Source organism: Micromonospora sp. PRAS1 (assembly GCF_059553435.1).
Window position 1 is genome coordinate 1 of sequence record NZ_JCANNB010000039.1, and the last position, 57671, is coordinate 57671.

Consider the following 57671-nt stretch of genomic DNA (forward strand, 5'->3'; position numbering starts at 1 on the left):
GGTGCGTTCCAGGTTGACCTGGGCCTGGCCGGTGCCGCCGACGGTGATGCTGTCGTACGCCTGGAGCAGTTTCTGCTGGTCGAAGTAGAGCACGGTCATGGCCAGCGGAGTGGGCTGCTCGCCCTCCAGCCCGCGCAGCCCGGCGCCACCGGTAGAGCCCTCCACCATCAGCGTGGTGGGCTGCTGACCCGGCACCTCGGGCAGCTTCTCGACCCGCCGGTCGTGGGTGTGTCCGGCCAGCACGAGCGGACAGGTGCCGGAGAGCGGCCCGGCGGCGGAGGGGTCGTGCACCAGCGCGATGTCCACCGGCCGTGGTGAGCTGCGGATCGTGGCGGCGAGCTGCTCGCCGTTGGTGATCAGCTCGTTCGCGGTGGGCGGGTTGAGCCCGCCGGCGGCCGGAGAGGTGCTCTTGTCCGGGGTGAAGCGGGGGTCGCCGATGCCGGCGATGGTGAGCCCGGCGACGGTGGTGGTGGCGTTGTCCAGCACGATCGCGTTCGGCTGCTGCGCCACCGCCGCCGCCGTACGCCCCGAGTCGTGGTTGCCGCGAATGTAGACGTACGGCTTCTGGAGCAGGCTGATCGAGCCCACGTAGGAGGCCTCCGGCTCGCTGCCCCAGTCAGTGATGTCGCCGGTGTCGATGACCACGTCGATGGCGAACTGCTCCACCACGGTCCGGATCAGCTGCCAGGCCGCCGGGTTGAGGTGCATGTCGGAGATGTGCAGGACCCGGGTGGTGCCCGGCTCCTGCTCGAACACCGGCAGCGCCGAGACGGTGGTGTAGAGCTGGGTGACGTTGCCGATGAGGCGCTGGAGCTGCTCGGCGTACCGGGTGTAGTCGTTGGCGATCTTCTGCACGTCGCCGACGATCGCCGGGGCGTTCACCAGCAGCCCCTCGTACCTGGGCTCCTCGATCGACTGCGGGCGGATGGTCCCCGCGGCGGTGCCGAGGCTGCCAGCGGTGATCAGCAGCGCCAGGCCGCCGGCCCAGGCGGCCCGGCGGGTGTCGCGGAAGACCAGCAGGGCCAGCACCAGGGTGGCCAGCACGGCGGAGCCGACGGTACGCAGCCCGAGGCGCAGCACCCCTTCACGGACCTCGTCGACCGCCGACTGGGTGGCCCGGTTCAGGCTCGCCGGGTCCTCGATCAGGGCCTCCACCCGGCTCTGCTCCAGCGCGCCCAGCTCCACGGTCAGATGGGTGGGCCCGTCGTGGCTGTCGAGCAGCAGCGCGCCCAGCGGCGGGACGTCGATGGTGGTGCCGCCGGTGGTGGCCGGCGAGACCGACAGTTTGGCGCGGAACGGCCCGATGTCGGTGCCGACCTGCCCACCGGCGATGACCCCGGCCAGCACCCCGGCCAGGGTGACTGCCAGGACGGCCACGCTGACGGCGATCCGGCGTACGCTCCGGTGCCGCCCGACGCGACGTGACGCGGCGGCGGCGCGCCACAGCGGGGCGAGGCGGCGCGCACGATCGTCCGGGGTGCCCCCGTCGCGACCGTGGCGCGGCTGCTCGTTCTGGTGACCGTCCATGCTGAGATTCTGACCTGCCCGCCGAAGGATCTTGGCAAACCTGGGTGAGAGACGGGCGGAAAACCCGAAGGGTTCCGAGAATGCCTCAGCTGCGCCCGGCGCCGCCACCCGAGAAGACCAGCCGCAGCAGCCGGTCGTCATCGCCCGCCGGTCGGCCCCGGCCGTCGTGGTTGGAGGTGCCCACCCAGAGCGAGCCGTCCGGCGCGGCGGCGATCGCCCGTAGCCGCCCGTACTCCTCGGTCAGCAGCGCCTGCGGCTGCCCGAGCACGGTGCCGGTCTCGGTGAGCTCGACCAGCCAGAGACGCTGCCCGCGCAGGCAGGCGGTGGCCAGCATCCGCTCGACCGCGGCCAACCCCGAGCAGGACGCCTCGTCGGTCGGCCACTGCACGATCGGGTCGACGTACTCCTCGTCGCCGCCGCGCCCCTCGACCTCGGGCCAACCGTAGTTCTCGCCCTTGGTGATCTGGTTGATCTCGTCCCAGGTGTTCTGGCCGAACTCGACGGCGTACATCCGGTCGCCCGCCCAGGCGATGCCCTGCACGTTGCGGTGGCCCAGCGACCAGACCGGGGAGTCCGGGAAGGGGTTGCCGGCCGCCGGCTTGCCGTCCGGAGTGATCCGCAGGATCTTGCCGCCGAGCTGCTCGGCGTCCTGGGACTGGGCGGTGTCCCCGGCGTCGCCGGTGCTGGCGTAGAGCTGCCCGTCGGGGCCGAAGGCCAGGCCGCCGCCGTTGTGGATGCCGGCCTTGGGAATGCCGGTGAGGATCGGGGTGGGCCGCTCGCCGAGCCGGAACCGGGCGATCCGGTTGTCCCGCTCGGCGGTGTAGTAGACGAACGCCGTCCGGTCCTGCTCGAACTCGGGGGAGACGGCGATGCCCAGCAGGCCACCCTCGCCGCCGGCCGCCACCTCGTCGATGATCTGCACCTCGGTGATCTTCAAGCCGTCCGGGCCCGACTCCGGGCCGACCTGGAGGACCCGGCCGGTGTCGCGCTCGGTGACCAGCGCGCCGCCGTCGGGCAGGAAGGCGATGCCCCACGGCACCCGCAGCCCCCTGGCGAGCACGGTGGTGACGACCTCCTGGTCGCCGCTGTCGGTGGTCACCGTGGGGCTGGGCAGGTTCGGCGGCTCGCCGGCCGGGTCCGGGTCCGGTTCACCGAGGCTGCATCCGGTGGCGGCGAGCAGCAACGTCACGCAGGACGCGGCGAGGACCGTGCGGACCTGACGGGCGCGGGAGTACGGGGGAGCGCTCACCCCGCCCAGGGTAGCCCGCTCCGGGCACCGGCGCGGAGGTCGGCGTGGGTCGCCCCCCGAACGGCGGGACCGGTCGCAGGGCATATCGTCGACGAGCGTGAAGGTATGGATTCCGCACGAGACCGGCCACGCCCTGCTCGGTGACCTACCGCCGGAGGTCACCGTCGAGACGATGGCGGACCCCACGAAGCTGCCCTCGGCGGCGACCGACGTCCGGTTCTGGGTGCCGCCCTTCCTCGCCCAGCGGGCGGCCACCGCCCTGCTGTCCGAGTTGCCCGAGCTGGCGGTGGTGCAGTTGCTCTCGGCCGGCGCGGACGCCTGGGTCGACCGGGTACCGCCCGGAGTCCTGCTCTGCGACGCCCGGGGCGTGCACGACCCCTCCACCGCCGAGTGGGTGGTCGCCGCGATCCTCTCCCAGCTGCGGGCCTTCCCGGCGATGGCCCGCGCCCAGGCGCAGCGGCGGTGGGCGTACGACGAGGTGGCGCCCACCGACGAGCTGGCCGGCAAGCGGGTGTTGATCGTCGGCGCTGGCTCCATCGGCACCGCCGTACGGAACCGTCTCGCGCCGTTCGAGGTGGAGTTCACCCTGGTGGCCCGTACGGCCCGACCGGAACAGGGGGTGCACGGGGTCGGTGAGCTGACGCAGCTGTTGCCGCACGCCGACGTCGTGGTGCTGCTGGTGCCGCTGACCGAGCAGACGCAGGGGCTGGTCGACGAGAAGTTCCTGGCCGCGATGCGCGACGGCGCGCTGCTGGTGAACGCCGCCCGGGGCCCGGTGGCCCGGACCGACGCCCTGGTCGCCGAGCTGCGCAGCGGCCGGATCTCCGCCGCGCTTGACGTCACCGACCCGGAGCCGCTGCCCGCCGACCACCCGCTCTGGGAACTGCCGAACGTGTTGCTCACCCCGCACGTGGCGGGGTCGGTGCGGGGCCTGCTACCCCGGGCGTACCGCCTGGTCGGCGAGCAGATCCGCCGGTTCGTGGCCGGAGAGCCGTTGGCGAACGTGGTGACGGACGGCTACTGAGCCGGCTCGACCTCACCCTGACCGGCCGCCGCCGCCAGGCGGGGCAGGTCCTCGCGGCGTACCGCCGGCAGCACCAGCCGCTGGCCGTCGGTGAGCTGGGCGACCGCGCGGCCACGCGGATCGGCCCCCAGCTCGGCGATCTGCTCCCAACCGAGCCGGCGCTGGCCGACAAGTGCCCGCAGGCGCAGCCCGTCGCCGTCCGCGTCGGTGCCGGCGCGCCAGGACCAGGCGGCCACCGCCAGCGGCACCAGGAGCACCGGCAGCAGGTACGCGCGGGCGCTGGCCAGCGGCACGGCGCCGATGGTGGCGACGATCGCCGCGACCAGGGTGGCCTGATGGTGCCGGAAACGGACGGTGTCGGAACGGGCCATCCTCCGATGATCCCACCAGTGCGGCACCGCGCCGCACCGGGCTTCGGCAGGGCGACGCAAGTCGGCGCGACAGTGATCTGCCTCACTGTCCAAGGGGCGTCACTCCGCGTCGGCTGACTCGTTCACGGATGGTGGGCGGCCGACTACGATGTCGCCGTCCGTCGCACCGCCGCACCGCCGCAGTGTCCCCTCACGAAGGCGAACGCCGTGCCCGTCGCATCTGTCTTCCGCGCCACCGTTCACCGTCCCACCCTGCCGGAAACCTGCGTCCTCGTCGTGGTCGCCGTGCTTGTCGTCATCGGCGCGACCGGTCCGGTGCCGGCCCTCGCCGTGGTGGCCCTCGCCGGCGCCGCCGGTTCGACCCTGGCGGGCGTACGCCTGTCCCGGCTGGCCATCGGCCCCGATGCGCCGACCCTCCACCTCGCCGGTGGGCGGCTCGCCCGGCGCCGGGCGGCCCGACCACGCCGGGCTGCCGCGCTGCTGCACGCCGCGGTGGTGACCGCCGGCCTGACCGCGGCGGTGCTGCCGCTGGCCTCCGCCGGGTACCGGCCGGCGGCGTCCGCAAGCGGCCTCGTCGGCACCGCCGCCCTGCTCGGCATCGGCCTGCTCAGCCTGCCCCGCCGGCCGCGTCCGCCGACCCGGGTGCGGCTGCGCCGGCTGCTCGACGGCACCGTGGCCGGGCTCTGCCTGGTGCTCGTCGCCTGGCTGCTGCTGCCGTACGCCGGTGTGCCCGCGCCGGCGCGGCTGGCCACCGCAACGGCGCTCGGCCTGCTCGCCGGCGACGTGCTGACCGTGCTGACCGGGGCGCACCGCAGTGCCGGTGCCGCCCGGAGCCGGGTCGGTGCGGCGCTGACCCTGCTCGCGCTGGTGCTGCTGGCCGCGTTGCCGGCCGGTGCCACCGCCGGCCGGGTGGCGTTGCTGGCCGTACCTCCGCTGGTGGTCGGCGTGCTGCTGGTGGCCGACGGGATGCGACGGGTGGTGCAGGCGGGCGAGGATCCGCCCCGGCGGCCCACCCTGGTCTGGCCGCGGGCGCTGGTCCCGGCGGCCGGGGTGGTGCTGGCCGTCGTCCACCAGTTGCAGGTGGGTCTGCTGCCCGACCGCGTCGCCGTGCTGCTCGCCCTCGCCGCGGTGCCGCCGTTGGTGGCCCGCGAGCTGCTCGGCACCGAAGCGGATCGCCCGAGCGACACCGGCACCGAAGCGGATCGCCCGAGCGACACTGGCACCGAAGCGGATCGCCCGAGCGACACCGACGCCGATCGGCTGACCGGCCCCGAAGTGGACCGGCGTCCGTCGCCCGTTTCGTCACCGGCCGCCGCGCCGCCCGCCCTGGCCGGGTCGGCTGCCTCGGCCGCCGCGCCGCCCGCCCGGGCCGGATCGGCTGCTTCGCCGGTGCCCGAACCGGCCACCGCGATCGAGCCGCCGCCCGTGCCCGCCGGCCGCGCCGCGCTGCTGCGGGCTCTGGCGGCCCGGGAGGAGCCGGCGGTCGGCGCGCTGCTGGTGATCGATCTGCATCTCACCGAGCTGCCCGGGATGGCGATCCGCGACGACGTGGCGACCGAGGCCCTCCGCCGGGCGCGGGCCGTGGTGTCCCCTGGCGACGAGCTGTTCGACCTGGCCGGAAGCGGTCTCGCGGTGATCACCGAGGCCGGTCCGGTGCTGGCGTACGCGTTGGGCAACCATCTGCTGACCGAGCTGGACCGGCCGTACGAGGTCTCCGGGGCGGTGCTGCGGTCCCGGGCCAGTGCGGGGCTCGCCGAACTCGCCCACGGCCGCCCGGAGGACGTGCTGCGGCAGGCGGACCTGGCCCGGCGGCGCGCGGCCCAGCTCGGCCGGGACCGGATCGAGTGGTACGACGCGTACCTGGAGGAGCAGCTGGTCCGCCGGCTGGAGCTGGAGCGGGAGCTGCCCGGCGCGGTCGCTCGGGGCGAGCTGGATCTGGTCTACCAGCCGGTGCTCGGGCTCGCCGATCGGTGGCCGGTCGGCACCGAGGCGTTGCTGCGCTGGCGCAGCCCGGTGCTCGGCACGGTGTTCCCGGCGGAGCTGCTGCCGGTCGCCGAGGATCTTGACATCGTGGGTGAGCTGGGCACCTGGGTGCTCGACCGGGCCTGCCGCCAGCTGGCCGACTGGTCCGCCGGTGGCCGGCGACTCTGGATGGCGGTGAACGTCTCCGTCCGCGAGCTGGCCTCGCCGGACTTCGTGCCCCGGACGGTGGCGGTGCTGGACGCGTACGGGCTGGGGCCGGACCAACTGGTGGTCGAGGTCTCCGAGCCGCGGGTGGGTGCCGAGCTGCCCACCGTGGTGGCGCGGCTGGCCGGGCTGCGGTCGATGGGTGTCCGGACCGCGCTTGACGACTTCCGCGCCGAGCACGCCTCCCTCGCCCAGCTGCGGCGGCTGCCGATCGACCTGCTCAAGGTCGGGCCGGAACTGGTCGCGACGAGCGGCGATCAGCGTCCACTGCTGGACGTGGTGGTCACCGTCGCCGACCGGATCGGGCTGGAGGTGGTGGCCGAGGAGCTGGAATCGGCCCACCAGGTCGACGGGGCGTACCGGGCCGGGTGCCGCTACGGCCAGGGCTTCGAGCTGGCCCGGCCGGCGACCGCGGAACGGGTCGAGGCGTACTTCGAGGAGTTCCCCTCTACGTCACGGTGATGATGAATGGAAACTTAACCGGTTCAGCCGATGCTCGGTGGTGGGCCGGTGCTGCCCCGCGGGGTCAGGTGCGCGGTCTCGTCCTCCAGCCCGGCTGCGGGGGCGCCCTCGATCACCTGCAACAGCTGCCGGGCCGCGTGCGCGCCGTAGGCCGGGATGTCCCGCCCGAGCGCGGTCAGCGGCGGGTGCACCAGCCGGCACAGCGGGGAGTCGTCCCAGGCCACGATGGACAGATCGGTCGGGACGGTGAGACCCATCTCCTGGGCCACGGAAAGCCCAGCGATCGCCATCACGTCGTTGTCGTAGATCACGGCGCTCGGCCGGAGTCGGGAGCTGAGCAGGCGACGGGTCGCCCGCCCGCCCTCCTCGCCGGTGTAGTCCGAGGAGACGGTGACCGCCTCGGCCAGCCCGAGGCGCTGGCACACCTCGGCGAACGCCTGCGTCCGGATCGCGGTGTGCAGCAGGTCGGGCAGGCCGGCGACCCGGGCGATCCGCCGGTGTCCCAGGGCGTACAGATACTCAACGGTCTCCACGAGCGACGCCGCCTCGTTGGACCAGACACTGGGCAGGCTGCCGGTCCCCGTCGGCCCGCCGATCACCACGGCGGGCAGGCCCAACTCCTCCAGTACGGGCACCCGGCGGTCGTCGGTGCGCAGGTCGCAGACGAGCACACCGTCGACCCGCCGCTCACCCCACCAGCGCCGGTAGACCACGATCTCGGCGCTCTGGTCGGCCACCACCTGGAGGGTGAGCGCGTACGACCGGGCGGAGAGTTCCGCCTCCACGCCACTGATCAGCTCCATGAAGAACGGCTCGATGCCGAGGGTGCGCGCCGGTCGGGCGAGGATCAGCCCGATCGCCCGGGCGGTCGCGCCGGAGAGCGCGCGGGCCGCGCTGCTCGGGCTGAACCCGATCTCGGTGGCGATGGCCAGGATGCGTTGACGGGTCGCCTCGGAGACCCCCGGCTGGCCGTTGAGCGCGTACGAAACGGCGCCCTTGGAAACTCCCGCCCGCCGGGCGACATCCGCGATCGTGGGTCGCTTCACCCGCGTACGTCCTCCTGAACCCATCCGCAGCTTGTTCGGTTCAGTCTACGGGCGCGCCGGGGTGGCGATCCTTCCAGCGGGATGAGCGACCGTTCCGAACTGCGCCGGAGAGCGGTGTATCAGGCCGTTCCGGGCAGCCGGCGCGGTGTCCAGGTTACGTGTTGGCCACGTCGTTAACGCGCCGTTGACACTGTGGGAGCGCGCCCGTACGGTGGCCTCACTTATCCGGTTCAGTCGACGTTTCTCGATCTAGGGAGCGTTCCCACATGGTCTCGGAGGATGGGTCATGAGACGGTCTACGCCTCGTTGGCTGCGGGTCGCAGCCGTAGGTCTGGTGGTCGGGTCGCTTGTCGTGTCGTGCAGCGGGCCCAGCACCACCGGCGGCTCCGGCGGCGACGGTGCGGTCACGCTGACGATCAGTTTCTGGGGCGACTTCGGCCTCCAGGATCTCAAGGCGAAGTACGAGGCGGAGAACACGAACGTCAAGATCGCTCTCAACTCGGGCGAGTTCAACGCCCAGCACGAGGACCTCCAGAAGAAGCTGATCGCCGGCTCCGGCGCGCCCGACATCGCGGCCATCGACGAGGGCTTCATCGTCCAGTTCCGCAGCCAGGCCGACAAGTTCGTCAACCTGCTCGACAAGGGTGCCGGCAAGCACGAGACCCACTACCTGCCGTGGAAGTGGAAGCAGTCGCTCTCGCCCGACGGCAACACCCAGATCGGCCTCGGCACCGACGTCGGTGGCCTGGCCATGTGCTACCGCACCGACCTCTTCGAGGCGGCGGGCCTGCCCACCGATCGGGACCAGGTTTCCGCGCTCTGGCCCACCTGGGACGACTTCATCCAGGTCGGCCAGGACTACACCGCCAAGACGAAGAAGAAGTTCATCGACAACGGCACCAACCTGTTCAACCCGATCCTCGGCCAGCAGCCGGTCGGCTTCTACAACGAGAGCGACCAGCTCCAGATGGAGGGCGGCCCGAAGGTCGCCTTCGACTACGCGGTGAAGGCCGTCGACGCCGGCATCTCCGCCAACCTCACCAGCTTCCAGGCCGACTGGGACAAGGGCTTCACCAGCGGGGCGTTCGCGGTGCTCGCCTGCCCGGCGTGGATGCTCGGGCACATCCAGAACACCGCGCCCGGCACCAAGGGCAAGTGGGACATCGCCGCGGTGCCCGGTGGCGGCGGCAACTGGGGCGGCTCCTTCCTGACCATCCCGAAGCAGGGCAAGAACGTCGACGAGGCGTACAAGTTCCTGGACTGGCTGATCCAGCCGGAGCAGCAGATCGAGATCTTCAAGACGGTCGGCAACCTGCCGTCGCAGCCGGGTCTCTACACCGACCCCGCGATCACCGACTTCAAGAACGAGTTCTTCAACTCCGCACCGGTCGGGCAGATCTTCCCGAAGATGGCGCAGGCCCTGACGCCGCAGTACCTGGGCAGGAAGAACGGCCCCACCCGGGTCGCGGTGGAGAACGTGCTCAACCGGGTGCAGAACGGCACGCTCAAGTCGGACGCGGCCTGGGCTGAGGCGATCAAGGAAGCCGAGAAGGCAAGCAAGTAGCCCGTGCGGGGGCAGCGCGGGTGCCGACAGCCCACGCTGCCCCCGGCGTACGCCTGCCCGCCGATCTCGACAGCCGTCTTCCGGCGCATCCGTCCGTCCGCACCTGGAGAGTGCCCATGTCCACCACGCGCGCGGCCCCCGAACCGACCACCCGCCGCCCCCCACCCGCCCGAAGCCGGAGAATGGTCTGGCGCGACCGGCTGCACCGCTTCGACGTGCGGGTCGTGCCGTACCTGTTGATTGCGCCGTTCTTCCTGCTCTTCTTCGTCTTCGGGCTCTTCCCGATGATCTTCAACGGCGTGGTGGCGCTGCGCCACTGGCGCCTGGACGACCCGGAGCTGACCGGCTGGGCCGGCTTCGAGAACTTCGGGCGGCTCTTCACCGACGGCGACTTCGGCAACGCGCTCTACAACACCTTCGGCATCTTCCTGCTCTCGACCGTGCCGCAGCTGCTGCTGGCACTGGTCATCGCGTCGATGCTGAATCGCAGGCTGCGCGCGCAGACCTGGTGGCGGGTAAGCGTCCTGCTGCCCTACATCACCCCGATCACCGCGTCCACGCTGGTCTTCAACGTCTTCTTCTCCCGTGACCTCGGCATGGCGAACTGGGCGCTCGGGCTGATCGGCATCGGCACCGAGAACCCGATCGACTGGCGGGCGGACAAGCTGCACTCCTGGATCGCCATCGCCACGATGGTCAACTGGAAGTGGATCGGCTACAACGCGCTGCTCTACCTGGCCGCGATGCAGTCCATCCCGCGCGACGTCTACGAGGCGTCCGCGCTGGACGGCGCCGGCCCGTGGCGCCAGCTCTGGCGGATCACCGTACCGATGATCCGTCCGGTGGTGATCTTCACGGTGGTGCTCTCCACCATCGGCGGACTCCAGCTCTTCACCGAGCCGATGCTCTTCGACCTCAACGCGCAGACCGCTCGGGGCGGGGCCGGCGGTGAGTGGCAGACCGTCGCGCAGCTGATCTACAAGGTGGGCTGGAAAGACCTGAATCTCGGCTACGCCGCCGCGATGTCCTGGGCACTGTTCCTCATCATCCTGGTGGTCGCCGCCCTGAACACCTTCTTGACCAACCGTTTGTCAGGGGGACGCAAGTGACGACCGTTGCCCCGCCGCGCCGGAAACCCGCGCCGGCACCGACGACCGGGCGTAAGCGGGCCGTCCTGATGGGCCGGGCGCCGCAGGACACCCCGGGCGGGTTCTGGACGTACGTCTTCCTGGCGGTGACCGCCCTCTTCGCGGCGTTCCCGCTGTACTGGATGTTCGTCATCGCCACCAGCACCGACGAGGCCACCGCCCAGCTACCGCCGGTGGTGATCCCGGGCGACCAGTTCCTGGTCAACCTGGACGAGGTCTTCTCGATGCAGGACGTCTACTTCGCCGCCTCCCTGGTGAACAGCGTCATCGTCGCGACCGTGGTGACCGCCTCGGTGCTCTTCTTCTGCTCGCTTGCCGGCTTCGCCTTCGCCAAGCTCCGGTTCAAGGGCAGCCGGGCGCTGCTGCTCTTCGTGATCCTCACCCTGACCGTGCCCAACCAGCTCGGCGTCGTGGCGCTCTACATCGTGATGGGCGAGCTGGGCTGGAACGGCACCCTGCTGGCGGTGATCGTGCCCGGCATGGTCACCGCGTTCGGGGTCTTCTACATGCGGCAGTTCATCGTCAACGCGGTGCCGGACGAGCTGGTCGAGTCGGCCAGGATCGACGGTGCCAGCACCATGCGGGTCTACTGGAACATCGTCCTGCCCGCCGTACGCCCCGCGTTGGCGGTGCTCGGCCTGCTCACCTTCGTGGCCACCTGGAACGACTTCCAGTGGCCCCTGATCACCCTCAACGGCACCGACTACCCCACCTCGATGGTGGCCATCTCCGACCTGGCCAGCGGCAACTACGTGATCTACCGCCGGGTGCTGGCCGGTGCCTTCGTGGCCACGGTGCCACTGTTGATCATGCTCGTCATCGGCGGTCGGCAGATCGTCCGCGGAATCATGGAAGGCGCGGTGAAGTCTTGAGCGACGCTCGGGGGACCGGTCCGGACCGGCTGGCGCTGCACCACGGTTGGACGCTGCGGGCGGTACCCGGCCCGCAGCTGCCGTCCGGCGTCAACGGCCGGACGGTGCCGGCCACCGTGCCCGGCTGCGTGCACACCGACCTGCTCGCGGCCGGGCTGATCCCCGACCCGTACCTCGACGACAACGAGACCTCGCTTACCTGGATCGGGCGCACCGACTGGAGCTACGAGACCACCTTCGACCGGCCCACCGGCGACCACCACCGCCTCGACCTGGTCTGCGCCGGGCTCGACACGGTCGCCACGCTCAGCCTCAACGGTGTCGAGATCGGCCGTACCGAGAACATGCACCGCGGCTACCGCTTCGACGTCGGGTCGCTGCTCCGCGCCGAGGACAACACCCTCGCCGTACGCTTCGACTCCGCCTACCGGTACGCCGAGGCGCACCGCGACCGGCTCGGTGACCGGCCCAACGCGTACCCGGAGCCGTTCCAGTTCATCCGCAAGATGGCCTGCAACTTCGGCTGGGACTGGGGCCCGACGGTGGTCACCGCGGGCATCTGGCAGGAGATCGGCCTGCACGGCTGGTCGACAGCCCGGTTGGCGCTGGTGCGCCCGCTGGTCACCGTCGACGGCCGCACCGGCCGGGTGGAGCTGCACGTCGAGGTCGAACGCGCCGCCGACGTGCCGCCCAGCGGGCCCCCCGAGGCAACCGCCGGCGCGCAGGCCGAGGCGGTCGTCGGTGCGCAGACCGAGGCGGCCACTGAGGCGACCGCCGAGTTGCCGCTCACCGTGCGGGCCGAGGTGGCGGGGGTGACCGCCGAGGTCACCATTCCGGCGGGGGAGCGGACCGCAGTGCTCGCCCTCACCGTCGCCGAACCCGAGCTGTGGTGGCCGCACGGCCACGGCGACCAACCCCGCTACGACCTGGCGGTGACCCTGCGCGGGCCGGACGGCAGCGTTCTCGACGACTGGCACCGGCGGATCGGTTTCCGTTCGGTACGCCTGGACACCACCCCCGACGAGCACGGCGCACCGTTCACCCTGCACGTCAACGACGTGCCGATCTTCGTACGCGGGGTGAACTGGATCCCGGACGACGCCTTTCCCAGCCGGATCACCCGGGATCGCCTCGCCCACCGCTTCGACCAGGCCATCGGCGCCAACGTCAACCTGCTGCGGGTCTGGGGCGGCGGCCGGTACGAGTCGGACGACTTCTACGACCTGGCCGACGAGCGCGGCCTGCTGGTGCAGCAGGACTTCCTCTTCGCCTGCGCGGCGTACCCGGAGGAGGAACCGTTCCACACCGAGGTGGCCGCCGAGGCCGCCGAGCAGGTGGTCCGCCTCGCGTCACATCCCTCGCTGGTGCTCTGGACCGGCAACAACGAGAACATCTGGGGCTGGCACGACTGGGGCTGGCAGGAGGCCCTCGCCGGGCGTAGCTGGGGGCGCGGCTACTACCTTGAGCTGCTGCCCCGGATCGTCGCCGACCTGGACCCGACCCGACCGTACTGGCCGGGCAGCCCCTGGTCGGGCAGCGAGGAGATCCACCCCAACGACCCGGCGTACGGCACCATGCACATCTGGGACGTCTGGAACACCGACGACTACGTCAGGTACCGCGAATACCTGCCCCGCTTCGTCGCCGAGTTCGGCTACCAGGGCCCGCCGGCGTACGCGACGCTGCGCCGGGCGCTCTCCGACGAACCCCTCGCCCCCGACTCGCCCGGCATGGCGCACCACCAGAAGGCCGCCGACGGTGACCTGAAGCTGCGCCGGGGGCTGGCCGCGCACCTGCCGGCACCAGTCGACTTCGACGACTGGCACTGGCTAACCCAGCTCAACCAGGCACGCGCCATCCAACTCGGGGTGGAGCACTTCCGCTCGCATCGGGGCGTCTGCATGGGCACCATCGTCTGGCAGCTCAACGACTGTTGGCCGGTCACCTCCTGGGCGGCCATCGACGGCGACGGTCGCCGCAAACCACTCTGGTACGCGCTGCGCCGCGCCTACGCCGACCGGCTGCTCACCATCCAACCCCGCGCCAGCGGCCAGTTCGGTGACGGCGGGCTGGTCCTGGTGGCGGTGAACGACGGCGGGCGGCCGTGGCGGGCGTCGGCAACGGTCACCCGGCTCACAGTCGCCGGGGACCCGCGGGCGAAGAGCACCCTGGAGCTGGACGTCCCCGCGTACGCCACGGTCACCGTGCCGCTGCCGGCGGAGCTGGCCCGGCCCGACGAGGTCCGGCGCGAACTGCTTGTCGCCGACGCCGGTGATCCCGCCGGCCGGGCGCTCTGGTTCTTCGCCGAGGACCGCGAGGTCGACTACCCGCAGGCCGGGTACGACGCCACGGTCGCGCCGGTCGACGGCGGCCAACTGGTCCGGGTGACCGCCCGCACCATCCTGCGCGACCTCACCCTCTTCCCCGACCGGCTCGACCCTTCCGCCCAGGTCGACGACGCCCTGGTGACTCTGCTCCCCGGTGAGTCGGCAACCTTCACAGTCCACTCGGCGGCACCGCTCGACCCCGCCGTGCTCACCACCCGGCCCGTCCTCCGCTGCGTGAACGACCTGTAAGGAAGGGCCCCCTATTAACGCCTCGGGTAGAGGAAGGGCCCCTTCTTAACACCACCACCCGAAGGGGAATCCGATGAGGAGAAGACTGGGCGGCGTACTGCTGGCCCTGGCCGGCCTGCTCGCGACCACGGCTGCCGGACCAGCGGCGGCTGCACCCCCGGCGGGTCCGGCCGTACCCCCGGCGATGGCGGGCCCGGCTGCACCCCCGGCGGGTCCGGCCGTACCCCCGGGGACGGCGGACGCGGCGGCAGGCCGGGCGGCGTCGGGTCAGCCGGCGGTGCTGGACGCGGCGGGCGGCGGCCGGGGTCAGGGCTTCGTGGTGCGCAAGGGCGACCGGTTGTACGCGGACGGCAAGCCCTTCCGCTTCGCCGGCACCAACAACTACTACCTGATGTACAAGTCGCGGGCGATGGTCGACGACGTCTTCGCCGACGCGCAGGCCGCCGGTTTCACCGTGCTGCGGCACTGGGGATTCCTCGACATCGGCACGCCGGGCGGCACCGACTCGGTGCACGGGCCCGCCGACGGGGTGTGGTTCCAGCACTGGGACGGCGAGCGGCCGGTGATCAACGACGGACCCGACGGCCTGCAACGCCTCGACTATGTGCTCTACGCCGCCCGCCGGGCCGGCATCCGCGTGATCATTCCGTTGACCAACAACTGGCGCGACTTCGGTGGCATCGACCAGTACGTCCGGTGGCGTGGCGCCGACCACCACGACGACTTCTACACCGACCCGGTGATCCGTGGCTGGTACCGGGACTGGGTGACGCACCTGCTCAACCGGGTCAACCCGCTGACCGGGGTGGCCTACAAGGACGATCCCACGATCATGGCCTGGGAGTTGGCGAACGAGCCGCGCTGCAAGGGCTCGGGGGTCTACCCGCCGTCGCCGCAGTGCTCCACCGACACCATCACCACCTGGGCCGACGAGATGAGCCGGCACATCAAGTCCGTCGACCGCCGGCACCTGGTCGGCGTCGGCGACGAAGGCTTCTTCTGCGACGGCCCCGACGCCGGGCACTGGACGGTCAACTGCGGCGAGGGCGTCGACTCGATCGCGCTGGGCCGGCTGCCCGCCGTCGACGTGCTCGGCTACCACCTGTACCCCGACCACTGGGGCACCGACGCCGACTGGAGCGTGCGCTGGATCGAGCGACACAACCGGGAGGCGAAGCGGATCGGCAAGCCGGCCCTGCTCGGCGAGTTCGGCTGGCACGACAAGGCCACCCGCAACCCGGTCTACCAGCGCTGGACCGACACCTTCAGCCGTACCGGCGGCACCGGCTTCCTCTACTGGATCCTCTCCGGCAGCCAGGACGACGGCACGCTCTACCCGGACTACGACGGCTACACCGTGTACTGCCCGAGCCCGGTCTGCACCACCCTGAGCAACGCGGGGGAGAGCATCCGCGGTGGCTTCCGGCCGCGCCCGCCGGTCGCCGACCACGACACCGCGGTCACCGAGGCCGGCACGCCGGTCACCCTCACCCCGACGAGCAACGACATCGCGTACGCCGGCCCGTTGCGGCCGTCCACAATCGACCTCGATCCGGCGGTACGCGGACAGCAGCGCTCCCGTACCGTCAGCGGCGGCCGGTTCGTGCTGACTGCCAAGGGGCTTGTGGAGTTCGCCCCGGCGGACGGGTTCCAGGGCCGGGCCGTCGCCGCGTACACCGTCCAGGACAACGCCGGCCGGCGCTCCAACGTCGCCGAGTTGACCGTCACCGTCAAACCTGCGCCCGGCGACGCGATCCGGCTCGCCTCCTGGGAGAGCGGCCTCGAGGGCTGGGCGCCGGGCGACTGGCAGACCGACGCGGGCACCCTGGCCCGTACCGACTCCTTCGCCACCGACGGCGGGTACGGCCTGCGGGTCTCGGCCACCGGGGGCGGCTGGTTCGGGGTGGCCCTGCCCGAGCCGGTCGACCTGTCGGCGAAGTCGGTGCTCCGCTACGACCTGCGTACCTCGGCCTCGGCGGGCACCTCCACCTCGATCGCCGTGCAGACCGGTGCCGGCTGGGCCTGGTGCCAGTCGAGTTTCGGCTGGGTCAGCCAGGACACCACCACGACTGTCGAGATCGACCTGCTGACTCAGATGTCCTGCGACAGCTCGGCCCTGGCCGACGTACGCGGCATCCTGATCTGGGTCAGCCCCGGCACCCACGACCTGGACCACCTCCGCGCCGAATAACCCTCCGCCCCTGCTCAGGCTCCCCGCCCGCCATCGCCCCTTGTTGATCAAGAGGTTTGCGTCCAGATGCCGCCCGGTCCGCGACCAGAACGTCTTGGTCAACTCGGCGGGCGAGGCGAGGCGAGGCGAGGCGGGGCGGGGCGGGGCGAGGCGGGTGCGGTGGGGTGGGTGGGTAGGCAGGTGGGTGAGGTACAGCGGGTGGGTGTGGTGCGGTGGATGGGATTGACGAAGGTTGATTTGGTGGTTAGCGTTGGGTGCGGAAAGGGCTTTCCTTGGCCGGTTTCGGGTGCCCGTGCCGGTGTGGAGGTCGTTGGGTGGAGTCGCGTCGGTCACCCGGTCGACCGCCACCGGCGGTCCCAGTCAACCTTGGAGAAGCGTCATGAAGTGGAAGCCGCTCGCCGCCGGGATCCTGCTCGCGGCCGGCACGGTCATCGTGCCGGCGGCCAGCCCGGCAATGGCCGCCCCGATCCGCTACGAGGCTGAGCACAGCCCGGCGAGATGCACCGGCACCATCGACGCCAACTGGTCCGGCTACTCCGGCACCGGATTCTGCAACGGCAACAACGCCACCGGCGCGTACGCCGAGTTCACCGTCACGGTCGCGACCGCCGGAACGGTCGAGCTGCGGGTCCGCTTCGCAAACGGTACGACCGGTGTCCGCCCGGCCGACCTGATCGTCAACGGCTCGACCGTGCGGAACGTCTCCTTCGAGGTCACCGGCGCCTGGGACAGCTGGGTGACCAAGCCGCTGTCGGTGAGCCTGACCGCCGGCAGCAACACCGTCCGGCTCAGCCCGACCACCTCCGGCGGCCTGCCCAACGTGGACCACCTCGACGTCGAAGCGGGTGACGCGCCACCACCGGCCGACGTGCTCTACGTCGCCACCAACGGCAACGACGGCAACCCGGGCACGTTGAGCGCTCCGCTGGCGAGCATCCAGCGGGCCGTCGACCTCGCCCAGCCCGGCCACACCATCTATCTGCGCGGCGGCACGTACGCGCCGAGCAGCAACATCCAACTGCTGAAGGACGGTACGTCCAGCCGGCCCATCACCATCCGCAACCACAACAACGAGCGGGTCATCATCGACGGGGAGAACATGCCGCACACGCCGGCCCCGGTGGGCGGCAGCATCCCCCGGCCCGAGCGTGGCGCCGTCCACATCGAGGGCGACTGGTGGCGACTGATCGGCCTGGAGATCATCCATGGTCCGTACGGCGTCTTCGGCCTGGACGTCAACAACAGCGTCTTCGAGCGCCTGGTGACCCGGGACAACTACGAGTCCGGCCTGCACATCCAGGGATCATCGAGCAACAACCAGATCCTCAACCTCGACTCGTACGGCAACCGGGACCCGCGCAAAAATGGCGAGAGCGCCGACGGCCTGGCCATCAAGGAGGGCTCCGGCACCGGCAACGTGGTGCGCGGCACCCGGCTGTGGAACAACTCCGACGACGGGCTGGACTACTGGATGTTCAGCTCGCCCATCCTCACCGAGAACAGCCTGGCCTGGGGCAACGGGTTCAACCGGTGGAACCTGCCGGACTACACAGGTGACGGCAACGGGTTCAAACTGGGTGGCAACGGGGTGGCCGCCAACCACACCGTGCGCAACAGCATGACCTGGAACAACGCGGTCGGCGGCTTCATCGACAACAACAACCCCGGCCAGCACCGGATCGAGCGGAGCACCGCCTGGAACAACCCGGGCACCGGGTTCGACTTCAGCCGCTCCACAAGCACGCTAACCGGCAACCTGGCGGTCGGCAACGGCACCAACGTCTCGCTCGGCGCGAACTCCCGTGGCAGCGGCAACTCCTGGGACCTCGGCGGCACCTGGACGCTGGCCAGCACCAACCCGAGCAGCATCACCGGCCCGCGTACCGCCACCGGCGCGATTCCCCCGTCGACCTTCCTGCGCCCTACCAGCAACGCCCCGGTGGGCGCCCGCTTCCAGTAACCCCTCCCGCCCGTTCCCTCCCCAACGTGGTTGATCACGATTAGGTGTGTGGTACTGGCATCAACCTGACAAAGGTGAGAGTGTGTCCGCCGCAGCCCTTTGATCATTTCCGGGGCGGCCGTGTGCGTCGCACCAGCAGGAGAGCACCATGCCCCAGAGCGGTAACGACCGGTCACACCTGCGGATAGGCGGTTGGCTCTCCGGGACGGGTCGGCCCGGTTCGGAGCCCACCCAGCCAGCCCCTGATCATCCGGAGGCCAGTGCCCGGCAGCACCGGTCCGTCGAAGTCCCACAGCGGATCACTGCCTGGCCGCCAGCCACAAGCGTCGCACCGTCGACGGCCCGGCACCCGGGTGCCTCCGAAGCGGGCAGGGCCGTCGGCCTTGTCCCGGTGATCGGAGAACCTGCGGCGGAGCACCGTTCCCGCGACGGAGCACCGCGCGTCACCCCGGTCAGCCACGGTGGACGCATCGGCCGCGCCGACCCACGGCGTACGCACCTGCTCGGCGGTGTGGCGCTCGTCGTCATCACCGCAGTCGTCGGGGTGATGGCACTCCGCGACGGAACGCTCCAGGAGCCGATCCGTGGCGAGTTCGTTGCCGGGGTGCCCCATCCCGACCGTGCCGCGGATGACTTCGCCGACGACCGGCTGCCCGGCACGGAGCGCACCGGTTCCGACTCCCGAGGCGCCGGGGCCGCGCCGCAGACTCCGATCAGCGACTCCGTCGTCCGACCCGGCTTGAACCCGCGCACCGACGACAGCGGCGCGAGCAACCCCGGCTCCGGCCCGACCACCCCCAGCGGCACGCCGACGAACCCGGCCACCAAGGCTCCACCACTCGCCCCGAGTGTTCCCGCAGCACCCCCTTCCGTACCCGCCGGCCCGGCCAGCCCGGCCGGCCCGGTGCTGGTTCCCGGCGCCCGCATCGGTCTGGAAGTCGCCAGCCTGCCCGGTCACCGGGTACGACACGCCAACCTCCAGGCCCGAGTCGACCCGGTCAATGCCGCCAGCAGCGCCGGCACGAAAGCCGACGCGGCGTTCATCGTCCGCTCCGGCCTCGCCAGTGGTCGCTGCGTCTCGTTCGAGTCGGTCAACTTCCCCGGCCACTACCTCCGGCACTCTGGATTCCGCGTGTTCCTGCACCGCGCCGACGGCAGCGCCCTGTTCCGCGCCGACGCCACGTTCTGCCCGGTCACCGGCATCGGCGGCAGGCACACGTCACTGCGTTCGCACAACTTCCCGGATCGATACCTGAGCCACGACGCCGATAGGCAGATGCGAATCTCGCCGATCGGTGACGGGGCCGCAACCTCGACGGCCACCTTCCTGATCCGCCACGCCCTGTAACGGCCCACCGCCGCCGCACCCGCCGAGGCGGCAGGTTCGCAGCGGCGCGCCGGCAGGCGCCGGTGACCACGAACGTCCGGCTGAGCGGTGGATGCGATTCGGGACGCGGGTTCTGCGGATCGCCTTGTCCGGGAAGCTGTTCATGCCCGCGCAGCGCGGTGGCCGCCGGTGGCCGACCGAGGGCGCATCGGAGCTTGCTCGAACCGGCTGGTGTCGAGCTGGCTCGGCCCGGTGGCGTCCGGCCAGGCCATCCGGAACTTGCGGGGAGTGCCGTTGAGTCGGGACGGGTCTCCGCCGGGTGGTGACACCGTCGCCGTCTCGACGTGGCGGGCGCCACAGGCCCGGTAGAACCGCTGCGCCGCGCTGTTCTGCTCCAGGACCCACAGGTACAGGGCGTGGGCCGTCGCGTGTGCCACAGCGGCTCGGGCGGCATGGGCCAGGAGCGCGGTGCCGACACCGGTGCGGTGGTGGTCGTGCGTGACGTGCAGGTTGTCGACGAGGCTGCCCCACTGCGGATCCTGGTCGAACCTGACATGGACGAAGCCGATCAGCCGACTGCCGTCCTCGGCCACCAGTGTCCGGCTGTGGGTGGGGCCGGCCAAGCGGGTCGACCAGACCGAGCGCCGGTCGGCGACGACATCACCGTCGAGGAAGGAATCGGAGTACGCGCCACGGTAGTAGCGACGCCAACTGTCGACGTGCAGCAGCGCGATCTGCCCGGCGTCGTCAGCGTCGGCGAGGCGTACCCGCAGCAGGTCGTCCTGCTTGAATCCCCGGTCGGATTCGCTGTCCTGCCTGGAAATGAAAGCTGGCACGAAAGCACCTCCTGCTTCGCAGCTTGCTCGACAACACCCGTGCCGAGCCGGGTCCTCACCCGGAGCACCCCGCCCACGATCGGAGGGTTGCCGGCCAGCAAGCCGGGGCTTCGCGCTGGCGCTCATGACCTGTCCAGACCGTACCAACTACGCCGTACTCCCGGTGTCCCGTGCCGGGTGCCCGAGTCAGTTCGCCAGGTGCGCCGTAGCCTCCGCAATAACCCGCTGGCGGATCACGGCAACCGCTGTTAGCTTCCCGGAGGCCGTGCGAGAGACCGAGGAGGTGGTACCCGTGAACGTGTCGACATGGGTGCTCCCCTCAGGGGTCACGGTCGGGCGATAGGTCGTCCGGGAGCGCCGTTCAGCGCATTCCCGAAAGGCACGACCATGAAGTTCACTTCCGAACAGCGCCTCGCCGACGGCGTCCGCGAGCGCGAATTCTCCCTCGGCGAGGTCCCCGGCATCCTGTGGACGCCTCCATCGGTATCCGCTCCGGCACCGCTGATCCTGCTCGGCCACCCCGGCGGACTGCCGAGGATGTATCCCCGACTGGTGGCCCGGGCCCAGCACTGCGCAGCGGAGGGCTTCGCTACGGCCACCATCGAGCTTCCCGGCGGCGGTGACCGGCCCCGCCTCGTCGCCATCGAGGAGGCCCGCGCCGACCTGCGCCGGGCGTTGCAGGCCGGCGAGCCGGTCGCCGACGAGACCATCGACCGGCTCGTCCTTCCGCTTGTCGACCAGGCGGTCCCGGAATGGCGGGCCGCCCTCGACGCCCTGCTTGCGCTGCCCGAACTCGGCGGCCCGGTCGGCTACTCGGGAGGGATCATCGCCATCGGCATCCGGCTGGCGGTGGTCGAGCCGCGCATCCTGGCGGCCCTTCTGTTCGCCGGGAGTTTCGTGCCCCGCACCATGTTCGCGGAGGCCCGGCAGGTCACCATTCCGTTGCAGGTCCTGCTGCAATGGGACGACGAAGGAAACGACCGGCAACTGGCGCTGGATCTGTTCGACGCCTTCGGCTCCACGGAGAAGACGCTGCACGCCAACATGGGCGGACACACCGGCGTACCGCCGTTCGAGGCAGACGACGCGAACCGGTTCTTCGCCCGGCACCTGAAGTGAGACCGGACCCCCGGCCGGCAGCACCCGATAGGCACCACCGCCCCGACCACGAAGGCACCGGCCCGGTCGGGGCGGTGCGTCTTGAGATCAGGGGCGCATGGACAGGCTGACAGCCTCCGTGAGTAGGCCGTCCAGCTCGTCGTCCGACAGGTTCTCCTCAGTAAGGATTTTCTGCACGGTGGCCGCCTGGATGCGGCCGATCATCTCCTGGCTCATCGAGTAGTCGAGCGATGGGTCGATGATGGACATGATGAGCTGCTCGGCAGCCTCGGCATTGATGTCCGGCCCGCCGTCGGCGAGTCCGGCGCGTAGCTCGCCGACGAAGGCGATGACCTCGGCACGGCCGGCGGTCTCGCCGAAGCGGCGGTCAACGGCGAGGAAGAAGACTGCGGCGAGGTAGCGCGGGAGCCCATCCCAGCCCTCGTCGTCAAGCTTGGCCTCGACCGCGTCGTTGGCGGCGTAATCGCCGCGAACCATCGTGCGGATGTACTCGGGCAGCTCAGGCTTGATCATCTTCGTCCCGCTTCCTCGCTCGTCGCGCTTTGCCATGGTTCCATATCGCCTTCACGGTCACCGCCAACGCGCCAGCCGCCATCACTGCGGCGGTCACCGGGTTGTCGACATGCGGTCGATCCTGTGCGGGCGGGAGTTCAGGGCTTGTCGTACCGCTTGAGGTGTCGCCCTGGCCGTCGCCATGTTGCTTGAAGAACTTGAACACGTCGCGGGCGCTGGTTTCGGCGTTCTTCAGGCCGTCCTCGACGTCATCGGCCTTCTGGACCTGCTTACGCCAGGCAATGTCGGCACGCCGCCCGCGTCGCTCAGCTTCGGTCACCACACGTTCACCGGACGGCGAAGCCGCATCATCTGGTCCGGTGGGCGCGGCGCCGGGGGCGATCGTGTTGACGTACGCGGTGATGTGGCGGGCAGCATCAGCCAGCAGCCGGCCGTAGCGGCCGGCTTTGTCCCGGGCCACCTCGGCGTCCGCCACGGCGGCGCCCAACCGCTTGTCGCTGCTACCGCGCTGTACCTCGGTCAGCCGCGCCAAGGCCACCTCGGCGTCCGTCCGGGCGCGCAGCGCGGTGACGGCTGCGGCATCAAGCTTTCCGCGTACGGCGAGGAGCTGTGCGACCAACTCGGCGATGCTGCCGTTCATCCGAGTCGGGTGCGGTAGTCGCTCGCGTTGTCGGCAGTGTGGTCGAAGCGGCGGCGAGTCGGCTCGACCTCTGCCCTGGCGGCATCAAGTGCCTGCTGGGTGGCGGTCACGTGCTCGTGCCGGCTGCCGTGCAGCACCGCGTTCGCCGCGCCGGTCGCCGCTTCGGCCTCGGAGACGGCCTGGTCGAACACCCGTCGTCCCTGGCGGGCGGCTTCGATTGCGGCGCGGAGGGTCTCCTTGACCTCGCCAACGCTCATGGTGAAGGCCGGTGCTCAGCCGAGAATGCCGACGTAGCGGCGGGCGGCCTCCGAGCTGCCCTGCACGAGCGTCATGGCCTCGGCCAGGCGCTGCTTGCTCTGCTCGCCCCGGGCGATGGCCTCGGCGATCGTCGGATGGCCGGTGCCGGCGGCGACAGCACGTAGCCGGGTCAGCATCTGCTCGGTGTTCTCGGCGGCGGCCCGAATCTGGTTGATCGTGGCATTGCCCTGCTCGGCTGCCTGCATCAGTGCCGCCTTGACCTCTTCGATGCTGGCCATGCTGTCCCTCCGTCGACCGTCCGCGAACGTGGATCACGTCTGAGTAGTCGGACGGACACTATCGGAGATGAATGCGGTTCGCTGCCCGGTGAGCTACAGGTGGTCGGCGGTGGTGCCTTCTGCGTCGGCGATCAGACTCGTTCCGCCGAGTGCAGTCCGGAGGCCGCCGCGTCAGCTACGGGGCTGACGCTCACTGCCGTCGCGACCTTTGTCGGGGAACGTGGGAACAAGTGGCCGCTCGACGAGAGTTGCCGGCGCGAAGTCGGGCGTACGCCGACGACGCCGGATCGTCCACAGGGCAAGGCAGACCAGCAGCAGGACGATGAGGACAACTGTTCCGACGGTGCCGATCGCGTTCTCCGCCCGCTCCACCGAGGCTCCGGCCAGGGCACCGGTGAGAACGTACAGCGCCGACCACATGTAGGCCCCGGCCAGCGAGGCGGGGAGGAAACGCGCGTACGGCAGCTTGGCCATCCCGGCCGTGGCTGGCGTCAGCGTCCGGATGATGGGCAACAGCCGGGTCAGGAAGACCGCCCACGCGCCGTACCTCTCAAGCGACGCCAGCGCCCGGTCCCAGCTTGCGTTGCTGATCCGGCGCCCCAGGAAGGTGCCGCGTAGGCGTTGGCCGTGACGGCGGCCGAGCAGGTAGCCGATGTGGTCGCCACCGGAGTTTGCCACGCCGACGACGAGGAACAACGCGATCAGGGCGGCCGGGCTGTCGTTGAGCGCGGCCCCCAGGAACAGCACGACCGTTTCCCCCGGAATGACCATGCCGACGCCCAGCCCCGACTCTGCCGTGCTGAACGCGGCGGCACCCAGCAGAACCACCGGCGTCGGCAGGTCGGAGAGGGCGTCCAGAAAGCCGCTGATCCAGGACATGTGCAACCCCCGTTGCCTAGCTGGCGTGCCCGCGAGAAGTGCTCCGCGCGAAACAGCTGAACCCAGTGACTACACGATGTCACAACGGAGTACCCGCAGAGCAGCAGCGGGCGTGCGGCTGGTCGCGCGCGTAGTCGGGCGGACAGCCTCGGAGTTGGGTGCGGGTCGCGGCCCCGGCAGCTACAGGTAGTCGGCTGCGGTCCGTTCCACATCGGCGATGAACTCTTCAAGCTGCGCTTCGTCTTGGTCGCGGTCCTGGAGCAGCTTCCCGAGGAGGACAATCTGCATCTGGAGCGCCGTCTCGGGGTTGAGGTTCTCGATCAGCCCGACCTCGCCGAGCGCTGCCCGGACGAGTCCTTCCATCTCCAACGTGGGAAGCGACTGCGCGTCCGGGAACTGCGATCGTGTCTCGGCTACGAACCGAGCCACGTCGGTCGGCGAGGGGTTGGCGGTGAAGCGGTCGTTGATTGCGATGGCGAAAGCCGCGCCGATCACCTGGCTGCCGCCGCGCCAACCGGTCGTTTCCAAGCCGTCCAGGATCTGGTCGACCGTGCCCCAGTCACGACGCGCCATCGCGCGGATCAGGTCGCTGAATTCCGTCCGTACGCTCACGGTTTCGTAACCTCGCTATTCCTTTGCGGATCGACACGACGGAGCGGTGGACGGCGATGCCCGCCACCAGTCCAACCACGACCAGGTGCCCAGCGGTGTCCGGTGCCTCGTTGGCGAGACGTTGGCCCAGGGTTGGGCTGGCGTTCGGTGTAGTGGTGCCGGCCTGCGTTCCTGTCGGGCCTTCTGGGCCTCGGATGAAATTGAAGGCTTCCCGCGCTGCGCTCACAGTCTTCTGGGTGTTGTCCTGAAGGTCCTCGGCGTTCCGGGTCATCGTACTCAGGAAGGCCCCGACGTTCCGTCGACTGGATTCGCGTTCGACGCTCTCGGTGAGCAGCCTCTCGCCCGAGGGCATGGCACCCTCGGCGGGTGTCTGGGGGGCAGAGCCGGGAACTACTGCGTTCGAGTAGGCGGCAACCCTGTCAGCTGCCTTGCTGATGAGATTGGCGAGTCTGACGGCTTTCGCCCTCGCCGCCTCGCTTTCGTGCATGGCGCCAGTGAGGTCAGGATGGCTCGTGCCGCGCGCTGCTTCCGTGTAGTGGGTGGTGGCCTGATGGGCGTCCTCCTGCGCGCGCCGAGCGACGATGGCGGCACCTTGAAGAGTCTCGATCACCTGACGTAGCTGCGACACCGCTGCGTCCAGCGCGCTCATCCGATAACGCCCAAATATGCCTCGGCGTGCTCCCTGGCAGCGTTGATTCGGCGCAGAGTCAGCTCAACCTCGCGAGCTGCGGCGAGCAGCGCCTGCCTGGCTTCCTCCGCCTCCTCGCGTTGGCTGTCGTGAAGAGTGGCGACGGCCAAGGCGGAGGCGTCGCGCAGCTGGGCGCTGGCCATCTCAACGCTCTTCTCGGCATCGTTGAGCGACTGGTTGCCGCGTCGGATGGTGGCCTTGACGTCACCGATTGCCACGCGAGGACGGTATCCGAACGGGACAGTCCAGCGCAGCCCCGCTGAGGGAGGCAGCCCCGCTGAGGGAGACGGTGTGAGCACCGCCTGCGGAACTCAGGGCTTGTGCAACCGAGCAGCCCGTGGACAGGTCCGCTGACAGAACCTGTCCACGGTCCTTGGCCGGTTGCGCTTCGAATGTCAGCGGCTCTTGCGGGTGGACGTGAGGAAGGCGGTCCAGGCGGTGGGGGTGAAGGTGAGGGAAGAGCTGTGCGGGTTTTTGCTGTCGCGTACGGCGATGATGCCGGGCAGGTTGTCGGCGACCTCGACACACTCGCCGCCGTTGCCCGCGCTACGGGTGCTCTTGCGCCAGCGCGCACCCGTCAGGTCAACCATGGTGAGCCTCCTCGATCACTTCTCGATCAGTTGCTCTTGACGTCGGTATGGTGCTCGTTGGGTGCATCTGTTGTCGTGATAGCAACAACAGATGCACCCAGACCCGCTACTCGTGAAGGGGTCAGACGGCGGCGCTCGGAAGCTGTCCCACTTTCAGGTGAGGCATCTCGGGCCGATCAGCGAGCTTTGGTGGCCTTGACGAAGGTGGCCCAGGCGGTGGGGGTGAAGGTGAGGGAAGAGCTGTGCGGGTTTTTGCTGTCGCGTACGGCGATGATGCCGGGCAGGTTGTCGGCTACCTCGACACACTCGCCGCCGTTGCTGCCGCTGCGGGTGCTCTTGCGCCAGCGAGCGCCGGTCAGATCAACCATGGTGGACCTCCCCGATGATCTTGTTAATCAGGTGTCTTGATTGTGCTTCATCAAGGGCGAGCTGTTCCAGGCTCGCCCATACCTTTTCGTAGGCAGCGAACTCTTCGGGGCGATCGAGGTAGAGAGCGCCCGTCCACGACTCGCTGTAGATCACTGGCGGTTCAGGAGTCGCGCGGTTCTTGAGCGGGAAGTTGAGCATCACGAAGGAGCCTGCCTCCACGCCACGATGCAACCCAGCCGTGAGCGGCAGGACTCGGATTGAAGCGGTTGGCGTCTCGGAGATCGTCAGCAGGTGGTGCAGCTGACTTGTCATGGTCTCAGGGCTGCCGACCGTGCGCAGCAGCGCCGACTCAGAGATGATTACGTCCAGCGTTGGAGGCGCGGGCATCCGGCGGGTGAGCAGGGACTGGCGCTGGAGTCGGACCTGCACGAGCCGTTCCCGCTCTTCGTTGCCCACCTCCGTGCGGTGCTGGTAGACGCCGAGCGCGTAGTCCCGTTGTTGCAGCAATCCCGGCAGCATTGCCTCGTTGAAGAAGCGGAGTTGGCACGCCGCGTCTTCGAGGCCGACGTACAGCTCGAACCAGTCGGGGATGGCGTCGCCGTAGGCGTGCCACCAGCCTTTCGCTCTCGTCTCGGCGGCCAGCGCGGTGAGCGCGCGGGTCAGTTCGCCACGGGCGGCGTACAGGTCGCACATGGCGCGTACGTCGACGCCGCGTACCGAGCCGAGGCCGCTCTCGATCCGCCACACCTTCTGTCGGCTGCACTCCAGCGCCTCGGCGGCGGCGTCGAGCGTGATGCCGGCCTCGGTGCGCAGGTCACGCAGGGTCCTGCCGAGCTGGCGTCGGGGCACTGTCGACCCCATGTCTTCGGCCATCGCACCCTCCTTCCTGTTGGGTTTTGCAACATCCTGACGGCGAAGGTGGAACTCGGAATTGGTGCGATCAAGCAGTTGATCAGTATGACGCGACATTCATTGTGATGGCTTTCTCGACCCTACAAGATGAGTCTGACAACGGCGATGACTGCGACGTCAATTCCGAGCCCAGAAGGGGTGGTGCCAACCCGTGCGCGCATTCTTTTCACCGCCACAGTGCACCAACGGAAAGCCGGCGGGTGAGCGGTGACCGTCATAACCTGCCCGGACTGTGACGGGACGACCTTTCAGCTACTGCCCTGCCGGTGCATCAGCTTCGGTGACCGGTTCCTGGCCGAGGAAACAGCGGCAGCCTCGCCCGAGCGTCGGGAGGCGTACCGGGATTGTGAGCAGTGCCGGGGCGCGGGCAGTGTCGCGTACCCCTGTCATCGCTGCAAACGGCGCGGGCGGCGGCGGGCGCAGCTGGTGCTCAGCGTGGCCAACCTGGACACCGGCGCGGTCGCCTCGCACGGTGTCGTGCCCGGCGGCCTCGACCCCGAGCGGACGCAATCCGGCTGGGTGGTCGACCTGGGCCGGAAGGTACGTGAGCTGGCCGCCAGCGTCGGCGCGACCGTCACCGACGAAACACTGACGCTGTGGTTGCCGCCGCAGTGGCGACCCGACGCGCCGGCCGTGCAGCGGTTGGAACTGGAGGCCCAGGTCGTCGCGGGGCTCGACAACATGCCCTGGCGGCTGTTCCTCGGCCGCAGCCAACAAGCGCCGCCGGTCGACCCGGCCGACCGGCTGACCCGGCTCTGCGCGCTGGCCGACCTGCTCCTGCTCGACCTGGTGATCGAGGTACGCGGAGAGGGGCTGGGCTGGGACGTCCGGTACGAGGTGCCCGGCTCGCCGGTGCCGATGTTCCGGACCGGGCGGCTCGACCTGCCACAGGCGCTTGTCGGCACCGACGTGACCGACGCGCTCGCCGGGCTCGCCGAGCGGGGGCGGGGTGTCGCCGCCCGGCTGGTGCAGCCTGACCGGCCACGCCCGCCCGCCGTGCCCACCGTCGACGTGGACCAGCTGGAACGGCGGATCCTCGCCGACCGTGTCGACCCGGTCGAGGGTGTCGAGTTGCCCGGTGCGCAGGCGATCTGGCGGGACGGGCGCTGGTGGCACAGCAGCCTGCGCGACGGCGATCCGGTCGAGACGCTTGTGGAGCAGCCCACCGGTCAGGTCGTCCGCCGGGTGCGGGTGCCGTTGCGGCGCGGATTCACCCCGCCCGACCCGTCCTGGCTCGGTGCCGAGATCGGCTGGCGGCCCTGCCCGGACTGCGTGCCCGGCAGCCGGCTGCGCAGCTGCGACTGCCGGCTCGGTGGTCGTACCGCCGAGGTGGGTTGCCCGCACTGTCGGGGCGTCGGCCTGCGCCCGTCCGCGCTGGCCTGCTTCAGCTGCGACGACACCCACCGGTTGTACGAGGCGGTGACAATCACGCTCACCGACCTGCGGCACCGGGTGGTGCACCTGACCTGGCACGCCGGCACGTCGGAGGAGGTCACGCTCGCCGCCACGCAGCCCGGCGGCAAGCCGGTGGTCCGGCTGCCCGACCGCTACCGGCTCGCCGCCTGGGCACCGATTCTCGGCGTACGCCCGGAGGACCTGGCCGAGGCCGACGGCGGGCACGAGATCGAGGCGGACCTGCGCGGCGGGTACGTCACGCTGCCCTGGGCCGGTGCCGACCCGGTGGCCGAGCAGGTACGCGTCGCCGGCCGGGGCCAGCCCGCAGCCCGGTTGATCGTGACAGCGGTACGCCCCGACGCCCCGCCGGTGACCGAGCTGATCCGGCTCGCGCTCGGCCTGGACCTGGCGCTTGAGGTCAGCCTCTGCGACCTGCGGCACAACGCCGATGATCCGCTGCGCCTCGACGGGCTGCGCTGGTCGGTCGAGCTGCGACCGCGCGACGCCCCGGTCCGCCCGGACGAGTGGCCGTACCGCCCGACCCTGGAAGCGGCGCTCGCCTGGTGCGTCGAATGCCTGCCGGACACGGTCGCCGAAGCGGTGCCGGTCGACCCGGCCATCCCGATCCCGACGCCGGATGCCGGGCCGAGTGATCTGCCCGCCGACCCGGTGCCGGTGCTGCTGCGGCTGGCCGCCCGGCACGCCGGGCAGATCCTGACCGTCCGCTTCACCCGCGCCGGCTGCGCCCTGCACCTGCACGATGACGAGGGCGTACGTCTGCTCACCGAGCTGGAGCCGCCAAGCTGGTAGACATGGTCGTGTCGCGGGGGGAAGGGGGCAGGGTGAGCCGGGCGGTCGAGGAGACGAACCGGGCGATGCTGCGCGCCCGGGACGCGATGGACCGGGCGTACGCGGACCCGCTCGACATTCCGACGCTGGCGCGGATCGCGCACGTCTCCCCGGCGCACTTCATCCGCACCTTCCGGGCGACCTTCGGCGAGACTCCGCACCGCTACCTGCAACGACGTCGGGTAGAGCGGGCCATGTACCTCCTCCTGCACACCGAGCAGGACGTGACGGAAATCTGCCATGCCGTCGGGTTCGGCAGTCTCGGTACCTTCAGTCGTACCTTCCGGCAGATCGTCGGCGAGTCGCCCAGCGACTACCGTAAGCGGCGGACGGTGCCCGCCGCGCCGGTGCCGAGCTGCTTCACCAAGGCCTGGACCAGACCGAGCAGTTTTGGATAAGCAGCAGGTCAAAGCGTTGAACTAGCGTTCTCGGCATGACGATGAACGCGATCAGCCGCTCCCAGATCTACGTCCTCGACCAGGACGAGGCGCTCGACTTCTACATCGGCAAGCTCGGCCTGGAGTTGAACACCGATCAGGATCTCGGCTTCATGCGCTGGCTCACGGTAAACGTGCCCGGCGACCCGAAGCGCGAGATCCTGCTGGAGAAGCCGGGCCCGCCCAACCTCGACCCGGCCACCGCCGAACAGGTCCGCGAACTGCTCACCAAGGGCGCCGCGGGTGGCTTCCTCTTCATGACCACCGATGACGCCCAGAAGACGTACGAGGAACTGGTCGCCAAGGGCGTGGACATCACCGACGAGCCGATGGAACGGCCGTACGGGATCGATTTTGGCATCCGCGATCCGTTCGGCAACCGGATCCGGATCGGCCAGATGTTCGAGCGGGCCTGACCGGTGACGGCGGGACGGCCGGGCGAGCGGTGACGGCGGGGCGGCCGGGCGGCCGGTGATGGCGGCTCGGCCGGGCGAGCGGATGACCAGTCGCTGAATTGAAGAATTCTGCAAGTGTTAAAGTCTTCACCGTGCCGTCCGTGGCGCCGGGAGGAGACTGACGCGTGTCCGTGCCGCTGTATCAGGCGAAGGCCGAGCTGTTCCGCACGCTCGGGCATCCCGTCCGCATCCGGGTGCTGGAGCTGCTCCAGGACGGTCCCAAACCGGTACGGGACCTGCTCGCGGCCATCGAGGTGGAGGCGTCGAATCTCTCCCAGCAACTTGCCGTGCTGCGCCGGGCCGGCATGGTCACCTCGTACCGCGACGGATCCCTGGTGATGTACGCGCTGAGCACCCCCGACGTCGCCGACCTGCTGGCCGCCGGCCGGCGGATCCTCGGCGCGGTGCTCACCGACCGGGACGCACTGCTTGACGAGTTGCGAGCTGACGGACCGAGCCGGTGAGCGCCCAGGCCCCGCCCGCCGGCGGCAGCCACCCGGCCGCGACCACCATCGGGCGTCGCCTCCTCGTCCTGCTGCCGAATCGCGCTGACTGGCAGGCGGTACGTCGGGCACCCCGGCGGGACCTGGTGGCCGGGCTCACCGTGGCCGTCGTCGCGCTCCCGCTGGCGCTCGCCTTCGGCGTCACCTCCGGCCTCGGCGCGGAGGCCGGTCTGATCACCGCCGTGGTGGCCGGCGCGGTGGCGGCCGTCTTCGGTGGGTCGAACCTCCAGGTCTCGGGCCCGACCGGCGCGATGACCGTGGTGCTGGTGCCGATCGTGGCGCAGTTCGGGGCGCCCGGCGTGCTGATGGTCGGTGCGCTGGCCGGGCTGATGCTGATCGCACTGGCCATCGCCCGCATCGGCAGGTACGTCCGGTACCTGCCGATGCCGGTGATCGAGGGCTTCACCGCCGGTATCGCGGTGGTGATCGCCCTGCAACAGGTGCCGGCCGCGCTCGGCGTGACCGACGTGCACGGCGAGCGGGTGTGGGCGGTGGCGGGCGAGGCGGTCGCCCGTTTCGTCGTACACCCGCGACCGGAACCGGTGCTGGTGGCGCTCGGCGTCGCGGCGGTCCTGCTGCTCGGTGCGCGCTGGCGCCCCAACGTGCCGTTCTCGCTGCTGGCCGTGGCCGCCGCCACGGTGCTCGCCGAACTGGTACCGGCCGATCTGGTCCGGATCGGCGCCTTGCCGCAGACGTTGCCGGCGCCGTCGCTGGACTTTCTCGACCTCGGCGCGGTGGGCGTGCTGCTGCCGGCCGCGTTGGCGGTGGCGGCGCTGGCCGCGCTGGAGAGTCTGCTCTCGGCCACCGTCGCGGACGGGATGACCGTCGGTCAGCGGCACGACCCTGACCGCGAACTGTTCGGGCAGGGTCTGGCGAACCTGGCCTCCCCGCTCTTCGGCGGCATCCCGGCAACCGCGGCGATCGCGCGTACCGCCGTCAACGTGCGGGCCGGCGCGGTGTCGAGACTGGCCGCGCTGACCCACGCGCTGGCCCTGGCCGGTATCGTGCTGGCCGCCGCACCGCTTGTCGGCCGGATCCCTCTCGCGGCGCTCGCCGGGGTGCTGCTGGCGACCACGGTACGGATGGTCGAGGCGGCGTCGCTGTGGGCGTTGGCGCGCGCCACCCGGGGCGACGCGTTGGTGCTGGTGCTCACCTTCGCCGTGACCGTGATCTGGGACCTGGTCACCGCCGTGGCGGTCGGGGTCGGCGTGGCCGTCGTGGTGGCGCTGCGCGCGGTCGCCCGCTCGGCCCGGTTGGAACAGGTCCCACTCGACGCCAGCGAACACACCGCCGAGGAACAGGCGCTGCTCGCCGAGCACATCGTCGCCTACCGGCTCGACGGGCCACTGTTCTTCGCCGCCGCGCACAACTTCCTGCTGCGGCTCTCCGACGTCGCCGACGTGCGAGTGGTAATCCTGCGGATGTCCCGGGTGTCCGCTATCGATGCCACCGGCGCGCATGTGCTCGGCGACGCCATCCGCCGACTTCAGGGACGCGGCATCACGGTACTGCTCTCCGGCATCGTGCCCGGCCACGACGAGGTGCTGGACGCCGTCGGCGTGGCCGACCAGTTGCGCCGCGACGGCCTGGTCTTCCCCGACACGCCGACCGCCATCGCGTACGCCCGCACCCTCGTGCCCGGTGCCCGCCCTGCTGGCTGCGGGGCGGGTGGCGGCGCTGCGTCGCGTAGCTGAAGGCGATCGTCGACAGCTGCCGGCGAAGGCTCAGTAGTTGACCCGCCAGCGACCCGTGCCGTCGTAGGTGCTGCCGTCCACCCGGGGCCAGGAACCCTGGCCGCCCTGCACGACCAGCCCGCCGTTGTCGTTTAGCGCCTGCTGCATGGTGGACATGCTGCCCTGGATCTTCTCCGCGTAGGCGATGTAGGCAAGCACGGCGGCGCCCAGCAGACCCACCACGGCGGCGACGGTGGCACCCGCGTCGACCGGGGCGGCGGGCGCGCCGAAGACCGAGGCGGCCAGGCCGAGGGCACCCGCCATGCCCACCACGAACGTCCCCGCGGCGATGATCAGCGCCGCCCAGAACGCGATGATGCCCCAGGCCAGGTCGTTGAGGACGTTCTGGATGCGTTCCGCCAGCGGCTTGATCGTCCCTACCGCCCGCGCCTGCGCCTCGGCCGAGTCCTTGTAGGCCGAGGCGGCCGAGCCGGTCCACTTGTCGTCGGCCTTCATGCCGAAGGCCGAGACGACCTGCTGTTCCCCGCTGACCGGGGTGCCCACCTGGGTCTCCCAGTAGTCGCCGAGCCGGAACAGCGCGGGCGGATAGCCCGGGGCGGCGATGAACTCCTGCATCCGGTCGAAGTACTTGTTCGCCTGCGGCAGGAAGAGGTCCCACGCCCTGCTGATGGCCCAGCACACCGGCGCCGGAAGCTTGCGCATGGTCTTGTTCAGTTCAGTGGAGACGTCGGTGATGAGCTGCTGGATCTCGTCAAGCAGCTCGTTGATCTCGGTCAGCTTCTCCTCGAAGGCGGCCTCGAAGGCGCTGGCACCTGGCGCGGTCATCGGGGCCCCTCGATCGTCACGAACTCGCCGGCCGAAGCGGTGTCGGTGGCCAGGTAGTCCTCGGCCACCTGGTCCAGCACCTCGGCGAACTCGTTCATCGCCGCCGTGCCCTCGCTGAGCAGACGTACCGCCAAAGCCTGGACCTCCGCGTACCTGCTGGTCACGTCGACCAGGTCGGCCAGGTAACCCATGTGGAAGTTGGTAAGCGTGTAGGAGTTCGCGGCCTGGGCGGCCCGCTGGAGCACCAAGGCCGATTTGCGCCAGGCGCGGGCATCCGTGGCGAGCGCCTCCAACGCGACTTCGACGACTTCACTGTCCGGTGTGGTCACGGCTCTCCTTCCTAATCTCGCGGTTGGGCTCGGCGCGGCCACGGATCTCGCGGTTGGGCTCGGCGTGGCCACGGATCGAATGCGGCCGGTCGGGGGTCGGGTACGGCCGATCGTGGCGTTGGGCACGCCGGGCCAAGGGTCGGGTGCGGTGGGTAGGGGATGGGTGCAGGGGGTCGGGGATGGGTGCGGCGGGTCGACTGCCGGGTGCGGTGGGTCCGAGGGTCGGGTGCGGCGGTCGAGGGTAGGTGCGGCGGTTCAGGCCAGCAGGCCGAGCCGACGCAACAGGGCCGTCGGGTCGCCGGACGGCTGGAGCGCCGTGATCGCGGGGAACGCCGCCATCGTCTCGGCGGTACGCTCGGCGGCGGCCTGGTAGGCGGCGCGACAGGCGTGCAGGGTCTCGGTGGCGAGAGCCTGGCTCGCGGGCCGCTGCCGAAGCCAGCGCTGGTCGAACTCGACGCCGGTGACCTGCCCGCCGGTGAGCCGTACCGTGACGTGGTCCCCGGACCGTCCGGTGATCTCCTGCTGGCTCTGCTCGCGCAGGTCTTCCTGGTAGCGCCGCAGCTCGTCGCGGGTCTGCCGGAGCTGCTGCACCAGCTGCTGCATGATCTCCAACTGGCCGGCGGCATCCGGTGCCGGTGCGAACTCGAACCGTGGGGCTCCCGGACCACCGACCGTTGCCGGGCCGCCGCTCGTCATGGACCGCGGCCCACTGCCGGACCTGGGCACCGGCCCGCTGCCGGACCTGGGCATCGGCCCGTTAGCCGTGTCGGGCGCCGGTGCGTCCGCGCGTTCCTCGACCCGCCGGACCCACGCCGTGTGTCGGTCCTCGACCGCCGCCTGGATCGCCGTCAGCACCGCCGATGCCAGGCCGTCGCCGACCATCGAGGACCACCGTGGCGCGATCTCCAGCCGGGAGACCCGGCCGGTCTGGTCGACCTCGACGCGTACGGCGCGGGACTCGTCGTGCCCCACGCCGATGAGGTCCGACGTGTCCATCTGCCAGGCCGCCTGTTCGGTGGCGGCCTGCATGGCGCGTAGTTCACTTTCGACAGCCATTATCGTCCCCCGTTTCGTGCGGCCGAAAATAGCAGTTCTCCGCTGTTCCCGTTGACCCGTTGACCCGTTGACCCCACCACCGACTAACGTGTGCGCGGCCCGCTGGTCGAGGCCGCGCCGGCACCGGCTCGCTGGTCGAGGCCGCGCCGGCACCGGCTCGCTGGTCGAGGCCGCGTCGGCACCGGTTCGCTGGTTACGGCCACGCGCCGACTCGGTCTGTTTGTCGAGGCCTTGCTCCCGGTCAGCCCCAGGGCGCCCGGTTCGCGAGGGCGTGCAGCTCCCGTGCCACCTCGGCCGCACCGGGACGCTGGACCGTGGCGAGCACCTCGGCGAGTGCGACCAGCTGGGAGCGGGGCGGCAGCGTACCGGTGTCGACAAGCAGCGGAAGGCGTACGCTCCCGTCCGGCCCGGCGACCAGCAGTTCGGGGACGCGGTCATCGGTCACGCCGGGCGGCGACACCTTGAACCGGCGGTTGGTGGGGCGCAGCCCGATGCTGTTGGCGGTGGCCAGATCGACGGTGCGCGGCCGGACCCGTTGGACGGTCAGTCGCGTGCCGTCCAGCCAGGCGGCCGTGCGCAGCACGGCGAGCAGGCTCCACACCCACCAGCCGGCCATGGCGGCGACGAAGAGTCCGGGAATGCCGTACAGCAACGGTCCCACCGCGTCGGCGCTGCCGAAGTCGGCCACGTCGAGCAGCGTGATCGTGATCCACGCGAGCACGGTGCCGAGGCAGGCGGCGAAGCCCAGCGCCGGTAACCCGAGGAGCAGCACGATCGTCAGCCGACCCGCCCGGGTGTGCCGGAAGCCGTGCCAGAGTCGCAGGTGCCGGTTGTCGGTGGTCACCCGCTGATCATGCCAATTCCGCGCACCGTCGCGCTGCCCCGATTCGCGGGGCAGCGCGACGGCGAGTGCAGTTGTTAATAGGGGCCCTTGCTATGCACGAGGCGTTAACAAGGGGCCCTTCCTTTCACTCAGGTACGCGGCGGTAGGCGCCGTCGCTGGCGGAGGTCGCCATCGAGGCGTACGCGCGCAGCGCGGCGGAGACCGGGCGCTGGCGGTCGACGGGGGTGTAGGGGCGGTCCCGCTTCTCCTGCGCGACCCGGCGGGCGTCGAGGACGTCGGCCGGGACGTTCAGCTCGATCGAGCGGGCCGGGATGTCGATGACGATCTCGTCACCCGGCTCGACAAGCGCGATCAGCCCGCCGGAGGCGGCCTCGGGGGAGGCGTGCCCGATGGAGAGCCCGGAGGTGCCGCCGGAGAACCGCCCGTCGGTGAGCAGCGCGCAGGAGCGACCCAGCCCCCGGCCCTTGAGGAACGAGGTGGGGTAGAGCATCTCCTGCATGCCGGGGCCGCCCTTCGGGCCCTCGTAGCGGATCACCACCACGTCCCCGGCGACGATCTCCTTGGCCAGGATGGCGGTGACCGCGTCGTCCTGCGACTCGTAGACCTTCGCCGGCCCACGGAAGGTCAGGCACTCCTCGGGCACCCCGGCGGTCTTCACCACGCAGCCTTCCGGGGCGAGGTTGCCGTAGAGGATGGCCAGCCCACCGTCGGCGGTGTACGCGTGTTCCCGGTCGCGCACGCAGCCACCGGCGGCGTCGGTGTCCAGGGTGGACCACCGGTTGGTGGTGGAGAAGGGCTCGGTGGTGCGGACCCCGCCCGGCGCGGCGTGGAACAGCTCGATCGCTTCTGGCCTGGCCGAGCCGCCGCGGATGTCCCAGTCGGCCAGCCAACGCTCCAGCGAGGGAGCGTGCACCGCGTGCACGTCCCGCTGGAGCAGGCCGGCGCGGTCCAGCTCGCCGAGGATGGCCGGGATGCCGCCGGCCCGGTGCACGTCCTCCATGTGGTACTGCGGCGAGTTCGGGGCGACCTTGGCCAGGCAGGGCACCCGGCGGGAGATCTCGTCGATGTCGGCGACGGAGAAGTCCAGCTCGGCCTCGCGGGCGGCGGCCAGCAGGTGCAGGATCGTGTTTGTCGAGCCACCCATCGCCACGTCCAGGGCGATGGCGTTCTCGAACGCGGCCCGGGAGGCGACGATCCGGGGCAGCACCGAGGCGTCGTCCTGGTCGTACCACCGCTTGGCGATCTCCACGGCGGTGCGGCCGGCCTCGACGAAGAGCTGCCGGCGGGCGGCGTGGGTGGCCAGCGTCGAGCCGTTGCCCGGCAGCGCCAACCCGATGGCCTCGGTGAGGCAGTTCATCGAGTTGGCGGTGAACATGCCCGAGCAGGAGCCGCAGGTCGGGCAGGCGGAGCGCTCGATCGCGTCGAGCTGGTCGTCGGTGACCGCCTCGTTCGAGGAGGCGATCATCGCGTCGATCAGGTCGATCTTGGAGTGCACGATGCCCTCGATCGCCATCGTCTTGCCGGCCTCCATCGGGCCGCCGGAGACGAAGACGGTCGGGATGTTGAGTCGCAGCGCGGCGAGCAGCATGCCCGGTGTGATCTTGTCGCAGTTGGAGATGCAGACCAGGGCGTCCGCGCAGTGCGCGTTGACCATGTACTCCACCGCGTCGGCGATCAGCTCCCGGCTGGGCAGGGAGTAGAGCATGCCGCCGTGGCCCATGGCGATGCCGTCGTCGACCGCGATGGTGTTGAACTCGCGGCCCACCCCGCCGGCCTCGGCGACCGCGTCGGCGACCAGACCACCGAGATCCTTGAGATGTACGTGACCAGGGACGAACTGGGTGAAACTGTTCGCGATGGCGACGATCGGCTTGCCGAAATCGTCGTCGGTCATCCCGGTGGCCCGCCACAGGGCCCGGGCGCCGGCCATCGTCCGACCGTGCGTGGAGGTCTTCGACCGCAGCTCAGGCATGGCTACCAGTCTGGCACCGGCGAGGCGGTACCGGACAGCCGTGCGGGCCGTGTCCCACCAGTTGCACACCCGACTCCCACGGCGTGCGCTCATCCGGCAAAGTTGTGGGGGTGCACACACCCCCGGGCCTGATCGGCGCCGCCGCGCTGAGCGCGCTGGTCGCCCTCGCGGCCGGCGCCCTGCTGGCCGCCGCCGCCCGGCGTCGGGCCGCACCCCACCGTCAGGCGTACGCGCTGCTCGCCGTCGCCGCTGCGGTCGCCCTGCTCACACTGCTCTGTGCGCTGGTCGTCGCGCTGAGCCGGGGCGGGCACTGGCCGCACGAGCCGGCGCAGGAGGTCGGCTGGCCGAGCGTGGTCGCGGTCGGCACGGCGGTCAGCGGACTGCTCTTCTGCCTCGGTCTGTTGCGGATGCCCGGGGTGGCCGGCTCGGCGGGTTCGGCCGCCCGGCTCGCCCTGGACGGTGTGATCGTGGGCACCGCGCTCTGGTTCGTCGGCTGGGTGCTCTTCACCGAGCCCACCCGGCTGCTCGGCGACGCCACCCCGACCTCCTGCCCGGCGATCCTGATCGCCTCGGTGAGCGCGGCGTCGAGCACCGGTCTCGCCGCGATCATGGTGTTCCGGGTCTCGGCGCCCCGGCGCGGCCTCGCCGTGCTGGCCGCCGGCATCACCGTGGCGACCTGCGGCGGACTCTGCCTGGCGGCCGGGCTCTGCCAGGCCGGTCCGGTGGTGACCTCGGTCAGCGCGGTCGCGCTCGCCGGCGGGCTGCTGATCGCCGCGCTTGCCGTGCACCGGATCGACCCGCCCGGTCAGGTCGCCATCGACGTGATCCGACACGACGGCGAGTACGCGGTGATCCCGATGGCCGCGATGGTCGGCTCGGCGATCTACCACCTCCTCCAGGACGGCCGCTTCGACGCGCTCGGCGTCGTGGCCGGCAGCGTGCAGGGCTTCGCCCTGGTGGCCCGGCAGTACCTCACCCTGCACGAGGCGCGCGCCTACGCCCGGCGGCTCGCCGAGCGGGAGGCGCACTTCCGCCAGCTCGCGCACACCGACGCGCTCACCGGCCTGGCCAACCGGCGTGGGCTGTTGCAGGCGCTGCACCGGTGTGTCGAGGCGGGTGGCCCCTGCATCCTGCTCAGCCTCGACCTGGACGGCTTCAAGCACGTAAACGACATGCGCGGCCACGACGTCGGCGACGCGGTGCTGGCCGAGGTCGGCCGGCGGCTGCGCGGCAACCTGCGCCCCGGTGACCTGGCCGCCCGGCTCGGCGGGGACGAGTTCGCGGTACTCATGCACGGTGGCCCGACCGAGGCGGGCGCGGTCGCCGATCGGCTGCTGGGCGTGCTCGGCGTCGGCTACGAACAGCCCGAGGGGGCGGTGTTCCTCTCGGTGAGCATCGGGCTGGCCGGCTGGACCGACATGGCCGACGTCGAGCTGCTGCTGCGACACGCGGATCTCGCGCTGCGCTACGCCAAGCAGCGCGGCAAGAACCGGATCGAGCGGTACGACGGCGCCTACGACCAGTTGCTGCGTCGGCGTACCACGCTGGAACATGAGCTGCGCGGCGCGATCGAACGCGACGAGCTGCGCCTGGTCTTCCAGCCGGTGGCCTCCCTGCCCTCGGTACGCCCGGTCGGCGCCGAGGCGCTGCTCCGCTGGCGCCACCCCGAGCTGGGCAACGTCCGCCCCGACGAGTTCATCCCGCTGGCCGAGGAGTGCGGGATGATCTCCACCCTCGGCGCCTGGGTGCTGCACCAGGCATGTCACCAGCTGTCCCGTTGGCTGGCCGAGGGGCACGACGTCTGGGTGTCGGTGAACGTCTCACCACGGGAGCTGCACGCCCCCGAGTACGTGGTCCAGGTCGCCGAGGCGCTGCGCGCCCACCACGTCCCGCCGCAGCGGCTGGTTCTGGAGGTCACCGAGCACGCGGTCGCCACCGACCTGGACGAGCTGATCCGGCGGCTGACCGCGTTGCGGCTGACCGGCGTACGGATCGCCCTGGACGATTTCGGCGCCGGCTACTCCTCGCTGGGGCAGCTGCGCCGGCTGCCGATCGACATTCTCAAGATCGACCACGGGCTGGTCGCCGAGCACGAGCCGGTGCGGCCAGTCGGGCGCGACGGTCCGGCCTTCGCTCCGATGGTCGACATCGTCATGCGGTTGGGGCACCAGTTGGGCCTGGAGGTGATCGCCGAAGGGGTGACCACGCGCACGGAACTGGCCGCCGTGGTGGCCGCCGGCTGCCGCTTCGGCCAGGGTGCGCTCTTCGGTTGGGGCGTGCCGGCCGAGCACCTGGAGGCGATGCTGGAGGCGGCCACCTCACCGGGTGCCCGACCGAGCCGCCCGGCGCCGACGGCGGCGGGCGTGCCGAGCGGCCAGGCGGCGGCGGGCGTGTCGAGCGGCCAGGCGGCGGCGGGCGTGTCGAGCGGCCAGGCGGTGGCGGGCGTGCCGAGCGGACCGGCGGCGGGCGTGCCGAGCGGCCAGCCGGCGGCGGGAGCGCCGAGCCAGCCGGTGTCGGGGGAGCGCGTGCCCGGCCGTCAGCCGCCGGTCCAGCGCCCCGGCGAGGGGGTCGCCGAGCAGGTCAGGCCGGGTGCGGGTGGCGTGCCGGGGTACGCCACGCCGAATCCCGTTAACCAAAATGTGGGATCAGTTGACTCATCGCATGAGATGCGTCAGGCTTGAGCCCATGTCGTCGTACCGGTCGCTGCGAGTACTTACCTGAGCGCACTCTCCTCGCCTGAGAGTGCGCTGGCCCCGTGCATCTGGCACGTGGGCCTTTTTCTTGCCGTCGAACCCATCGAACGCCGGCTTCGCCCGCGTTCCACAGTCTGAGCAGCCCGACCAACTCCAGCCGAAGGCCAACGTCATGACGAGACCCACGCCAGAGACCCTCGCCCACTCCGCTCGGCGAGCCCGTACCGCCGTCGAGGCCCCGGGCGACACCGAAACCGTCCGCCCCACCGCCACGCCGGTACGCCCCGCTCCGGCCCCGGCCCAGGTCTCGGGTGCCGGTTCGCTGGTGCGCTCGCTGGAGGCGCTCGGCGTCGACGTCGTCTTCGGCATCCCGGGTGGCGCGATCCTGCCGGCGTACGACCCGCTCTACGACTCGACCGTCCGGCACATCCTGGTCCGGCACGAGCAGGGCGCCGGCCACGCCGCCACCGGGTACGCGCAGGCCACCGGCAGGGTCGGGGTGTGCATCGCCACCTCGGGGCCGGGTGCGACGAACCTGGTCACCCCGATCGCCGACGCGTACATGGACTCGGTGCCGCTGGTGGCGATCACCGGTCAGGTGGCCCGTCCGGCGATCGGCACCGACGCCTTCCAGGAGGCGGACATCCAGGGCATCACGCTGCCGATCACCAAGCACAACTTCCTGGTGCAGGAGGCCAGCGAGATCCCGCGCGTGCTGGCCGAGGCGTTCCACCTGGCCTCGACCGGTCGGCCCGGCCCGGTGCTGGTGGACATCCCCAAGGACGTGCTCCAGGCGTCCACCGCCTTCGCCTGGCCGCCCACCCTGGACCTGCCCGGTTACCGGCCCACGCTGCACCCGCACGGCAAGCAGATCCGGGAGGCGGCGCGGCTGATGAGCGGCGCCCGGCGTCCGGTGCTCTACGTCGGCGGCGGCGTGCTCAAGGCCGGTGCCACCGAGGGCCTGCGGCGGTTGGCCGAGCTGACCGGGATCCCGGTGGTCACCACGCTGATGGCGCTCGGCGCGTTCCCCGACTCGCACCGGCAGCACCTGGGCATGCCGGGCATGCACGGCACCGTCGCGGCGGTCTACGGCCTCCAGAAGGCCGACCTGATCGTGGCGCTCGGTGCCCGGTTCGACGACCGGGTCACCGGCAAGCTGGACTCCTTCGCCCCGGACGCCACCGTGGTGCACGCCGACATCGACCCGGCCGAGATCGGCAAGAACCGGCACGCGGACGTGCCGATCGTCGGCGACGCCCGGCATGTGATCGACGAACTGCTCGCGGCGGTCACCGCCGAGCGGGCGGCCGGGCGTACGCCCGATCTCGCCGACTGGTGGACGCAGCTGGACGACCTGCGCGAGCGGTACCCGCTTGGCTACGAGGAGCCCTCCGACGGCACCCTCTCCCCGCAGTACGTGATCAAGCGGCTGGGTGAGATCGCCGGGCCGGACGCGATCTACGTGGCCGGCGTCGGCCAGCACCAGATGTGGGCCTCCCAGTTCATCTCGTACGAGAAGCCGCAGACCTGGCTCAACTCCGGTGGCCTCGGCACCATGGGCTACGCGGTGCCGGCGGCGATGGGCGCCAAGGTCGGCAAGCCCGACACGGTGGTCTGGGCGATCGACGGCGACGGCTGCTTCCAGATGACCAACCAGGAGCTGGCCACCTGCGCCCTGGAGGGCATCCCGGTCAAGATCGCCGTGATCAACAACGGCAACCTCGGCATGGTCCGCCAGTGGCAGACGCTCTTCTACGGCGAGCGCTACTCAAACACCGACCTCGGCACCCACAAGCACCGGATCCCGGACTTCGTCAAGCTCGCCGAGGCACTCGGCTGCGTCGGGCTGCGCTGCGAGACCGCCGAGGACGTGGACAAGACGATCGAGGCGGCGATGTCGATCAACGACGCGCCCGTGGTCATCGACTTCGTGGTCGGCAAGGACGCGATGGTCTGGCCCATGGTCGCCGCCGGCACCAGCAACGACGAGATCATGTTCGCCCGCGGCGTCCGCCCGGTCTTCGACGAGGATGACATTTAAATGACTGTGCACACCCTCTCCGTGTTGGTGGAGAACAAGCCGGGCGTGCTGGCCCGGGTCTCCGGGCTGTTCTCCCGGCGCGGCTTCAACATCGACAGTCTCGCGGTGGGTGAGACGGAGAACCCGGACGTCTCGCGGATCACGATCGTGGTCAACGCCGAGTCCTCCCCGCTGGAGCAGGTCACCAAGCAGCTCAACAAGCTGGTCAACGTACTCAAGATCGTCGAGCTGGACGCGTCGACCTCGGTGGCCCGGGAGTTGCTGCTGGTAAAGGTGCGTGCCGACCGCAACGCCCGGAGCCAGGTGCTGGAGACGGTCAACCTGTTCCGCGCCCGGGTGGTCGACGTGGCCCCGGACACCCTCACCATCGAGGCCACCGGCACCGCCGACAAGCTCGACGCGCTGCTGCGCGACCTTGAGCCCTTCGGCATCAAGGAAATGGTCCAGTCGGGACTGGTGGCGATCGGGCGCGGCTCGCGCGCGATCACCGCCGGCCCGGCCCTGCGGGCCGCCTGACCCAGACCGCGCCGGTCGGCCTGCGGGCCGGGCGGAACCACGACCACGACGGGCCGCACCGGCGGCCGTACGAAAGGGAAGTCATGAGCGTTGAGGTGTACTACGACGACGACGCCGACCTGAGCCTGATCCAGGCCAAGAAGGTCGCCGTGATCGGGTACGGCAGCCAGGGCCACGCCCACGCGCTGTCGCTGCGCGACTCGGGTGTCGACGTGGTGATCGGTCTGCCGGAGGGCTCGAAGAGCCGGCCGAAGGCCGAGGAGCAGGGCCTGCGGGTGCTCACCCCGGCCGAGGCGGCGGCCGAGGCCGACGTGATCATGATCCTCGCGCCGGACACCGCGCAGCGCCACATCTACGCCGAGTCGATCGCACCGAACCTCAGCGCGGGCAAGGCGATCTTCTTCGGCCACGGGTTCAACATCCGGTACGGGCTGATCAAGCCGCCGGCCGACGTGGACGTGGCGATGGTCGCCCCGAAGGGCCCCGGTCACCTGGTCCGCCGGCAGTACGTCGACGGCAAGGGCGTGCCCTGCCTGGTCGCCGTCGAGCAGGACGGCAGCGGCAACGCCCTGGCGTTGGCCCTGTCGTACGCCAAGGGCATCGGTGGTACCCGCGCGGGTGTCATCAGGACCACGTTCAAGGAGGAGACCGAGACGGATCTCTTCGGCGAGCAGGCGGTGCTCTGCGGTGGCGCGGCGGCCCTGGTGCAGACCGGCTTCGAGGTGCTCACCGAGGCCGGCTACGCCCCCGAGGTGGCCTACTTCGAGTGCCTGCACGAGCTGAAGCTCATCGTCGACCTGATGTACGAGGGCGGCATCGCCCGGATGCGCTACAGCGTCTCCGACACCGCCGAGTACGGCGACCTGTCCCGGGGCCCGCGGGTCATCGACAGCCGGGTCAAGGAGGAGATGCGCAAGATCCTCACCGAGGTCCAGAACGGCGAGTTCGCCCGCGAGTGGGTGGCCGAGGACGAGGCGGGCCGCCCCAACTTCCGCAAGTGGCAGGCCGAGGGCGCGGCGCACCCGATCGAGGAGACCGGCGCGAAGCTGCGCGGCATGATGAGCTGGGTGGACCGCCCGATCACCGAGACCGCCTGATCTGCTTTTCGGGCCGGCGGCCCGTGACCCGACGCTCTCCCCGGCGGCGGGTCACGGGCCGCCGTCATGTCCCGGCGTGATCCATCGCCGTCGTGCTCGGCGGGCCGACGGCCACCGGTGGGCCGGCGCTGCGGGAGTGGCCCTCGCCACGGGACGCATTGATGAACGGGGGATGACAGGCGTGCGACGGGCCCGTGTGAGGGCACTCACCCCACGGTCTGGGACACCTTGCCCGGGCCGCCGCCTACGATCCCTGGTAGGTGCTGGCCAGCCGGCACCTGACGGCACATGGCACGGACCAGCGCCGGCCGCAGCGCGGCGTTCCGGCGCTCCAGACCGCTCGCATACCAGCGTCTACGAGGACCAATGACTCCTGTCGTACTGATCGCCGAAGAACTCGCCCCCGCCGCCATCGAGGTGCTCGCCCACGACTTCGACGTCCGGCACGTCGACGGCACCGACCGCCCGGCCCTGCTCTCCGCGCTCTCCGAAGCCGACGCCGTCATCGTCCGCAGCGCCACCCAGATCGACGCCGAGGCGATCGCCGCCGCCCCGCGGCTCAAGGTAGTGGCCCGGGCTGGTGTGGGTCTGGACAACGTCGAGGTGCCGGCCGCCACCGCCCGGGGTGTCATGGTCGTCAACGCCCCCACCTCCAACATCGTCTCCGCAGCCGAGCAGGCGGTCGCCCTGCTGCTCGCGGTCGCCCGCAACACCGCGAGCGCCAGCGCCGCGCTCAAGGCGGGGGAGTGGAAGCGCTCGAAGTACACAGGCGTCGAGATCCAGGGCAAGACCGTCGGCGTGGTCGGCCTCGGCCGCATCGGCGTGCTGTTCGCGCAGCGCATCGCCGCCTTCGGCACCCGGCTGATCGCGTACGACCCGTACATCCAGCCGGCCCGGGCCGCGCAGCTCGGGGTGCGCCTGGTCGGTCTGGAGGAGCTGCTGCGGGAGAGCGACTTCATCTCCATCCACCTGCCGAAGACCCCGGAGACCGTGGGCCTGATCGGCGAGAAGGAGCTGTCGGTCGTCAAGCCGGGCGTACGGATCGTCAACGCCGCGCGCGGTGGTCTCGTCGACGAGCAGGCCCTGGCCGACGCGCTGGCCGAGGGCCGGGTCGGCGGCGCCGGGGTGGACGTGTACGCCAAGGAGCCCTGCACCTCCTCGCCGCTGTTCGCCTTCGACAACGTGGTGGCCACCCCGCACCTGGGCGCCTCCACCGCCGAGGCGCAGGACAAGGCGGGCCTGGCCGTGGCGAAGAGCGTGAAGCTGGCGTTGCAGGGCGAGTTCGTGCCGGACGCGGTGAACGTGCAGGCCGGCGGCGTGGTCGCCGAGGACGTCCGCCCGCTGCTGCCGCTGGCCGAGAAGCTCGGCCGCGCCTTCACCGCGCTGGCCGGCGGCGTCGCCGCCAGCGTCACCATCGAGGTGCGCGGCGAGATCGTCGATCACGACGTCTCGGTGCTCAAGCTCGCCGCGACCAAGGGGCTGTTCAGCTCGGTGGTCGAGGAGCAGGTGACCTACGTCAACGCGCCGCATCTGGCCGCCCAGCGCGGGGTCGAGGTGACGCTGACCACGCAGACCGAGACCGTGGAGCACCCGGTCCTGGTCACCGTACGCGGTGCGCTGCCCGACGGCCGTACGGTGAGCGTCTCCGGCACGGTGACCCACGCCGGCAGCCGGGACGTGCTCAAGCTGACCGAGGTGGACGGCTTCGACGTCGAGATCGGCGCGGAGGGCATCCTGCTCTTCCTGCGCTACGCCGACCGCCCCGGTGTGGTCGGCACCGTGGGCACCCTGCTCGGCGAGGCCGGCATCAACATCGCGGCGATGCAGGTGGCCCGCCGCGAGGCCGGTGGCGAGACGCTGATGACCCTCACCGTCGACCAGGCGCTCGGTGCCGACCTGCTCACCTCGGCCGCCGACTCCATCGGCGCGACCGCCGCCAGCGCGGCCGACCTGCGCGACGAGTAGTTCCAGGCACGACCGGTAGGGGCCCGACCGAAGGTCGGGCCCCTCGTCGTCTTCCGGGGCTCTGGGGGTGGCTGCGCGGTTCAGCCGGGCAGCCGGGCTGCCGGCGGCGGATAGACCGAGCCGTCCTGGGCGTCGAAGAGCATCAGCCGACACTCACCGGCCAGCCGTTCGATGTCGAGCAGCACCTGGTCGGTGCAGGCCGGATCCAGGTTCAGTTCGATGTGGTCGGCCGCCGTGTGCAGGGGCGTGACCGCCCAGGGGCTGCCCGGACCGGCCGCGCGCTCGGGATAACTGGCGGTGATCGCCCGATAGAAGGCCACCAGTCGCGGGTCCGGTTGGCGCTCGATGTGCTGGCCCTGTCGGCACCGCTGCACCGCCGCTCGCACGTCCTCGGGCGTCGCCCTGCCCGGCAGGGCCCACACGCTCAGATCGAAACTCACGGCGGACAGCGTGCCATCCACGCTTTGCCTTGTCGAAAACGCCCCTGCCTGAGGGCGGTCCAGGGTGGTGGAACGGTGCCGGGATGTCCCGTGTGGAACCCTTGCCGTGAAACGCGTCGATTCGATAGCGTACGGAGGCGGTTGCTGGCCGCGCCCGTGGCGCCGACCCGTCTTCGGGTGGCGAGGTCGACGCACCGGCCGACCGGCACGCACCCCTCGATTGCGCGAGCCACGCGCACTCGTCGCCGACCGGTCCCCACGGTCGTTGCCGTGACCGTGGGGGCCGATCGCGGTGCCCGACCACAGCCGATCGTCGTCCGCGACACAGTGGACGTCGCTGCCGTCGCCCTCTCGGTGAGGGCCGATGTCGGCGCGTTGGTGCCCGGGCGAGGGCCTCAGCGGCGGGCGGCGAGCAGCGCCCGGTAGTCGGATCCGGGGCCGAACCAGTCCAGTCCCGCCGGTCCGGCGGCATAGAGGGCGGTGGCGTAGGCGTCGGCGACCGCCAGGTCGGGGCCGATCACGGTGGCGGCGACGAGTTGATCGGCGGGCTCGCCGGTGTGCGGGTCCACCACGTGGCCCTGCCGGCCGGTAACCCCGGAGGTGCCGATCGCGCCGCCGGACAGCTCCAGCACCAGTGGCGCCCGCCGACGATCGGTCGGATGATGCACCGCGATCCGCCACGGGCCACCGTGCGCCGCGTGGCCGCGTACCGTCAGGTCGGCGCCGGTGAGCACGGCGTAGTCGTGGATGCCCGCGGCGCGCAACCGGGCCGCCGCCCGCTCGACCGCCCAGCCGCCGAGCAGGCCGCCGGGGTCGAACCCACCGGGCACGGCCCAGGCGTCGAACCAGCCGTCGGTGGCCGCCCGCATCGCGGCGCACCGGTCCACCAGGTCCGCCAGCGGCGGGTACGACTCCGGGGCGATCTCGCCCCGGCGTAGCCGGGAGACCAGGCTGTCCGGGCGGTTCGGGCCGTAGGTGAGGTCGACCGCGCGCAGTTCGGCCACCGCGTCACGCAGTGCCTCGCCGGCACCCCGCCGACCGACCCACTCCGGCGCGTTGAGCAGCAGGGTGTACTCCGCGGTCGAGGTGCGCATGGTGTGCCGGACGGCGATCCGGTCCCCGGCCACCAGGCCGGACCGGTCCGGGCGGCGGTCCCGGGTGCCCAGCCGCAGGTCGGGCCGGCGGTAGCGGAAGGTGGCCGGATCCACCCAACGGGTTCGTGGCTGCTCGTCGATCCACATCGCCTCGTCCCTCCCTCGACGTGCCGCCACGCCGTCGTGGTGGTCGCCCCGAGCCGGCCGGCCCGTCCAGGGTCACGCTAGGCAGCGGACATGACCGCAGCATGAATGCGTGCTGGGAAGCTGCTGTGCGTTCCAATTCCCGAAAAGTGGAACATTCGTACCGGGACGCGGGACGGCGGCGTACCGTCGAGCCACACGAGCGAAGGAGCTGACGACGTGGCACGGATCGCGGTGGTGGCCGGGGACGGGATCGGACCCGAGGTGGTCGCGGAGGCCCGCAAGGTCATCGACGCGGTGCTGCCCGGAGTCGAGGCCACCGAGTACGACCTCGGTGCGGCACGTTACCACCGCACCGGCGAGGTGCTGCCCGACTCCGTGCTGACCGAGCTGGCCGGGCACGACGCCATTCTGCTCGGCGCAGTCGGCGACCCGACCGTCCCGCCCGGTGTGCTGGAGCGGGGGCTGCTGCTGAAGCTGCGCTTCGCCTTCGACCAGTACGTCAACCTCCGGCCGTCGCGGCTCTGGCCTGGCGTGTCCAGCCCGCTGGCCACCGTCAAGTCCGGCGAGGTCGACCTGGTGGTGGTCCGGGAGGGCACCGAGGGCCTCTACGCGGGGGCCGGCGGCGCGCTGCACCGGGGCACCCCCGCCGAGATCGCCACCGAGGAGAGCCTGAACACCCGGCACGGGGTGGAGCGGGTGGTCCGCGACGCCTTCGCCCGCGCCCGGCGGCGTGAGCGGCGCAAGGTGACCCTGGTGCACAAGACCAACGTGCTCACCCACGCCGGCTCGCTCTGGGCCCGCACCTTCGAGGCGGTGGCCGCCGAGCACCCCGACGTGACCACCGAGTACCAGCACGTCGACGCCGCCGCGATGTTCCTGGTCACCCAGCCCCAGCGCTACGACGTGGTGGTCACCGACAACCTCTTCGGCGACATCCTGACCGACATCGCCGCCGCAGTCACCGGCGGCATCGGGCTCGCCGCCAGCGGCAGCATCAACCCCGACGGGACGTACCCGTCGATGTTCGAGCCGGTGCACGGCTCCGCGCCGGACATCGCCGGTCGCGGAGTGGCCGACCCGGTCGCCGCCGTACTCTCCGGCGCGCTGCTGCTCGACCAGCTCGGGCACGCCGAGGCCGCCGCCCGGATCACCGCAGCGGTAAGCGCGGAGCTGGCCGCCCGCGGTCCGGAGGTAACTCTGCGTACCGCCGAGGTGGGCGACCGGATCGCCGCGCAGGTAGCCGGCTGAGCCGACGCGCCGCCACCGCCGGTCACCGCCGGCCGCCGGCTGTCGTCTTCCTACCGACCGGTCGACCTACCCGCTGAACGACCGTTCGGGGTAAGTTTCTGGCACATACGTTTCCGGTGTGCGCCTACGCATGCCGTGGTCCCCCAGGGAGGTCAGCGCGATGAGCGGTGGTGACAAGCTCGACTTCGAGATCCGTCCGAATCCCGCGCCGGTATCCGCCACCGACCGGGCCGCCCTGCTGGCCAATCCCGGGTTCGGTCGGGTCTTCACCGACCACATGGTCACCGTCCGCTACGCCGAGGGCAAGGGCTGGTACGACGCCCGCGTCGAGGCGCGCGCCCCGATCCCGATGGATCCGGCCAGTGCCGTGCTGCACTACGCCCAGGAGATCTTCGAGGGGATGAAGGCGTACCGCGCCGCCGACGGCGGGGTGACCATGTTCCGCCCGTACGCCAACGCGGCCCGTTTCAACACCTCCGCCGCCCGGATGGCGATGCCGGCGCTGCCCGAGGCGACCTTCGTCGACTCGCTGCACCGGCTGATCGAGATCGACCGGGAGTGGATACCCGACGGCGAGGAGGGCAGCCTCTACCTGCGGCCGTTCATGTTCGCCAGCGAGGTCTTCCTCGGGGTGCGCCCGGCCAACGAATACCTCTACGTGGTGATCGCCTCGCCGGTGGGCGCGTACTTCGCCGGTGGGGTCAAGCCGGTCACGGTCTGGGTCTCGCCCGACTACACCCGGGCCGCCCCCGGCGGCACCGGCGCGGCCAAGTGCGGCGGCAACTACGCCGCCTCGCTTGCCGCCCAGGCCGAGGCCGCCGAGCACGGCTGCGAGCAGGTGGTCTTCCTGGATGCGGTAGAGCGCACCTACGTCGACGAACTGGGCGGCATGAACGTCTTCTTCGTCTACGACGACGGCTCGATCGCCACCCCGCCGCTCACCGGCACCATCCTGCCCGGCATCACCCGGGAGTCGGTGATCGCGCTGGCCGAGGCGGCCGGGCACCGGGTCGAGGAACGGCCGGTGAGCTTCGCCGACTGGCAGGCCGACGCGGCAAGCGGCCGGCTGCGCGAGGTCTTCGCCTGCGGCACCGCCGCGGTGATCACCCCGATCGGCCGGGTGCGCTTCCCCGACGGGGAGTTCGCCGTGGCCGGCGGCGAGCCCGGCACGGTCACCATGGCCCTGCGCCAGCAGCTTGTCGACCTCCAGCGCGGCAAGGCCGCCGACCCGCACAACTGGGTGCACCGCGTCTTCTGACGTGCAAGCAAGATGCAAGGACCGTGCAAGGAAGGTGTAAGGAAGGGCCCCTTCTTAACGTCTGAGGTAGAGAAGGGGCCCCTTCTTAACACGCCATCTCCGACCCGCGTCGGCCGGCGTCGCATACGCGCCGTGTCGACGGGCGTCGCATACCCGCTGTGTCGGCTGGCGTCGCATACGCGCTGTGTCGGCTGGCGTCGCATACGCGCTGTGTCGGCCGGCGTCGCATGCCCGGTGGGCGCGGGGTGCTAGTCGAGCAGGTGGGTGCGGAGCGCGGCGAGTTGGTCGTCGGTGACCCCGGCGTGCCTGAGGTAGCCCTCGACGGAACCGTGGCCCTCGCGGATCTCCGCGAGGAAGAGCAGCATCGTCTCGGCCGGCGAGGCGAGGAAGGGCGCGGGCACCTCGGGGGCGTCGGGGAAGGTGGCGGCGATCCAGGCGCTGAAGCGCTGCGACGCCTCGTTGGTCAGCGCGTAGTCCGCCGCGATGTCGGCGTCGTCGACGCCGAGCGCCGAGAGGGTCAGGCCGCAGACGATGCCGGTGCGGTCCTTGCCCGCGACGCAGTGCACCACCACCGGTGCGTTGGCGCTGTCGGCGATCAGACCGATCGCCTGGGCCAGCCCGGCGGTGCCGGTACGGGCCAGGTCGGCGTACCGGTCGGCGAGGTAGCGGGCGAGGTCGCCGCCCGACTGGTACGGCTGCTGGCTCCAGTCCGCGTGCTCGGGGTGGATGTGCCGGTAGCTCAGCCCGTCGAAGTCGGGGACCCGGCCGTCCCGCTCGACCTCGCTCGGCCGGCGCAGGTCGATGACGGTCCGTACGCCGAGCGCGGTGAAGACGTCCCGGTCGGCGTCACCGATGCGGTGCAGCGAGTCGGAGCGGTAGAGGCGGCCGGTGCGGACTGTGCGACCGTCCCGGCTGCGGTAGCCGCCGACGTCGCGGAAGTTGAAGGTCGTGGCGAACGGGATCCTGCGGGTTACCTCGGTGGCGTCCACCCTGACACGGTAGCGGCCGGTGGGGCGGTGCCCCACCGGCCGTCGCGCTCTGCCACCGAAAGCACCGAAAGCTGCTTCCCGCCGGAGACCGTCGGCGTTCTGTCGCCGGAGACCGTCGGCGTTCTGTCGCCGGAGACCGTCGGCGTTCTGTCGCCGGTAGAGGTGGCGGGGATTTCAGGTCACCGTGGGTTGCCGGGCGGGGTCGCGGCGTACGTGTCGGTGTAGTAGCCGCCGAGCTTGTCCCGGTACGCGGGGTCGGCAGCCGTCTCGTCGTACTCCGGCGCGGCCTTGATCTGGTCCTTGTTGCGGTCGACGTAGACCTTCTGCTCCTCGTGGTCCACGTGGTTCACGGTGCCGGCCGGCAGCATGACCTTCTTGCCGAAGATCCACGGCCCGGTGTCGACCACCAGGTAGCTGCCGTTGACCTCGTTGCTGTCGCTGTCGATCTTGCCGATCGAGCCGTCGGTGGCCTCGACCTTGTAGCCGATCAGGGTGCTGCCGGCGACGCCGGCCTCCTCCCGGTAGGCCCAGGGGTCGAAGTTGCCGGCGGGCGCGCCGCCCATGACAACCCCCTGGTCGACGCCGCGAAGGGCCGGGTCCGGCGTGGCCTGCGTGGTGTTCTGATCGAGCCTGTCCATGGGAATCTCTCCTGCCTCGACTTGGTGAGTCGCCTCGGAGGTACGTGTTTCCTTGTCCCGAAAACTCCTACCCCGACCGGCGGCTCCTACACACCCGGTCCGGTGACGCTCCGCTGTCGTCCCGAAATGTGGATTTCGCCTCCCAGAACCCGTCGCCGGGTGGCAGAGTGCAGATCGTGACCAGCACCGCCCGCATTATTGGCAACTAGCGCGCCGGCTTTCCCTCCGCCGAGCGCGCAGACCTCCCGCAGCCGCGGGGGGTCTTTTTGTTGCGCTGGCCGGTGCCTGACGAAGGGATCCCCATGACGTTCCAGGTCTACGACACGACCCTGCGCGACGGTGCCCAGCGCGAGGGGCTCACCTACTCGGTGGTCGACAAGCTCGCGGTGGCCCGGCTGCTTGACGAGTTCGGCGTCGGCTTCATCGAGGGCGGGTGGCCGGGCGCGGTGCCGAAGGACACCGAGTTCTTCCGCCGGGCGCGTACCGAACTCGACCTCAAGCACGCGGTGCTGGTCGCCTTCGGTGCCACCCGCCGGGCCGGTGCCGTCGCCGCCGACGATCCGCAGGTACGCGGCCTGCTCGACGCGCAGACCCCGGCCATCGCCCTGGTCGCCAAGGCAGATCTGCGGCACGTCGAGCGGGCGCTGCGCACCACCGCCAAGGAGAACCTGGCGATGATCCACGACACGGTGACCCACCTGGTGGCCGAGGGACGTCGGGTCTTCGTCGACGGTGAGCACACCTTCGACGGCTACCGCCACGACCCGGCGTACACCGCCTCGGTGGTGGAGACCGCCCTCGCCGCGGGAGCCGAACGCTTCGTGCTCTGCGACACCAACGGCGGGATGCTGCCCTCCTGGGTGACCGCCGCCATCGCCGACCTCACCGACCGGATCGGTGTGGCGCCGGAAGTGCTCGGCATGCACGCCCAGAACGACACCGCGTGCGCGGTGGCCAACACCATCGCCGCCGTCGAGGCCGGGGTCCGCCACGTGCAGGGCACCGCCAACGGGTACGGCGAGCGGCCCGGCAACGCCGACATCTTCGCCGTCGTGGCGAACCTCCAGCTCAAGCTCGGGATGCCCGTCCTACCGGAGGGCTGCCTGGAGCAGATGGTGCGGGTCTCCCACGCCGTCGCCGAGATCGCCAACATCGCCCCCGACACCCACCAGGCGTACGCCGGGGCCGCCGCCTTCGCCCACAAGGCGGGGCTGCACGCGAGTGCGATCAAGGTGGATCCGCTGCTCTACAACCACATCGAACCCGAGGTGGTCGGCAACGACATGCGGATCCTGGTCACCGAGATGGCCGGCCGGGCCAGCATCGAACTCAAGAGTCGTGAGTTGGGGCTGGATCTGGCCGGCCATCCGGAGACGCTGTCCCGGGTCACCAACCGGGTCAAGGAGTTGGAGGCCGGCGGCTGGTCGTTCGAGGCCGCGGACGCCTCCTTCGAGCTGCTGGTCCGCTCCGAACTGCCGGACGCCGCGCCGACGCGGCCCTTCACGCTGGAGTCGTACCGGGTGCTGGTCGAGCACCGCGAGGACGGCGCGGTGGTCTCCGAGGCGACGGTGAAGATCCGGGTACGCGGCGAGCGGGTGATCGCGACGGCGGAGGGGAACGGCCCGGTAAACGCGCTCGACGAGGCGCTGCGGGTCGGGCTGGGCCGGCACTACCCGGAGCTGCGCGACTTCGAGCTGGCCGACTACAAGGTGCGCATCCTGGAGGGCAGCCACGGCACCGGCGCGGTGACCCGGGTGCTTGTCGAGACGGCCGACGGCCGGGGTGGCGGTTGGACCACCGTCGGGGTGCACCCCAACGTGGTCGAGGCGAGCTGGCACGCCCTGGTCGACGCGCTCACCTACGGCGTGGACCGGGCCCGGGTGTAGGCGCATCAATCGGTCGCCGCCGGCAGCTTGAGTTCGGCGAGGACCATCCGGTGGTCGCTGCCGGGTAGCGGACGCACCGCGACGTCGCGTACCGCGATCCGGCGGTCGACAAGCACGTGATCGATCACCACCGGCGGGATCAGGCCGCCGTCGTAGGGGCCCCAGGTGCCGGCCAGTCCCGCACCGACCGAGGCGGCGGCGTCGGTGTAGCCGGTGTCGAGCAGGGCACGCAGCGGTGCGTGGTCGAGGGTGGCGTTGAAGTCCCCGGCGAGGATGCTCAGCGCCCCGTCCGGGGTGGCCGCCGGTTGCGCCGCCAGGTCGGTACGCCACGCGCCGGTCTGGTTCAGCGCGTACGGGGCGGCCGGGTGAGCCGATTCGACGCGCACCGGGGGCGCGCCGGGCACCGTCACCGTCGCGTACGCCTGGGTGAAGCCCCAGGCGCTGCGGAGCTGGCGGATGCCTCCGTCGCTTATCGGGTGTCGGGCGTAGAGTCCGGAGCCGGGGCTGCCGTCCATCGGGTTGAGCTGCCGGTACGGCAGCAGCCGGTCGAGGCCGAGCCGGTCCAGCCCGGCCGCGGCCGCCGGGGTGAACTCCTGCACCACGAGCACGTCCACCCGTTCGCTGCGGACCAGGTCGACAAGCGTGCGTGGGTCGGCGGTGCCGACAAGCAGGTTCGCGGTGAGCAGCCGCAGCGTCGGCCCGTCGGCCGGCGGCTGCGGCGTGGGCAGGGCCCGGGGCGCGACCACCGCGAGCAGCGCCACGGTGGTGAGCGCCGCGACGCCCGCCGGCCACCGGCGGCGCAGCGCGAGGGCGAGCACCAGTGGCCCGAGGGACCCGAGCAGGACGTACGGCGTGAAGGCGAGCAGCTGCACAAGTGGCCCGCGTTCGATGCCGAGGAGGCGGACGGCGAGCCAGGCGACGGCGGGCGACACGGCGGCCCAGCAGAGTGCGCTGCGGTAACGGTGTCGCCCGGTCGTCGGCGTCGGTCGGATCGGCGTGATGCCGGTACGGATGCTCACGCCGTCATATTATCGAACTCGTGCAGTTCTTTCGCGAATGGCGTGGCGTTCGCGTTTCACAATTAGTCGGCCCGTTTTTCGAAGTGCGACATGTGGTGATCGGGCGTTGACTGCACCGTTTTTCCGGTGCTATTTTCCAGGTGGTTGTGGTGTCAGAACCCAGAGGACGTAGCGCCTGGTCAGGCCGGCTTGTGATCTTGCTTGTCCAATGTCATTCGCTCGGTTGACCATGCTCCGGAGTGGAGCTGTCGAATTGCTCCGGATCATTCTTGCTGCAGATTTCCGATTCGCTGAAAGTGGGTCGGTTGGATCAACCCGGTCAACCAAGGGAGAACCTGTCATGGCCAAGCTCTTCTCACGCAGGTCGGTGGCGGTGGCGGCGAGTGCGCTGGCGCTGGCACTGGCCGGCAGCGGCATCGCGGCTGCCGCCCAGCCGCCCACCGCCCCCAAGGCGCCCCTCGATTCCGTCGCTGGCGGCACCCAGGCGGGCGCCGCCGGCGGTCAGCCGCAGGTGACGCCCGAGGAGGCTCGGGCGGCCAGGGCGGCGCTGAAGGGGTCCGTCGGCACCGAGGCGGTCATCGGATCCACCTCCTTCGCCGTGGTGGGGTCCGGCGGCAACCTCATCCGGGGGCTCGACGCGGTCTCGGCCACCAAGTACGGCCCCGGGCAGTACCAGGTGCTGTTCAACCGGGACATGACCCGCAGCGCCTACGTGGCCACCATCGGCACGAACTTCCAGTGCTGCATCCCGCCGGCTGGCGAGATCTCGGTGGCACCTCGCCTGGACACGCCGAACGCGGTCTACATCGAGACCCGCAACTCGTCCGGCAGGCCCGCCGACCGCCCGTTCCACCTGGCCGTCTTCAGCTGACGAACACCACCGGGTACCGGCCGCCCGACCGGGCGGCCGGTACCGCTGTGGGGTCAGAAGACCGTCCCGGCGCGGCGGACCCGTGGCGACGAGTCCGGTGCCCCGCCGGCCGATGCCGCACCGGCTGTCCGGCTTGTCCCGCCGAGGGGTCGGACCGCCCGGCCCGGCCGGTAACGGCACCGGTGGGCCGGCAAGTCCGACGTTTGTCGGGCCACATGCCCGGGAAGCAAGCACCGTGACGGACATCTCGGACACCATGGCCAGCCTGGCCGGCCCGGACCCGACCGCGGCCGAGTTGGACCAGACCCTCTTCGAAGTCAAACGCGTGATCGTCGGGCAGGACCGGCTCGTCGAACGCCTGCTGACCGCCCTGATCGCCGACGGCCACTGCCTGCTGGAGGGCGTGCCCGGGGTGGCCAAGACCCTGGCCGCACAGACCCTCGCGACGGTGGTCGGCGGCACCTTCTCCCGGATCCAGTTCACCCCCGACCTCGTACCGTCGGACATCGTCGGCACCCGCATCTACCGGGCCTCGAAGGAGAGCTTCGACGTCGAACTCGGCCCGATCATGGCGAACCTGGTGCTCGCGGACGAGATCAACCGCGCGCCCGCGAAGGTGCAGTCGGCGCTGTTGGAGGCCATGGCCGAGCGTCAGGTCTCCATCGGCGGGCGCAGCTACCGGGTGCCGAAGCCGTTCCTCGTGCTGGCCACCCAGAACCCGATCGAGTCGGAGGGGGTCTACCAACTGCCCGAGGCGCAGCGGGACCGCTTCCTCATGAAGGTCGTCGTCGACTACCCGGACGGCGCCGACGAGCTGGCCATCCTCTACCGGATGAGCGCCGACCGCCCGCAGGCGCACCGGGTGCTCGAACCGGACCGGTTGCGTGACCTCCAGGTCCGCGCCACCCAGGTCTTCGTCCACCACGCCATCGCCGAGTACGTGGTCCGGCTGATCCTCGCCACCCGCGACCCGGGCCGGTTCGGGCTGCCGGAGATCGCCCCGCTGCTCGCCTACGGTGCCAGTCCGCGCGCCACCCTCGGGCTGGTCGCCGCCGCCCGGGCCCAGGCGCTGCTGCGCGGCCGGGAGTACGTGCTGCCCGACGACGTCCGGGAGTTGGCCGTCGACGTGCTCGCCCACCGGCTGGTGCTCTCCTTCGACGCGGTCGCCGACGGGGTGACCGCCGAGTCGGTGGTGCACCGGCTGGTCGAGCGGGTGCCGCCACCCCGGGTGGCGGCCGGGCAGCCGGCGTACGCGACCGACCTGGCGACCGCGTGATGGGACGCCGTCCCGCACCGGCGGCGGAGCCCGGGCTGACCGAACTCACCCCGGACCAGCGACTGCGCCGGCTGGAACTCACCGTCACCCGGCGGCTCGACGGACTGCTGCACGGCGAGCGCCGCGGCCTGCTGCCGGGACCGGGCAGCGAATCGGCGGGCAGCCGGGAGTACCGGCCGGGCGAGGACGAGGTGCGCCGGATGGACTGGTCGGTGACGGCCCGCACCACCGTGCCGCACGTGCGGGAGGTGGATGCCGACCGGGAGTTGACCACCTGGCTGCTTGTCGACGCCAGCGCCAGCATGGAGTACGGCACCGCCGAGTTGGACAAGCGGGAACTGGCGGTGGCGGCGGTCGCCACCATCGGCTTCCTCACCGCCGGGCCGGGCAACCGCCTCGGCGCGCAGGTACTCACCCCGTACGGCCTGCACCGGGTGCCGCCCCGGGGTGGGCGTACCCATCTGATCGGGCTGCTGCGCGGCTTGCTCGCCGCGCCCCGGGTGGGTGGCCGCGAGCGGGACCTCGGGTCGGCGCCCGGCCCGGCCGGACTGGCCGATGCGCTGGCCGCGGTGCGCCGGGTCGCCCACCGGCGTGGCCTGGTGGTGGTGGTCTCGGACTTCCTCGACGGGCTGCCCGATGACCCGGTGACGCCGGCCGCCTGGGAACGGCCGCTGCGCCGGCTGGCCGTGCGGCACCAGGTGCTCGCGGTGGAGATCACCGACCCGCGTGAGCTGGAACTGCCGGACGTCGGGCTGATCACCCTCGCCGACCCGGAGACCGGCGAGCACCGCGAGGTCTGGACCGGCGACCGCCGGCTCCGGGAACGGTACGCGGCGGCCGCCGCCGCCCAGCGCGAGCAGCTCCGGCACGCGTTGCGCCGGTCCGGCGCGACCCATCTCGCGTTGCGTACCGACCGGGACTGGGCGGCCGACATCG

Annotated in this window: 52 protein-coding genes and 1 riboswitch (1 of these 53 running past the window's edge); of the genes, 26 read left to right on the forward strand and 26 right to left on the reverse strand. The window is 71.2% G+C overall.

All coding sequences use genetic code 11. The annotated features are described in order from the left end of the window. Together AC507J_RS26855 and AC507J_RS26860 are read right to left on the reverse strand one after the other, a co-directional pair. The coding region (locus tag AC507J_RS26855) for a metallophosphoesterase (RefSeq protein ID WP_496292314.1) at positions 1-1527 on the reverse strand (1527 nt) is incomplete at its 3' end. Between the two features lie 85 nt (positions 1528-1612). Next, complete coding sequence (locus AC507J_RS26860; RefSeq protein WP_496292316.1) at positions 1613-2860, reverse strand: PQQ-dependent sugar dehydrogenase; 1248 nt, start codon at positions 2858-2860, stop codon at positions 1613-1615. A gap of 13 nt (positions 2861-2873) precedes the next feature. On the opposite strand from AC507J_RS26860, the gene AC507J_RS26865 reads away from it, so the two are divergent. Continuing rightward, positions 2874-3800 carry a 2-hydroxyacid dehydrogenase gene (locus tag AC507J_RS26865; RefSeq protein ID WP_496292318.1) on the forward strand — a complete coding sequence of 309 codons (927 nt, stop codon included), beginning with the start codon at positions 2874-2876 and terminating at the stop codon, positions 3798-3800. Here the strand turns inward: AC507J_RS26865 and AC507J_RS26870 are convergent. Further along, positions 3794-4171 (reverse strand): PH domain-containing protein, encoded by a 378-nt coding sequence (locus AC507J_RS26870; protein ID WP_496292320.1) that lies wholly within the window; start codon positions 4169-4171, stop codon positions 3794-3796. The genes AC507J_RS26865 and AC507J_RS26870 overlap by 7 nt on opposite strands. A 207-nt stretch (positions 4172-4378) precedes the next feature. Between AC507J_RS26870 and AC507J_RS26875 the strand changes: the two genes are divergently transcribed. After that, entirely contained in the window at positions 4379-6820 is a 2442-nt protein-coding gene (locus tag AC507J_RS26875) for an EAL domain-containing protein (RefSeq protein WP_496292322.1), read from the forward strand. Positions 6821-6843: 23 nt separating this feature from the next. On the opposite strand, the gene AC507J_RS26880 is transcribed toward AC507J_RS26875, so the two are convergent. Beyond that, positions 6844-7890: a LacI family DNA-binding transcriptional regulator gene (locus tag AC507J_RS26880; protein ID WP_496292324.1), complete on the reverse strand. Its 1047-nt coding sequence runs from the start codon at positions 7888-7890 to the stop codon at positions 6844-6846. 262 nt (positions 7891-8152) lie between these two features. Between AC507J_RS26880 and AC507J_RS26885 the strand changes: the two genes are divergently transcribed. The 7 genes from AC507J_RS26885 to AC507J_RS26915 all read left to right on the forward strand — a co-directional run bounded on the left by AC507J_RS26885 (position 8153) and on the right by AC507J_RS26915 (position 19525). Then, complete coding sequence (locus AC507J_RS26885) at positions 8153-9430, forward strand: extracellular solute-binding protein (RefSeq protein ID WP_496292325.1); 1278 nt, start codon at positions 8153-8155, stop codon at positions 9428-9430. 116 nt (positions 9431-9546) lie between these two features. Next, complete coding sequence (locus AC507J_RS26890; RefSeq protein ID WP_496292327.1) at positions 9547-10539, forward strand: carbohydrate ABC transporter permease; 993 nt, start codon at positions 9547-9549, stop codon at positions 10537-10539. Between the two features lie 68 nt (positions 10540-10607). Then, positions 10608-11450: a carbohydrate ABC transporter permease gene (locus tag AC507J_RS26895; RefSeq protein WP_496292420.1), complete on the forward strand. Its 843-nt coding sequence runs from the start codon at positions 10608-10610 to the stop codon at positions 11448-11450. Continuing rightward, a complete protein-coding gene (locus AC507J_RS26900; protein WP_496292329.1) occupies positions 11447-14026 on the forward strand; it encodes a glycoside hydrolase family 2 protein in 2580 nt (859 codons plus the stop codon). The genes AC507J_RS26895 and AC507J_RS26900 overlap by 4 nt, the downstream gene beginning before the upstream one ends. A gap of 73 nt (positions 14027-14099) precedes the next feature. Continuing rightward, complete coding sequence (locus AC507J_RS26905; RefSeq protein WP_496292331.1) at positions 14100-16217, forward strand: cellulase family glycosylhydrolase; 2118 nt, start codon at positions 14100-14102, stop codon at positions 16215-16217. 379 nt (positions 16218-16596) lie between these two features. Next, entirely contained in the window at positions 16597-18177 is a 1581-nt protein-coding gene (locus tag AC507J_RS26910) for a right-handed parallel beta-helix repeat-containing protein (protein WP_496292333.1), read from the forward strand. Between the two features lie 391 nt (positions 18178-18568). After that, positions 18569-19525: an AbfB domain-containing protein gene (locus tag AC507J_RS26915; RefSeq protein ID WP_496292335.1), complete on the forward strand. Its 957-nt coding sequence runs from the start codon at positions 18569-18571 to the stop codon at positions 19523-19525. A gap of 140 nt (positions 19526-19665) precedes the next feature. Here AC507J_RS26915 and AC507J_RS26920 read toward each other — a convergent pair whose 3' ends face one another. Continuing rightward, positions 19666-20340, reverse strand: coding sequence for a GNAT family N-acetyltransferase (locus tag AC507J_RS26920; protein ID WP_496292337.1), 675 nt, complete (start codon positions 20338-20340; stop codon positions 19666-19668). A 14-nt stretch (positions 20341-20354) separates the two neighbouring features. Beyond that, a riboswitch (SAM riboswitch) is annotated at positions 20355-20470 on the reverse strand. Between the two features lie 257 nt (positions 20471-20727). Between AC507J_RS26920 and AC507J_RS26925 the strand changes: the two genes are divergently transcribed. After that, positions 20728-21459, forward strand: a complete 732-nt coding sequence (locus AC507J_RS26925; RefSeq protein ID WP_496292339.1) for an alpha/beta hydrolase family protein — start codon at positions 20728-20730, stop codon at positions 21457-21459. Positions 21460-21546: 87 nt separating this feature from the next. Here AC507J_RS26925 and AC507J_RS26930 read toward each other — a convergent pair whose 3' ends face one another. The 11 genes from AC507J_RS26930 to AC507J_RS26980 all read right to left on the reverse strand — a co-directional run bounded on the left by AC507J_RS26930 (position 21547) and on the right by AC507J_RS26980 (position 27159). After that, positions 21547-21972, reverse strand: coding sequence for a hypothetical protein (locus AC507J_RS26930; protein ID WP_496292341.1), 426 nt, complete (start codon positions 21970-21972; stop codon positions 21547-21549). After that, entirely contained in the window at positions 21959-22612 is a 654-nt protein-coding gene (locus AC507J_RS26935) for a hypothetical protein (RefSeq protein WP_496292343.1), read from the reverse strand. Before AC507J_RS26935 ends, AC507J_RS26930 begins: the two co-directional genes overlap by 14 nt. Beyond that, complete coding sequence (locus tag AC507J_RS26940; protein ID WP_496292345.1) at positions 22609-22869, reverse strand: hypothetical protein; 261 nt, start codon at positions 22867-22869, stop codon at positions 22609-22611. The genes AC507J_RS26935 and AC507J_RS26940 overlap by 4 nt, the downstream gene beginning before the upstream one ends. Before the next feature lie 15 nt (positions 22870-22884). Further along, on the reverse strand, positions 22885-23148 hold the full coding sequence (locus tag AC507J_RS26945) for a hypothetical protein (RefSeq protein WP_204036660.1): 264 nt from the start codon (positions 23146-23148) through the stop codon (positions 22885-22887). A gap of 171 nt (positions 23149-23319) precedes the next feature. Further along, a complete protein-coding gene (locus tag AC507J_RS26950) occupies positions 23320-24027 on the reverse strand; it encodes a DedA family protein (protein ID WP_496292347.1) in 708 nt (235 codons plus the stop codon). A gap of 180 nt (positions 24028-24207) precedes the next feature. After that, positions 24208-24639, reverse strand: a complete 432-nt coding sequence (locus AC507J_RS26955) for a hypothetical protein (protein WP_496292349.1) — start codon at positions 24637-24639, stop codon at positions 24208-24210. Next, complete coding sequence (locus AC507J_RS26960) at positions 24587-25288, reverse strand: hypothetical protein (protein WP_496292351.1); 702 nt, start codon at positions 25286-25288, stop codon at positions 24587-24589. Before AC507J_RS26960 ends, AC507J_RS26955 begins: the two co-directional genes overlap by 53 nt. Then, positions 25285-25545, reverse strand: coding sequence for a hypothetical protein (locus tag AC507J_RS26965; protein ID WP_496292353.1), 261 nt, complete (start codon positions 25543-25545; stop codon positions 25285-25287). Before AC507J_RS26965 ends, AC507J_RS26960 begins: the two co-directional genes overlap by 4 nt. A 177-nt stretch (positions 25546-25722) precedes the next feature. Continuing rightward, positions 25723-25917: a DUF397 domain-containing protein gene (locus AC507J_RS26970; RefSeq protein WP_496292355.1), complete on the reverse strand. Its 195-nt coding sequence runs from the start codon at positions 25915-25917 to the stop codon at positions 25723-25725. Between the two features lie 176 nt (positions 25918-26093). Next, positions 26094-26285, reverse strand: coding sequence for a DUF397 domain-containing protein (locus AC507J_RS26975; protein WP_496292357.1), 192 nt, complete (start codon positions 26283-26285; stop codon positions 26094-26096). Then, positions 26278-27159, reverse strand: a complete 882-nt coding sequence (locus tag AC507J_RS26980; RefSeq protein ID WP_496292359.1) for a helix-turn-helix domain-containing protein — start codon at positions 27157-27159, stop codon at positions 26278-26280. Before AC507J_RS26980 ends, AC507J_RS26975 begins: the two co-directional genes overlap by 8 nt. A 246-nt stretch (positions 27160-27405) precedes the next feature. On the opposite strand from AC507J_RS26980, the gene AC507J_RS26985 reads away from it, so the two are divergent. The 5 genes from AC507J_RS26985 (at position 27406) to AC507J_RS27005 (ending at position 32531) form a co-directional block, all read left to right on the forward strand. Next, positions 27406-29403 (forward strand): hypothetical protein, encoded by a 1998-nt coding sequence (locus AC507J_RS26985; protein WP_496292361.1) that lies wholly within the window; start codon positions 27406-27408, stop codon positions 29401-29403. 32 nt (positions 29404-29435) lie between these two features. Next, positions 29436-29840 (forward strand): helix-turn-helix domain-containing protein, encoded by a 405-nt coding sequence (locus AC507J_RS26990; RefSeq protein WP_496292363.1) that lies wholly within the window; start codon positions 29436-29438, stop codon positions 29838-29840. Between the two features lie 35 nt (positions 29841-29875). After that, on the forward strand, positions 29876-30295 hold the full coding sequence (locus tag AC507J_RS26995; protein WP_496292365.1) for a VOC family protein: 420 nt from the start codon (positions 29876-29878) through the stop codon (positions 30293-30295). Between the two features lie 164 nt (positions 30296-30459). Continuing rightward, positions 30460-30798, forward strand: coding sequence for an ArsR/SmtB family transcription factor (locus AC507J_RS27000; RefSeq protein WP_496292367.1), 339 nt, complete (start codon positions 30460-30462; stop codon positions 30796-30798). Beyond that, positions 30795-32531 carry a SulP family inorganic anion transporter gene (locus tag AC507J_RS27005; protein WP_496292369.1) on the forward strand — a complete coding sequence of 579 codons (1737 nt, stop codon included), beginning with the start codon at positions 30795-30797 and terminating at the stop codon, positions 32529-32531. Before AC507J_RS27000 ends, AC507J_RS27005 begins: the two co-directional genes overlap by 4 nt. A 30-nt stretch (positions 32532-32561) precedes the next feature. Here AC507J_RS27005 and AC507J_RS27010 read toward each other — a convergent pair whose 3' ends face one another. The 5 genes from AC507J_RS27010 to ilvD all read right to left on the reverse strand — a co-directional run bounded on the left by AC507J_RS27010 (position 32562) and on the right by ilvD (position 37557). Continuing rightward, entirely contained in the window at positions 32562-33356 is a 795-nt protein-coding gene (locus tag AC507J_RS27010) for a hypothetical protein (RefSeq protein ID WP_496292371.1), read from the reverse strand. Then, positions 33353-33685 carry a hypothetical protein gene (locus AC507J_RS27015; RefSeq protein ID WP_496292373.1) on the reverse strand — a complete coding sequence of 111 codons (333 nt, stop codon included), beginning with the start codon at positions 33683-33685 and terminating at the stop codon, positions 33353-33355. Before AC507J_RS27015 ends, AC507J_RS27010 begins: the two co-directional genes overlap by 4 nt. Positions 33686-33940: 255 nt before the next feature. Continuing rightward, on the reverse strand, positions 33941-34741 hold the full coding sequence (locus AC507J_RS27020; protein WP_496292375.1) for a YbaB/EbfC family nucleoid-associated protein: 801 nt from the start codon (positions 34739-34741) through the stop codon (positions 33941-33943). A gap of 241 nt (positions 34742-34982) precedes the next feature. Further along, a complete protein-coding gene (locus tag AC507J_RS27025; protein WP_496292377.1) occupies positions 34983-35585 on the reverse strand; it encodes a hypothetical protein in 603 nt (200 codons plus the stop codon). Between the two features lie 124 nt (positions 35586-35709). Further along, on the reverse strand, positions 35710-37557 hold the full coding sequence (gene ilvD / locus AC507J_RS27030) for a dihydroxy-acid dehydratase (protein WP_496292379.1): 1848 nt from the start codon (positions 37555-37557) through the stop codon (positions 35710-35712). Positions 37558-37667: 110 nt separating this feature from the next. Between ilvD and AC507J_RS27035 the strand changes: the two genes are divergently transcribed. The 5 genes from AC507J_RS27035 (at position 37668) to serA (ending at position 45869) form a co-directional block, all read left to right on the forward strand. Then, a complete protein-coding gene (locus tag AC507J_RS27035; protein WP_496292381.1) occupies positions 37668-40238 on the forward strand; it encodes a putative bifunctional diguanylate cyclase/phosphodiesterase in 2571 nt (856 codons plus the stop codon). 184 nt (positions 40239-40422) lie between these two features. Continuing rightward, positions 40423-42291 carry an acetolactate synthase large subunit gene (locus AC507J_RS27040; RefSeq protein WP_496292383.1) on the forward strand — a complete coding sequence of 623 codons (1869 nt, stop codon included), beginning with the start codon at positions 40423-40425 and terminating at the stop codon, positions 42289-42291. Further along, positions 42292-42807: an acetolactate synthase small subunit gene (gene ilvN / locus AC507J_RS27045; protein ID WP_496292385.1), complete on the forward strand. Its 516-nt coding sequence runs from the start codon at positions 42292-42294 to the stop codon at positions 42805-42807. A gap of 83 nt (positions 42808-42890) precedes the next feature. Beyond that, entirely contained in the window at positions 42891-43904 is a 1014-nt protein-coding gene (ilvC, locus tag AC507J_RS27050) for a ketol-acid reductoisomerase (RefSeq protein WP_496292387.1), read from the forward strand. A gap of 366 nt (positions 43905-44270) precedes the next feature. After that, positions 44271-45869: a phosphoglycerate dehydrogenase gene (gene serA / locus AC507J_RS27055; protein WP_496292389.1), complete on the forward strand. Its 1599-nt coding sequence runs from the start codon at positions 44271-44273 to the stop codon at positions 45867-45869. Between the two features lie 80 nt (positions 45870-45949). Here serA and AC507J_RS27060 read toward each other — a convergent pair whose 3' ends face one another. Further along, positions 45950-46309: a hypothetical protein gene (locus tag AC507J_RS27060; RefSeq protein ID WP_496292390.1), complete on the reverse strand. Its 360-nt coding sequence runs from the start codon at positions 46307-46309 to the stop codon at positions 45950-45952. Positions 46310-46704: 395 nt separating this feature from the next. After that, the gene (locus AC507J_RS27065) at positions 46705-47550 is read right to left on the reverse strand and encodes an FAD:protein FMN transferase (protein ID WP_496292392.1); all 846 of its coding nucleotides are present in this window, start codon (positions 47548-47550) and stop codon (positions 46705-46707) included. A 216-nt stretch (positions 47551-47766) separates the two neighbouring features. Here AC507J_RS27065 and AC507J_RS27070 point away from each other — a divergent pair, with 216 nt between their 5' ends. Then, a complete protein-coding gene (locus AC507J_RS27070; RefSeq protein WP_496292394.1) occupies positions 47767-48798 on the forward strand; it encodes a 3-isopropylmalate dehydrogenase in 1032 nt (343 codons plus the stop codon). A gap of 160 nt (positions 48799-48958) precedes the next feature. After that, a complete protein-coding gene (locus AC507J_RS27075; RefSeq protein WP_496292396.1) occupies positions 48959-50056 on the forward strand; it encodes a branched-chain amino acid aminotransferase in 1098 nt (365 codons plus the stop codon). Between the two features lie 248 nt (positions 50057-50304). Here AC507J_RS27075 and AC507J_RS27080 read toward each other — a convergent pair whose 3' ends face one another. Together AC507J_RS27080 and AC507J_RS27085 are read right to left on the reverse strand one after the other, a co-directional pair. Next, complete coding sequence (locus tag AC507J_RS27080) at positions 50305-51045, reverse strand: tyrosine-protein phosphatase (RefSeq protein ID WP_496292398.1); 741 nt, start codon at positions 51043-51045, stop codon at positions 50305-50307. A gap of 179 nt (positions 51046-51224) precedes the next feature. Then, the gene (locus AC507J_RS27085) at positions 51225-51683 is read right to left on the reverse strand and encodes a PRC-barrel domain-containing protein (RefSeq protein ID WP_496292400.1); all 459 of its coding nucleotides are present in this window, start codon (positions 51681-51683) and stop codon (positions 51225-51227) included. Between the two features lie 302 nt (positions 51684-51985). Between AC507J_RS27085 and cimA the strand changes: the two genes are divergently transcribed. Beyond that, positions 51986-53569, forward strand: coding sequence for a citramalate synthase (cimA, locus tag AC507J_RS27090; protein ID WP_496292402.1), 1584 nt, complete (start codon positions 51986-51988; stop codon positions 53567-53569). Positions 53570-53574: 5 nt separating this feature from the next. Here the strand turns inward: cimA and AC507J_RS27095 are convergent, their stop codons facing one another. Next, the gene (locus AC507J_RS27095) at positions 53575-54561 is read right to left on the reverse strand and encodes an endonuclease/exonuclease/phosphatase family protein (RefSeq protein WP_496292422.1); all 987 of its coding nucleotides are present in this window, start codon (positions 54559-54561) and stop codon (positions 53575-53577) included. Positions 54562-54928: 367 nt separating this feature from the next. On the opposite strand from AC507J_RS27095, the gene AC507J_RS27100 reads away from it, so the two are divergent. From AC507J_RS27100 to AC507J_RS27110, 3 genes are all read left to right on the forward strand, one after another. Then, the gene (locus AC507J_RS27100) at positions 54929-55459 is read left to right on the forward strand and encodes a hypothetical protein (RefSeq protein WP_496292404.1); all 531 of its coding nucleotides are present in this window, start codon (positions 54929-54931) and stop codon (positions 55457-55459) included. Positions 55460-55694: 235 nt separating this feature from the next. Beyond that, positions 55695-56735 carry an AAA family ATPase gene (locus AC507J_RS27105; RefSeq protein ID WP_496292406.1) on the forward strand — a complete coding sequence of 347 codons (1041 nt, stop codon included), beginning with the start codon at positions 55695-55697 and terminating at the stop codon, positions 56733-56735. Then, positions 56735-57671, forward strand: partial view of a DUF58 domain-containing protein gene (locus AC507J_RS27110; protein WP_496292408.1) — the 5' portion only. The gene runs 71 nt beyond the window's last position; 937 of the gene's 1008 nt are visible here — the first part of the coding sequence; its start codon is at positions 56735-56737; its stop codon lies beyond the right edge, outside the window. Before AC507J_RS27105 ends, AC507J_RS27110 begins: the two co-directional genes overlap by 1 nt.

Excerpts from the sequence above, each read along its gene's own strand:
- AC507J_RS26860 (WP_496292316.1), bottom strand. The coding sequence starts at position 2,860 with ATGCCCTGCGACCGGTCCCGCCGTTCGGGGGGCGACCCACGCCGACCT.
- AC507J_RS26870 (WP_496292320.1), bottom strand. The coding sequence starts at position 4,171 with ATGGCCCGTTCCGACACCGTCCGTTTCCGGCACCATCAGGCCACCCTG.
- AC507J_RS26880 (WP_496292324.1), bottom strand. The coding sequence starts at position 7,890 with ATGGGTTCAGGAGGACGTACGCGGGTGAAGCGACCCACGATCGCGGAT.
- AC507J_RS26885 (WP_496292325.1), top strand. The coding sequence starts at position 8,153 with ATGAGACGGTCTACGCCTCGTTGGCTGCGGGTCGCAGCCGTAGGTCTG.
- AC507J_RS26890 (WP_496292327.1), top strand. The coding sequence starts at position 9,547 with ATGTCCACCACGCGCGCGGCCCCCGAACCGACCACCCGCCGCCCCCCA.
- AC507J_RS26895 (WP_496292420.1), top strand. The coding sequence starts at position 10,608 with ATGGGCCGGGCGCCGCAGGACACCCCGGGCGGGTTCTGGACGTACGTC.
- AC507J_RS26905 (WP_496292331.1), top strand. The coding sequence starts at position 14,100 with ATGAGGAGAAGACTGGGCGGCGTACTGCTGGCCCTGGCCGGCCTGCTC.
- AC507J_RS26910 (WP_496292333.1), top strand. The coding sequence starts at position 16,597 with ATGAAGTGGAAGCCGCTCGCCGCCGGGATCCTGCTCGCGGCCGGCACG.
- AC507J_RS26925 (WP_496292339.1), top strand. The coding sequence starts at position 20,728 with ATGAAGTTCACTTCCGAACAGCGCCTCGCCGACGGCGTCCGCGAGCGC.
- AC507J_RS26930 (WP_496292341.1), bottom strand. The coding sequence starts at position 21,972 with ATGATCAAGCCTGAGCTGCCCGAGTACATCCGCACGATGGTTCGCGGC.
- AC507J_RS26935 (WP_496292343.1), bottom strand. The coding sequence starts at position 22,612 with ATGAACGGCAGCATCGCCGAGTTGGTCGCACAGCTCCTCGCCGTACGC.
- AC507J_RS26940 (WP_496292345.1), bottom strand. The coding sequence starts at position 22,869 with ATGAGCGTTGGCGAGGTCAAGGAGACCCTCCGCGCCGCAATCGAAGCC.
- AC507J_RS26945 (WP_204036660.1), bottom strand. The coding sequence starts at position 23,148 with ATGGCCAGCATCGAAGAGGTCAAGGCGGCACTGATGCAGGCAGCCGAG.
- AC507J_RS26950 (WP_496292347.1), bottom strand. The coding sequence starts at position 24,027 with ATGTCCTGGATCAGCGGCTTTCTGGACGCCCTCTCCGACCTGCCGACG.
- AC507J_RS26960 (WP_496292351.1), bottom strand. The coding sequence starts at position 25,288 with ATGAGCGCGCTGGACGCAGCGGTGTCGCAGCTACGTCAGGTGATCGAG.
- AC507J_RS26970 (WP_496292355.1), bottom strand. The coding sequence starts at position 25,917 with ATGGTTGACCTGACGGGTGCGCGCTGGCGCAAGAGCACCCGTAGCGCG.
- AC507J_RS26975 (WP_496292357.1), bottom strand. The coding sequence starts at position 26,285 with ATGGTTGATCTGACCGGCGCTCGCTGGCGCAAGAGCACCCGCAGCGGC.
- AC507J_RS26980 (WP_496292359.1), bottom strand. The coding sequence starts at position 27,159 with ATGGCCGAAGACATGGGGTCGACAGTGCCCCGACGCCAGCTCGGCAGG.
- AC507J_RS26995 (WP_496292365.1), top strand. The coding sequence starts at position 29,876 with ATGACGATGAACGCGATCAGCCGCTCCCAGATCTACGTCCTCGACCAG.
- AC507J_RS27010 (WP_496292371.1), bottom strand. The coding sequence starts at position 33,356 with ATGACCGCGCCAGGTGCCAGCGCCTTCGAGGCCGCCTTCGAGGAGAAG.
- AC507J_RS27020 (WP_496292375.1), bottom strand. The coding sequence starts at position 34,741 with ATGGCTGTCGAAAGTGAACTACGCGCCATGCAGGCCGCCACCGAACAG.
- ilvD (WP_496292379.1), bottom strand. The coding sequence starts at position 37,557 with ATGCCTGAGCTGCGGTCGAAGACCTCCACGCACGGTCGGACGATGGCC.
- AC507J_RS27040 (WP_496292383.1), top strand. The coding sequence starts at position 40,423 with ATGACGAGACCCACGCCAGAGACCCTCGCCCACTCCGCTCGGCGAGCC.
- ilvN (WP_496292385.1), top strand. The coding sequence starts at position 42,292 with ATGACTGTGCACACCCTCTCCGTGTTGGTGGAGAACAAGCCGGGCGTG.
- ilvC (WP_496292387.1), top strand. The coding sequence starts at position 42,891 with ATGAGCGTTGAGGTGTACTACGACGACGACGCCGACCTGAGCCTGATC.
- serA (WP_496292389.1), top strand. The coding sequence starts at position 44,271 with ATGACTCCTGTCGTACTGATCGCCGAAGAACTCGCCCCCGCCGCCATC.
- AC507J_RS27065 (WP_496292392.1), bottom strand. The coding sequence starts at position 47,550 with ATGTGGATCGACGAGCAGCCACGAACCCGTTGGGTGGATCCGGCCACC.
- AC507J_RS27075 (WP_496292396.1), top strand. The coding sequence starts at position 48,959 with ATGAGCGGTGGTGACAAGCTCGACTTCGAGATCCGTCCGAATCCCGCG.
- AC507J_RS27085 (WP_496292400.1), bottom strand. The coding sequence starts at position 51,683 with ATGGACAGGCTCGATCAGAACACCACGCAGGCCACGCCGGACCCGGCC.
- cimA (WP_496292402.1), top strand. The coding sequence starts at position 51,986 with ATGACGTTCCAGGTCTACGACACGACCCTGCGCGACGGTGCCCAGCGC.
- AC507J_RS27100 (WP_496292404.1), top strand. The coding sequence starts at position 54,929 with ATGGCCAAGCTCTTCTCACGCAGGTCGGTGGCGGTGGCGGCGAGTGCG.